This window comes from [Leptolyngbya] sp. PCC 7376 (assembly GCF_000316605.1).
In the GTDB taxonomy this organism is placed as follows: Bacteria; Cyanobacteriota; Cyanobacteriia; order Cyanobacteriales; family MRBY01; genus MRBY01.
This window is the reverse complement of the sequence record NC_019683.1, coordinates 3,341,642-3,399,312: the sequence shown is the minus strand read 5'-3', so window position 1 is coordinate 3,399,312 and position 57,671 is coordinate 3,341,642. Positions and strand designations below refer to the sequence as shown.

At 44.9% G+C, this 57,671-nt stretch carries 45 protein-coding genes, 1 tRNA gene and 1 other RNA gene (2 of these 47 running past the window's edge); 18 read left to right on the top strand and 29 right to left on the bottom strand.

Going from position 1 to position 57,671, the window contains the following annotated elements; genetic code table 11:
- Positions 1–936, top strand: the 3' portion of a protein-coding gene (locus LEPTO7376_RS15255; RefSeq protein ID WP_015135059.1) for an FAD/NAD(P)-binding domain-containing protein. The gene continues 330 nt to the left of window position 1, outside the view; only the last 936 of its 1,266 coding nucleotides appear in the window; its start codon lies beyond the left edge, outside the window; it ends in the stop codon at positions 934–936.
- On the opposite strand, the gene LEPTO7376_RS15250 is transcribed toward LEPTO7376_RS15255, so the two are convergent.
- The 4 genes from LEPTO7376_RS15250 to LEPTO7376_RS15230 all read right to left on the bottom strand — a co-directional run bounded on the left by LEPTO7376_RS15250 (position 933) and on the right by LEPTO7376_RS15230 (position 6,273).
- Positions 933–2,045, bottom strand: coding sequence for a Gfo/Idh/MocA family protein (locus tag LEPTO7376_RS15250; protein ID WP_041765679.1), 1,113 nt, complete (start codon positions 2,043–2,045; stop codon positions 933–935). The two genes, LEPTO7376_RS15255 and LEPTO7376_RS15250, sit on opposite strands and share 4 nt — an antisense overlap.
- Positions 2,046–3,023: 978 nt before the next feature.
- Positions 3,024–3,482: a hypothetical protein gene (locus LEPTO7376_RS15240; protein ID WP_015135056.1), complete on the bottom strand. Its 459-nt coding sequence runs from the start codon at positions 3,480–3,482 to the stop codon at positions 3,024–3,026.
- Between the two features lie 244 nt (positions 3,483–3,726).
- Entirely contained in the window at positions 3,727–4,851 is a 1,125-nt protein-coding gene (locus LEPTO7376_RS15235; RefSeq protein WP_015135055.1) for a substrate-binding domain-containing protein, read from the bottom strand.
- A 66-nt stretch (positions 4,852–4,917) separates the two neighbouring features.
- A complete protein-coding gene (locus LEPTO7376_RS15230) occupies positions 4,918–6,273 on the bottom strand; it encodes a Rieske 2Fe-2S domain-containing protein (protein WP_015135054.1) in 1,356 nt (451 codons plus the stop codon).
- 308 nt (positions 6,274–6,581) lie between these two features.
- Here LEPTO7376_RS15230 and LEPTO7376_RS15225 point away from each other — a divergent pair, with 308 nt between their 5' ends.
- From LEPTO7376_RS15225 to LEPTO7376_RS23705, 3 genes are all read left to right on the top strand, one after another.
- Positions 6,582–7,538 (top strand): putative 2-dehydropantoate 2-reductase, encoded by a 957-nt coding sequence (locus LEPTO7376_RS15225; RefSeq protein WP_015135053.1) that lies wholly within the window; start codon positions 6,582–6,584, stop codon positions 7,536–7,538.
- 67 nt (positions 7,539–7,605) lie between these two features.
- Entirely contained in the window at positions 7,606–9,600 is a 1,995-nt protein-coding gene (locus LEPTO7376_RS15220; RefSeq protein ID WP_015135052.1) for an adenylate/guanylate cyclase domain-containing protein, read from the top strand.
- A gap of 45 nt (positions 9,601–9,645) precedes the next feature.
- Entirely contained in the window at positions 9,646–13,488 is a 3,843-nt protein-coding gene (locus LEPTO7376_RS23705) for an NACHT domain-containing NTPase (protein WP_015135051.1), read from the top strand.
- 25 nt (positions 13,489–13,513) lie between these two features.
- Here the strand turns inward: LEPTO7376_RS23705 and LEPTO7376_RS15210 are convergent, their stop codons facing one another.
- From LEPTO7376_RS15210 to LEPTO7376_RS15190, 5 genes are all read right to left on the bottom strand, one after another.
- Positions 13,514–14,293: a class III extradiol ring-cleavage dioxygenase gene (locus LEPTO7376_RS15210; protein ID WP_015135050.1), complete on the bottom strand. Its 780-nt coding sequence runs from the start codon at positions 14,291–14,293 to the stop codon at positions 13,514–13,516.
- 10 nt (positions 14,294–14,303) lie between these two features.
- On the bottom strand, positions 14,304–15,674 hold the full coding sequence (gene mnmE, locus LEPTO7376_RS15205; RefSeq protein WP_015135049.1) for a tRNA uridine-5-carboxymethylaminomethyl(34) synthesis GTPase MnmE: 1,371 nt from the start codon (positions 15,672–15,674) through the stop codon (positions 14,304–14,306).
- A 3-nt stretch (positions 15,675–15,677) separates the two neighbouring features.
- Positions 15,678–16,172, bottom strand: coding sequence for a single-stranded DNA-binding protein (locus LEPTO7376_RS15200; RefSeq protein WP_015135048.1), 495 nt, complete (start codon positions 16,170–16,172; stop codon positions 15,678–15,680).
- Between the two features lie 75 nt (positions 16,173–16,247).
- Entirely contained in the window at positions 16,248–16,778 is a 531-nt protein-coding gene (locus LEPTO7376_RS15195; protein WP_015135047.1) for a hypothetical protein, read from the bottom strand.
- A 174-nt stretch (positions 16,779–16,952) separates the two neighbouring features.
- Positions 16,953–18,572, bottom strand: coding sequence for a hypothetical protein (locus LEPTO7376_RS15190; protein WP_015135046.1), 1,620 nt, complete (start codon positions 18,570–18,572; stop codon positions 16,953–16,955).
- A 251-nt stretch (positions 18,573–18,823) separates the two neighbouring features.
- Here LEPTO7376_RS15190 and ispF point away from each other — a divergent pair, with 251 nt between their 5' ends.
- On the top strand, positions 18,824–19,303 hold the full coding sequence (ispF, locus tag LEPTO7376_RS15185; RefSeq protein ID WP_015135045.1) for a 2-C-methyl-D-erythritol 2,4-cyclodiphosphate synthase: 480 nt from the start codon (positions 18,824–18,826) through the stop codon (positions 19,301–19,303).
- A 27-nt stretch (positions 19,304–19,330) separates the two neighbouring features.
- Here ispF and LEPTO7376_RS15180 read toward each other — a convergent pair whose 3' ends face one another.
- Both LEPTO7376_RS15180 and LEPTO7376_RS23700 read right to left on the bottom strand, forming a co-directional pair.
- Complete coding sequence (locus tag LEPTO7376_RS15180; protein WP_015135044.1) at positions 19,331–19,693, bottom strand: Hpt domain-containing protein; 363 nt, start codon at positions 19,691–19,693, stop codon at positions 19,331–19,333.
- Positions 19,677–21,890: an ATP-binding protein gene (locus LEPTO7376_RS23700; protein ID WP_015135043.1), complete on the bottom strand. Its 2,214-nt coding sequence runs from the start codon at positions 21,888–21,890 to the stop codon at positions 19,677–19,679. The genes LEPTO7376_RS15180 and LEPTO7376_RS23700 overlap by 17 nt, the downstream gene beginning before the upstream one ends.
- Before the next feature lie 474 nt (positions 21,891–22,364).
- Here LEPTO7376_RS23700 and LEPTO7376_RS15170 point away from each other — a divergent pair, with 474 nt between their 5' ends.
- The 3 genes from LEPTO7376_RS15170 (at position 22,365) to LEPTO7376_RS15160 (ending at position 24,718) form a co-directional block, all read left to right on the top strand.
- Positions 22,365–23,687 (top strand): FHA domain-containing protein, encoded by a 1,323-nt coding sequence (locus LEPTO7376_RS15170; RefSeq protein WP_015135042.1) that lies wholly within the window; start codon positions 22,365–22,367, stop codon positions 23,685–23,687.
- Positions 23,688–23,755: 68 nt separating this feature from the next.
- The gene (locus LEPTO7376_RS15165) at positions 23,756–24,394 is read left to right on the top strand and encodes a hypothetical protein (protein ID WP_015135041.1); all 639 of its coding nucleotides are present in this window, start codon (positions 23,756–23,758) and stop codon (positions 24,392–24,394) included.
- Positions 24,395–24,457: 63 nt separating this feature from the next.
- Positions 24,458–24,718: an SDR family NAD(P)-dependent oxidoreductase gene (locus LEPTO7376_RS15160; protein WP_041763690.1), complete on the top strand. Its 261-nt coding sequence runs from the start codon at positions 24,458–24,460 to the stop codon at positions 24,716–24,718.
- Here the strand turns inward: LEPTO7376_RS15160 and LEPTO7376_RS24905 are convergent.
- Positions 24,687–25,396, bottom strand: a protein-coding gene (locus tag LEPTO7376_RS24905) for an IS1 family transposase (protein WP_225901104.1) whose coding sequence is annotated in 2 segments (ribosomal slippage) — positions 24,687–25,117 and positions 25,117–25,396 — 711 coding nt in all. Because the reading frame shifts where the segments join, the coding sequence is not laid out codon by codon here. The two genes, LEPTO7376_RS15160 and LEPTO7376_RS24905, sit on opposite strands and share 32 nt — an antisense overlap.
- A gap of 78 nt (positions 25,397–25,474) precedes the next feature.
- Between LEPTO7376_RS24905 and LEPTO7376_RS15145 the strand changes: the two genes are divergently transcribed.
- Entirely contained in the window at positions 25,475–25,927 is a 453-nt protein-coding gene (locus tag LEPTO7376_RS15145) for an SDR family NAD(P)-dependent oxidoreductase (protein ID WP_264308902.1), read from the top strand.
- Positions 25,928–25,943: 16 nt separating this feature from the next.
- On the opposite strand, the gene LEPTO7376_RS15140 is transcribed toward LEPTO7376_RS15145, so the two are convergent.
- Positions 25,944–27,473, bottom strand: a complete 1,530-nt coding sequence (locus LEPTO7376_RS15140; RefSeq protein WP_015135040.1) for a YifB family Mg chelatase-like AAA ATPase — start codon at positions 27,471–27,473, stop codon at positions 25,944–25,946.
- Between the two features lie 167 nt (positions 27,474–27,640).
- On the opposite strand from LEPTO7376_RS15140, the gene LEPTO7376_RS15135 reads away from it, so the two are divergent.
- Positions 27,641–28,162, top strand: coding sequence for a TolB family protein (locus tag LEPTO7376_RS15135; RefSeq protein ID WP_015135039.1), 522 nt, complete (start codon positions 27,641–27,643; stop codon positions 28,160–28,162).
- A gap of 11 nt (positions 28,163–28,173) precedes the next feature.
- On the opposite strand, the gene LEPTO7376_RS15130 is transcribed toward LEPTO7376_RS15135, so the two are convergent.
- Positions 28,174–29,361 (bottom strand): GNAT family N-acetyltransferase, encoded by a 1,188-nt coding sequence (locus LEPTO7376_RS15130; RefSeq protein ID WP_015135038.1) that lies wholly within the window; start codon positions 29,359–29,361, stop codon positions 28,174–28,176.
- Between the two features lie 257 nt (positions 29,362–29,618).
- On the opposite strand from LEPTO7376_RS15130, the gene LEPTO7376_RS15125 reads away from it, so the two are divergent.
- Together LEPTO7376_RS15125 and sfsA are read left to right on the top strand one after the other, a co-directional pair.
- Entirely contained in the window at positions 29,619–30,122 is a 504-nt protein-coding gene (locus LEPTO7376_RS15125; protein ID WP_015135037.1) for a hypothetical protein, read from the top strand.
- Positions 30,123–30,227: 105 nt separating this feature from the next.
- On the top strand, positions 30,228–30,971 hold the full coding sequence (sfsA, locus tag LEPTO7376_RS15120) for a DNA/RNA nuclease SfsA (protein ID WP_015135036.1): 744 nt from the start codon (positions 30,228–30,230) through the stop codon (positions 30,969–30,971).
- A gap of 20 nt (positions 30,972–30,991) precedes the next feature.
- On the opposite strand, the gene LEPTO7376_RS15115 is transcribed toward sfsA, so the two are convergent.
- The 4 genes from LEPTO7376_RS15115 to LEPTO7376_RS15100 form a co-directional block, all read right to left on the bottom strand.
- Positions 30,992–32,716 (bottom strand): NAD+ synthase, encoded by a 1,725-nt coding sequence (locus LEPTO7376_RS15115; protein WP_015135035.1) that lies wholly within the window; start codon positions 32,714–32,716, stop codon positions 30,992–30,994.
- A 12-nt stretch (positions 32,717–32,728) separates the two neighbouring features.
- Positions 32,729–33,685 (bottom strand): class I SAM-dependent methyltransferase, encoded by a 957-nt coding sequence (locus LEPTO7376_RS15110; protein WP_015135034.1) that lies wholly within the window; start codon positions 33,683–33,685, stop codon positions 32,729–32,731.
- Positions 33,686–33,887: 202 nt separating this feature from the next.
- Entirely contained in the window at positions 33,888–34,322 is a 435-nt protein-coding gene (locus tag LEPTO7376_RS15105) for a hypothetical protein (RefSeq protein ID WP_160148475.1), read from the bottom strand.
- Positions 34,323–34,414: 92 nt separating this feature from the next.
- Complete coding sequence (locus tag LEPTO7376_RS15100; protein ID WP_160148474.1) at positions 34,415–34,792, bottom strand: YadA-like family protein; 378 nt, start codon at positions 34,790–34,792, stop codon at positions 34,415–34,417.
- On the opposite strand from LEPTO7376_RS15100, the gene LEPTO7376_RS26510 reads away from it, so the two are divergent.
- The 4 genes from LEPTO7376_RS26510 to ffs all read left to right on the top strand — a co-directional run bounded on the left by LEPTO7376_RS26510 (position 34,776) and on the right by ffs (position 41,109).
- A complete protein-coding gene (locus tag LEPTO7376_RS26510) occupies positions 34,776–37,559 on the top strand; it encodes a hypothetical protein (protein WP_015135031.1) in 2,784 nt (927 codons plus the stop codon). The two genes, LEPTO7376_RS15100 and LEPTO7376_RS26510, sit on opposite strands and share 17 nt — an antisense overlap.
- Positions 37,549–38,148 (top strand): hypothetical protein, encoded by a 600-nt coding sequence (locus LEPTO7376_RS26505; RefSeq protein WP_015135030.1) that lies wholly within the window; start codon positions 37,549–37,551, stop codon positions 38,146–38,148. Before LEPTO7376_RS26510 ends, LEPTO7376_RS26505 begins: the two co-directional genes overlap by 11 nt.
- Positions 38,138–40,207 (top strand): Hpt domain-containing protein, encoded by a 2,070-nt coding sequence (locus LEPTO7376_RS15090; protein WP_015135029.1) that lies wholly within the window; start codon positions 38,138–38,140, stop codon positions 40,205–40,207. The genes LEPTO7376_RS26505 and LEPTO7376_RS15090 overlap by 11 nt, the downstream gene beginning before the upstream one ends.
- An 805-nt stretch (positions 40,208–41,012) precedes the next feature.
- Positions 41,013–41,109, top strand: an RNA gene (gene ffs, locus LEPTO7376_RS23080) — signal recognition particle sRNA small type.
- Positions 41,110–41,140: 31 nt separating this feature from the next.
- Here ffs and LEPTO7376_RS15085 read toward each other — a convergent pair.
- The 7 genes from LEPTO7376_RS15085 to LEPTO7376_RS15055 form a co-directional block, all read right to left on the bottom strand.
- The gene (locus tag LEPTO7376_RS15085; protein ID WP_015135028.1) at positions 41,141–41,731 is read right to left on the bottom strand and encodes a PAP/fibrillin family protein; all 591 of its coding nucleotides are present in this window, start codon (positions 41,729–41,731) and stop codon (positions 41,141–41,143) included.
- A 35-nt stretch (positions 41,732–41,766) separates the two neighbouring features.
- Positions 41,767–42,900 (bottom strand): glutamate 5-kinase, encoded by a 1,134-nt coding sequence (proB, locus tag LEPTO7376_RS15080; RefSeq protein ID WP_015135027.1) that lies wholly within the window; start codon positions 42,898–42,900, stop codon positions 41,767–41,769.
- Positions 42,901–42,997: 97 nt separating this feature from the next.
- The gene (locus LEPTO7376_RS15075) at positions 42,998–43,879 is read right to left on the bottom strand and encodes an ROK family protein (protein ID WP_015135026.1); all 882 of its coding nucleotides are present in this window, start codon (positions 43,877–43,879) and stop codon (positions 42,998–43,000) included.
- A gap of 162 nt (positions 43,880–44,041) precedes the next feature.
- Entirely contained in the window at positions 44,042–46,924 is a 2,883-nt protein-coding gene (locus LEPTO7376_RS15070; RefSeq protein WP_015135025.1) for an RNA helicase, read from the bottom strand.
- A 222-nt stretch (positions 46,925–47,146) separates the two neighbouring features.
- A complete protein-coding gene (locus LEPTO7376_RS15065; RefSeq protein ID WP_160148473.1) occupies positions 47,147–49,519 on the bottom strand; it encodes a response regulator in 2,373 nt (790 codons plus the stop codon).
- Between the two features lie 118 nt (positions 49,520–49,637).
- Positions 49,638–50,762: an LptF/LptG family permease gene (locus LEPTO7376_RS15060; RefSeq protein WP_015135023.1), complete on the bottom strand. Its 1,125-nt coding sequence runs from the start codon at positions 50,760–50,762 to the stop codon at positions 49,638–49,640.
- Positions 50,743–51,906, bottom strand: a complete 1,164-nt coding sequence (locus tag LEPTO7376_RS15055) for a lipopolysaccharide assembly protein LapB (RefSeq protein WP_015135022.1) — start codon at positions 51,904–51,906, stop codon at positions 50,743–50,745. The genes LEPTO7376_RS15060 and LEPTO7376_RS15055 overlap by 20 nt, the downstream gene beginning before the upstream one ends.
- Positions 51,907–51,968: 62 nt before the next feature.
- On the opposite strand from LEPTO7376_RS15055, the gene ppk1 reads away from it, so the two are divergent.
- Positions 51,969–54,122, top strand: coding sequence for a polyphosphate kinase 1 (gene ppk1, locus LEPTO7376_RS15050; RefSeq protein WP_015135021.1), 2,154 nt, complete (start codon positions 51,969–51,971; stop codon positions 54,120–54,122).
- A gap of 43 nt (positions 54,123–54,165) precedes the next feature.
- Here the strand turns inward: ppk1 and LEPTO7376_RS15045 are convergent, their stop codons facing one another.
- Positions 54,166–54,735, bottom strand: a complete 570-nt coding sequence (locus tag LEPTO7376_RS15045; protein WP_015135020.1) for a TIGR04376 family protein — start codon at positions 54,733–54,735, stop codon at positions 54,166–54,168.
- 79 nt (positions 54,736–54,814) lie between these two features.
- Between LEPTO7376_RS15045 and LEPTO7376_RS15040 the strand changes: the two genes are divergently transcribed.
- Positions 54,815–54,903: transfer RNA gene (locus tag LEPTO7376_RS15040), tRNA-Ser, on the top strand.
- A gap of 279 nt (positions 54,904–55,182) precedes the next feature.
- Here the strand turns inward: LEPTO7376_RS15040 and LEPTO7376_RS15035 are convergent.
- From LEPTO7376_RS15035 to LEPTO7376_RS15025, 3 genes are all read right to left on the bottom strand, one after another.
- Complete coding sequence (locus tag LEPTO7376_RS15035; RefSeq protein ID WP_015135019.1) at positions 55,183–56,904, bottom strand: SUMF1/EgtB/PvdO family nonheme iron enzyme; 1,722 nt, start codon at positions 56,902–56,904, stop codon at positions 55,183–55,185.
- Between the two features lie 163 nt (positions 56,905–57,067).
- Positions 57,068–57,472, bottom strand: coding sequence for a hypothetical protein (locus tag LEPTO7376_RS15030; protein ID WP_015135018.1), 405 nt, complete (start codon positions 57,470–57,472; stop codon positions 57,068–57,070).
- A gap of 66 nt (positions 57,473–57,538) precedes the next feature.
- Positions 57,539–57,671 carry the 3' end of an efflux RND transporter permease subunit gene (locus LEPTO7376_RS15025; RefSeq protein ID WP_015135017.1) on the bottom strand. Its footprint extends 3,050 nt past the window's final position, so the window shows 133 of its 3,183 coding nt (coding positions 3,051–3,183); its start codon lies beyond the right edge, outside the window; its stop codon occupies positions 57,539–57,541.

Below are 57,671 nucleotides of genomic sequence, written 5' to 3'. Positions count from 1 at the left end.
TGTCAGGCAGCCATTAAAGAATTTCAAGTAGAAAAGCACGTGATTCCAGCGGCAGTCACTGATTTGGAGCCACCCACGGAAAACCAGCGCAAATTTACGCTCACTTTGGACAATGGTAATCAATGGGTCGCGCGGCGGGTTGTCCTCGCAACAAATCGCACCCAAAGGCAGCTACCTCAATGGCTCGACTCCATTGAAATGCCATATCCACCGGATCGTCTTTGCCATAGTGACCACGTTGATTTACGGGGATTACATCTCAAAGGTGAACGAATTATTATCGTTGGTGGTGGTTTATCGACTGGGCATCTCGCTTTGGGGGCGATCGCCCGGCGGGGTCAGGTCACAATGATCGCCCGGCGAGCTTTTCAAGAAAAACTTTTTGATGCCGATGCAGGCTGGATGGGGCCTAAATATTTAAAGGGATTTTATGCAGAACCCGATTGGGAAAAGCGGCTAGAGATGGTGCTTAATGCCCGGGATGGTGGATCTTTAACGCCGATGGTGATGCGGCAACTGCGGCAGGCTAAACGCAAAGATACAATCACTCTAAAACCTGAGTGCCAAATCCAAACTGCCCGGTGGCAAGGTAATCATTGGCAACTCTATTGCGATAACGGTGAGATTGTTGAGGGCGATCGCCTATGGTTAGCGACAGGGAGTCGTTTCCATCTGGATGCCGAACCTCTTTTACAAAAAGTCCGTGAACGTCATCCTCAACCCAGCATTAATGGTTTTCCTATCCTCGACAAATATTTGCGTTGGCAAGGTTGCGACCTATTTTTAATGGGCGGATTAGTGGCGCTTCAGATTGGCCCCACTGCCCGTAATATTTCTGGCGCAAGAATAGCCTGTGATCGCCTCGTACCTGCCCTCACCAAATCCAGTCTTCAGAGAGTTTATGGGGGAATTGGCTGCAACAGAGTCAGTGCTTAACCTAAAAATTGGTCGAGATTAGGTACATCTAACCAGCGTCTTTCATCATTGGACTGGTGAGTTAAATCCATCAGTAGCTGAGAGTAAACTCCCTCTTTGAGAGTGGGGGCGATCGCCGAATTATTTTCATCAATGCACTGGGCAAAATGATTAACGACTCGAATAAAGGGCGCTAACCGGCCATCATCGAAACTTTTGGGGAATTTGTATTTGTCGGCGATCGCCACTTCTTTTAGTTCTTCTCCAGCTTTACCAGCTTTGAGCGTAAAGCCGTGGACATAATCTTTGAGGTTGCTGCTGCCCAGTACCAAAGACCCTTTTTCGCCATAGACCTCCACCCAATGGCCGCGACCGTGATAGGTCACCGAACTGATATTTAGTTGGCAAGGTGTACCGTCGGCAAGTTCGAGCATAATCATGCAAGTATCATCGGCATCAACGGTTTTTAGCTTGTTGCCATCGAGAGGATCGGGACGTTCGGGGATTGCACAACTGAGGTGGCCAGAAATCCGTTTTACGCCGCCAAAAAGCCAATTAATGTAGTCAAATGCATGGGAACCAACAGCCCCTAAAGCACCGCCTCCTTGGGATTTCAGAGCATACCAATTCCAAGCTCGATCAGGGTTGGCACGGCTCACAACAATCCAATTAATCGTGATGAGACGCTTTTTCCCAACAAAATCATTTTGGAGATAATCCGCAAACATCTGCCATTCTGGGACAAACCGAAATTCAAAATCGGGAGTGACCACTAAATTTTTCGCGGCAGCAATTTTGTAGAGCTCTTTTGCTTCCGCAGTATTTAGGGTAATCGGTTTTTCGAGCAACAAATGTTTGCCAGCCTCTAAAACCTGTTTCGCCATGTCGTAGTGCAAAAATGGTGGCGTTGAAATAGCCACAGCATCCACAGCAGGATTACTTAAAACATCTTCGAGGCGATCGCCACTGTGGGGAATATTATGAGCAGCAGCAATGCTTTGGGCTTTAGCGGCATCGCGATGATAAACCGAAACAACCTCTGTGCGGTGGTGGTGCTGAAAACCGGGAATATGAATTTTTTGGCCGAAGCCAGTGCCGACAATTGCAATCCCAATTTTTTGTTCTGCCATGATTTCCCCTAGCAATTTTTCCACGGACATTATCTCGGAAGAAGGGTCGCTTCAGCAAAATCCAGCTCTATAAAGAGGCAATCGCCACCTCAAACTCTAGACTAGTTGAGAAAATGACCTGAGCTGACTCTTAATAACCACTGTCTTTTTTCAAATCAACCTGTCACTCTAGCTAATTCCTAAACCCACGATGAGCCGTAATCACCCGCTCTAGACGTTGACCTCTCATTCCATCTAAATCTTTGTACGGATCATTGAAATGATAGTAAGTCTTCGAGAAAATAACTCCGCAGACTAAGAAGATAAAAATTGAGATAAACGTCTGTCTTCTCAACATATTTCTCCTTATTTCTTTCTGTCTAAACGCACCATAAATAAATAAAATCAAGCGAAGTAAGAGAACAGCAACTATACCATATTTAATTAATACAATTATGAGAGAACCAAGAGTATCTGCCACCCCAAGATCACTGAAATTGTTAAGTTCATATAGGTGGTAGCTATATGAATGGATGTGTAACGCCATTAAAACTGCCAGTGAATAGTATAGGAAAATATTCCACCGGTTAATCACAAAAGTAATCATGGCAAAAATAAGAATTGGCAGTATGATTATTTCAATCACAGAATTTATTAGAATTAGAAACAGAAAATTTTTTAGCTCAAATTAAAGTAATAGATTGATTGAATTAACTTTTTATGATTTTTTCGCTCAATGAAAATACTGAAGTGAGACACCCAGAATATTAACTTTCTGTCCAAATCCTGTCCCGGCGATCACTACTCCAATTTTTTGTTCTGCCATGATTTCCCTTCGCATTTTTTCCACGGACATTATCCCGGAAGATGGGAAACTTCAGCAAAATTTTGTGCTGGAGAAGAAGCGATCGCCAACTCAATCTCTACACTGGTGAAGAAAATAAGCCCAGCTAATACTTCACAACCACTATCTCTCCTCGAATTTGCCTGAAACTCTGGCTAATCCCCAAACCTATGATGAGCCATAATCACTTGCTCGGCATGTTGTCCTCTCATGTTTTCATCTAAGTTCTTATATGGATGATTGAGATGATAATAAGCCTTCGAGAAAATAATCCCACAGACAAAAAACAAAAGGATAGAGATAAGTGTCTGTTTACTCAGCATATCTCGCCTTATTCTTTTTTGTTTAAATGCACCATAAATAAATAAAACTAAGCGGAGAAAAAGAACAGCAACAAATAAAACTTGAATTAACACAAGGATAAACAAACCGATGCCATATCCTGGTCCAATATCATTAAGAGGATTCAGTATATATACATGCTCGCTGTATGAAACCATATATAACCCCATCAAAACTGCTAATGAATAGTACAAAAAAATGTTCCATCGGTTTATTAAAAAAGTAATCGCAGCAAAAATCAGGATTGGCAGTATGATGATGATTTCAATCATAGAATTTATTAGAGATTAGAAACAGAAAAATTTTTAGCTCAAATTAAAGTAATAGATTGATTGAACTAATTTTTATGATTTTTTCGCTCAATGAAAATACTGAAGTGAGACACCCAGAATATTAACTTTCTGTCCAAATCCTGTCCCGGTGATCGCGATGCCAATTGTTTTGTCTGCCATGTCTACCCTCGATTTTCTCCTTTGGCATTATCCCGAAAGAAGGGGGATTTCCGCAAAACAGGTCTTAGGCTTGGCGCATTTGTTGCCAAAGAGTTTGGTATTGCGCCTCGGTGCTGGGCGGTAAGGTTTCGATGATCTCGCTATTTTGATAGGTTTCTGGATTGACGAAAATGAGGGGATTTTCTGTGACCTTCGCGTCCAAATTTTCGGTCTGATAAATTAACGGCGAGGCGGCAAAAGTTGATTGGGCAAATTGATTAATAGCTCGCTCGTTCGCGCAAAATTCTAGCCATGGTTTCAGGTCAGCAAATTCCCGTTCGCTTTTTTTCGGCTGTACCCAGAGGTCACACCAGAGGGCTGTACCGCTTTTTGGGACGACTGCCCCGAGATTTCGGTAGCGCTTCATCAACGACAGGGCATCTTGCGACCAAGCTTGGGCAACCCATGTATCCCCCGTGATAAGGGGCTGCAGGTAATGGGTCGAGCTATAGAATTTCACGTTGCGATGGAGTAGGCCCAATTCTTCAGAGAGTCCGGCGATCGCCTCAGGGTCTTTGTCGTTATACGAAAATCCAAAGTTTTTCAGCACGAAACCAATGACTTCGCGGGAATGATCGAGCAGAGAAATTTTATTTTTTAGCTCCTCGCGCCACAGGTCTTCCCAGTCTGTGAGTTGCCAATCAAATTTTTTCAGCTTATCCTTGCGATAGAGCAATAATGTTGTGCCCCAACGATAGGGAATGCCATAGGTTTTACCCGATTGTTCCTCGATAAATGTCCGCCAAGGTTCGTCGAGATCTTGCCAAGTTTCGAGCTGATCAACGGCAAGGGGTTGTAATAATTCTGCGGCGATCGCCTCTTTAAACCAACCATTACCGATAGTCACCAAATCAGGCGCAATCGGTGGATTCTCTGACTGCCAAGGGAATCTTTTGTTGTAATTTTCTGGGGTTGTCTCTTGAATTTTCTTGAGATCTTCGAACAACTTTGCGAGTTGATCAACAGGCTTAAACTTAATGCGTTTGTGATCAGGATAACTGCGCCGAAATGCTTTCAAAACCTGCGGTGAAATACTGCCTTCGAGCACCCGAAATTGCAATCGCGATTCCTTCGGTGCACCGCATCCACCCAACATTGACGCGAGGGTAACGGTACCTGCGGAGACCAAAAATTGACGACGACTGCTCATAACTCTTCTGAGGGCTTCAGCCTAGATCATATAAGCCTTTGCCCCGAAGCGACCTGAATTCTCACACTATTTGTAATTACGGGTTGGAGGATATTCGCCGTCAAAAAATTTGCGTTCATATTTGCCCAGTTGCCACCAAGCCAAACCGCATAAGCCAATCACTCCGGCGATCGCCCCCATCACAGTCGTTGATAATCCCAACACACCACTAAAGGGCAACGTTAACCATCCCAAAAATCCGGCGATCGCCAACCCAGTCCGAATCTTCTGAATATTCGCCAGTGCCGCTTTGCAACTCGAACAATTTTTGGTGTGAGAATGATAGCGCTCGAGTAACTGAGCTTGACTAGGTTCTGCGGGCGCAAAAGTTTGATCAGCGAATGGCTCACCAAAATTTTCTACCCACTTACGATAGGCCAACACAAACAAATCAGAGCCAGTCGGTAAATAACAAGTTTGCGCATAATTTTTCTTCGATTTTTCGAGTTCGCGCTCCTGGAGATGCAAGAAAATTTGGTCGTCTTCCAGAATGCCCATCTGACTCACATGGGAAAACCAGCGAGGCGTGTACTTAAACACTAGTCTCGGAATTGCTGACTTAAATCGGAAAGGCAAACGCACTAAAGCACGACATTTTCCTTTTTCCGTGGGCACCGCATAAACACAGGTCATCACCTGCCCAAACGAACTTTCTTCAATGTCATGCCACATTGCCGATGGTGCAAAAAATGTTGTTTTCTGAGCACCCAACTTTCCTCGGCGAGGGCCTTCTTCCCAAATTCCAGTAAAACCTGTTTTCTCGATATCAGATACATCGAGAATAAATTCTTTCGCGTTCTTACGATTACCAACGCGAGGATGGTGAGTAAAAGCGACATGACTCGTATCCAAAACGTTTTCTAAAAGGGTCGTCGCATCGTAGGGAATATCGCGAAACACATCTGCCATCACCCATTCGCCAGGATACTGATCTAGAGCAGGAATGGTCGGCAGCGGTTGCGTCTCCGCATTTTCGAGCTTGCCAGGATACACAAATAACAAACCTTGCTCAACGCGACAGGGATAACTCGCTACAGTTGCACGGGAGTTTTCATTTGCTGTGCCATCTTCTTTCTGGAACGGAATTTTTTCGCAGGAACCGGACTCGGAAAATTGCCAACCGTGGTAAGGACATTCGAGACAACCATCCACAATGCGTCCCTCCGACAAGGGCGCTAAACGGTGCGGACAAACATCGGAAAATACATTCCACTGTTGTGATTCCTCATGCCACCAAATCACCAAAGGCTTTTCGAGAAGTACAAATCTTGTCGGTTCTGTTTTGCTGAGATCCTGCACGAAATGCACTGGATACCAAGCCTCTAACCAATCAAATTTTTCGGTGGAAACTTCCGGGGCGATTGAGACGACGTTTGCAACCATGGCCAGCCATAAAACAGTTCACAGATTCTAGCTTAACAAAACGCAACAATTTACGATTTGACCAGAATTCTGGTGTGAGGGAAGAAAAATCAGAGTGGCGATCGCCCTTAGAGGATGTCTGAAAAGTATATTTTGAGCATAGACATGTAGGTGATTCCACAAAGAAAATCCTCTGAAATCCCTATTTTTTCGTCAGGCTCATAATGACAAAAGTTACAGTCAAACCCTTTTCAGACATCCTCTTAACAACAACACCCCACATCCGTAAACTATAGGACCAGCTCAATTGCTTGAGGAGAACGATTACTGTGCCAAACCTACGTTATGCCGTTATTGGAACTGGGGCGATCGGCGGCTTCTATGGTGGCAAATTACAACACTCAGGCCAAGACGTTCATTTCCTCCTCCACAGCGATTATGAGTATGTTCAACAGCATGGCCTCAGAGTAGATTCAGTCGATGGAGATTTCCACCTTCCCCAGGTCTGGGCATACAAAAACACAAAAGACATGCCCCTCTGCGACGTAGTAATTGTCGCGCTCAAAACAACCCAAAACCATCTTCTCGAAACCCTGCTTCCACCCATTCTCAAGCCCAATAGCATCATTCTTCTTCTGCAAAATGGCCTAGGTGTCGAGCCAAAATTGCAAGCACTCTTCCCCACCCAAACCATCATCGGGGGCCTTTGCTTCATTTGCTCCAATAAAATTGCCCCTGGCCATATCCATCATCTCGACTACGGTGCCGTACTTCTAGGTCAGTACACCGAAAATTACGAGCCCCAAGAAATCCCAGACAGCCTCAAACAAATCTCAAAAGACTTTCAGCAAGCAGATATCGCCATAGACCTGACCGACGACTTACTCTTTGCCCGATGGAAAAAACTCGTTTGGAATATCCCTTTCAATGGCTTATCCGTGGTGCTCAATGCCACAACTGACCAGCTAATGAACATACCCCAGAGCTATGAACTCGCGAAAACATTAATGCTGGAAGTTCTCCAGGGAGCAAAAATCCACGGAAGAGAATTACCAGTTTCGTTAGTGCAGGAAATGCTAGACAACACTGCAAAAATGAAACCTTATCGAACCAGCATGAAAATCGATTATGACGAACAACGTCCCTTAGAACTAGAAGCGATGTTTGCTCAGCCGCTCGCATCCGGACAATCAAACAAAGAAAAACTGCCTTGTATCGATACCCTATATAAACAATTATGTTTTCTCAACGAAACTAACTTGACCGAGCAAAGAACAAATGGATAAATAGGTTCCACCATCCATCAGAATCTAGATAGCTAAGTCTCGGGAAATCAATACAAGAACTTAAAAGATGAATCAGACTGTTGATTTTCCAAATAAAACAAATGCTGTGGTTTCTTTGCCACTGAGATTTGTTTTAATTATTCCTTTTGTCTTCCAGATTTTCTTGGCCGTTGGTTTGACGGGTTTATTTGCTTTGAGAAATGGCAGAAAAGCCGTCGATAATTTAGTCAATCAGCTCCAAGAGAAAGTCACAGAAGAAGTCGAGCAACATATCGATAATCATCTTGCTCTCCCGCAACAAATCAATGAAACAAATGCTAGCTTGATCCAAAGAAATCTACTTGATTTAGAAGATAGAGAAAGTGTACAGAGACACTTTTGGAATCAACTCCAAATTTATGGGGAGTATACCGACTATATCTATATCGGTTATGCAGAAGGTGGTTTTGATATGGCGACATTGGAGGCGAATGATAAATCGACAATCCAATTCTCTGAAACACTTTCCGCGGGCAAATCTTTAATTTATAGTGTTGATAAAAATGGCTATCCAGATCAATATATTGATAGTTATGACTATGACTCCAGAGGTCGGCCATGGTTTAAAGGAGCTGTAGAAAAACGTGCCACTTTCTGGAGTAATGCATATCTCTCAAAACAAATCATCCCCAACTTTGCGACCACAGTTAGTCTGCCTGTTTATAAAGATAATGGAGAGCTTCTCGGAGTCGTTGCAAATGACATTTATCTGACAGGGATTAGCGACTTTTTAAAAGATCTCAAAATTGGGAAAACTGGCAAACTATTTATCGTTGAGAATACAGGTTTTCTCTTAGGGACATCTACTGAAGATCCGACTTATTTTAGGCCTGATGAAACAGCACCAGCAGAGCAAATTTTAGCGAATGATAGTTCTTCCGAATGGATTAAAGAGTCAACACTTTATCTCGAAAGCCAATTAGGGGATCTAAATAGGATTAAAGTGCCCCAACGGTTCCAATGGCAATTTGCTGGGGAAACATATTTTTTATTAGTCACTCCGATTCGGAATGAGCAAGGATTGAATTGGAGTGTGATTAGCTTGATTCCTCGGTCAGATTTTATGGCGGAGATTGAAGCGAATACCCGTCAAACCATCATTCTGTGTGTTGCCTCTTTGTTTATTGCGACAGTTTCAGGAATTTTGACAGCACGGTGGATTTCAAAATCAGTGAAGCTGGTTAGCACGACAGCAAAAGATCTCTCGGAAGGAAATTTAGATGTTAAAGTTCCGACGCAAAGTCTTCAAGAGCTAGACATATTAGCGCAGTCTTTTAATGCGATGTCCCATCAACTTAAAGCATCTTTTAATTCTTTAGAGTTGGCAAATCTTGAGTTGGAAAATCGTGTGCAAGAACGAACGATTGAACTAGAAAAAGAAAAGGAAAGGTCAGAGCAACTATTACGCAATGTTTTGCCAGAAACCATTGCTGAACAGCTCAAGGAAAATCAGGATGCGATCGCCGAGCATTATGACGAGGTGACAATCTTATTTGCTGATATCGTTGGCTTTACATCCCTCGCGGAAAGGTTAGCGCCATTAGAATTGGTCAATTTGTTGAATCAGATTTTTTCGCAGTTTGACAGTTTGGTTGAAAGTCTCGGTCTCGAGAAAATCAAAACGATTGGTGATGCCTATATGGTTGCGGCTGGTTTGCCGATGCACCGGGAAGACCATGTCCAAGTCATTGCACAGATGGGCCTAGCAATGCTCGATATTATCGAAAGTTATCGTCGCGAAAATAATAGCGATCTACAAATTCGGATTGGAATGAATACCGGGATGGTCGTGGCAGGGGTTATCGGCACAAAGAAGTTTATTTACGACCTATGGGGAGATACGGTAAATGTGGCTTCTCGAATGGAATCTTCAGGAGAAGCTGGCAGAATTCACGTGACCCAAGCTGTTTATGAGAAGTTGCAGGATATCTATCATTTAGAGCTACGCGGTTTGGTTGAGATTAAAGGAAAAGGTGAAATGCAAACCTATTGGCTCTTAGAAAAGAAATCCGTAGAGATCTAGATGTGGCTAATACAATATCGATAAGTGTTCTACTTCTGCCTTTCGATGTTCAAGTCAATCACATTCTTTTTCCAATTTCTTTGCTCCGCTGGGGAGAAATTCAAAGTAGCTCTACAACAAAAATTCTTGGGCTTTTTCTTTGCGTTGGGATTAGTTTGTGCTCTGACATTTGGTTCTGGGCTAGTGGGTTTATCTCAGACAGATGTGCCGACTACCCGCGAAGAACTTGTCGAACAAATCGAAGCTTGGGCCGTTGAAGATGCGAAAACTGGCGAAATGAGTAAGCCAGAGTTGTATGAGAAATTTGCAGATAATGAGTTTGATCTCAGCAAAACGGAAATCTTCGACATCTATCGTTCAAAGTTTAACGAGGCTAGCGAAGAAGTAGATCCATGGGCAAAATGGCTAGATAAAATACCGAAGCCGCTTGCTGGCATTATTCTTTTTATTGTTGGGATTCTTGCTAATCGCTGGTGGAGTTCTATTGAAGCCTTAGCCAATAAAGTAATTGATTGGTGTTACGGCAAAGTTGCAGGAAATCCTTTATTTCTCAATTGGGCACTAAAGAAATATCAAAAAGCTCTGGCTGAAAAACACGAAAATCTAGATACACCTTTCAAGATTAATCCGCCTTTAGCAATGGCTGAGGTCTATGTGCCGCTAAAGGTGAAGGAGGTCTCAGAGCAAGGGATGATTCCGGCAACAGCTCAAAGTGAACGGGATATTTACCGGATGATGGTGGACTACAATCGCCTAATGGTGACTGGTGCTCCGGGATCAGGGAAGTCGGTACTTCTCAAACATATTGTTTATACCTATGGTGAGAAAGGGTTTTTAGATTTGCCGGGGTTGCCGATTCCGGTGCGGCTAGAGCTAAATAGTTTGCGAGAAGCGGATCTAGATGAGGCGAAATTTCTCAGTAAGCTAGTGGCAGCACTCGACCAAAATAATTTTCCTAATGCGCAAGGATTTATCGAGGAGTCTTTAGAGAAGGGCAAATTACTGTTGCTGCTCGATGGGCTGGATGAAGTGCCCAGCGACATTCGGGACAATGTGGTCTGGGTCATTAATGGCTTTCTCGCTAAATATAAGGATTGTCGGGCGATCGCCACTTGTCGGACGGCGGTATATGAGCGGGAATTTGAGCAAGTATTGGACCAAAACCACTTTAAGGTGGATAAGTTTTCGGATCGGCAAATTCGGAACTTTCTGGGAGCATGGCGATCGCGGATGCATAAGGGAAAGTCTGTGGAACAGCTCATACAGGCGCTGCAAACTCGACCCAACATTAAAACTCTTGCTAAAAATCCGCTGTTGCTAACGATCATCGCCTATCGGTTCACCGAGCTATCATTTACGTTGCCTCACTCTAGAGCAAAATTTTATGAGGAAACGACGAAGATACTTCTCGAACAAAGAGATCAAAAGAAAAATATCCCTAATACTTATTCCGTAAACATAAAACAGCGGGTGCTTCAGCGATTGGCTTTGGCTGCGCAAGATCGTCATGACCCCAATAGCCCAGATCGACGTAGCATTCCTTGGGAGTTGGTCAATAAAGAAATTCAGCAGGTCTTGCCAGCTTTCAATCTCAACAGTAGTGAGACAAACGCCATCCTAGAGGAAATTATTGGGCGGAGTGGTCTTTTACAAAAATTTAGTGGTGGAGAATATTATCAATTTGCTCATCTGAGCCTACAAGAATTTTTTGCCGCAGAGGCACTGCAAGGCCAGCATCAGGGATTGGTTGAGCGATGGATGAAGGATACTGGGGCGTGGCGAGAAGTGGTCAAGCTTCGGTGTGGTTTAGCGGGGAACAGCACGGTTCTCATTCAAGAAATATTTCGCCATGATGTGTTGCTTGCCTTTGAATGTTTAGCAGAAGCCAAAGAGGTCGATCCAACCTTAGCCAACGACATTATCGCAACAATGCAAGGACGATTTGAACAGGCAATAACGAAAGATGTAGTAGCTCAAGCATTTGGGTCAGTGGCAGCGGGTGATCAACAGAGAAGTCGAGACGTTTTAAGGTTTTTATCAGAGCAGTTAACGTCTACAGAGCCAGTCATAAGGACAGCCGCCGCGAATGCCCTCTCGATGACAAATTTGCCCCAAGCTGCACAGATTTTGGCGGAGCGCTACTACTATGCAAGGGAGGAAGTGCAAGCTGCTTTAATTCGGTTGGGGGATATTGCCGTCAAACCCTTAGTAGCGCTAGCTAAACATGAAAATAACCTTGCGGCACTGGATGATTTATTTGCGATTAAAACTCCTGATGCAGCCATAGCTTTAGCTTCTCTGCTGTGGCATCAAAATAAGCCAGTGCGCTGTCAGGCAGCTTGGTTTCTGGTGGTGATGTTGCGGGATAGTGATGTCGAATCAGAATTAACAGCTATTTCTGCCGCAAAGCTTGCTGAGTGGCAAAATCCATCTCTAGATTCATCGGATAAATACAACTGGTTTTGGAGTCCTTTTGGCGCAAAGAAAACTGACCCTATCGCTATCCTCACAGGCCGAATTGCAGCGGGCATCGTCGAACCAGATTCAGGGACAAAGAAAGACTTTCAGGATGACGAGATTCCCGATCTGCGCATTATCATTCCTTATTTTCTCATCGATAAAAATACTCGTTCGTCATTACTGTCTAAACTGGAGCGGGAAAAAATTCAAACGCGCATTGCGGCAGGGGTGACTGCTGAAGAGCTAACACAAATGCTATTTAGTCAAGCGGCACTCACAAAGCCTCAATGGTTGACAATGGTGGTACTCTCACAAAAAAAGACAGTTGATTTCTTGTCGAGAATCGTCGAGTTTAATCGTTTGCCAACCAAGGAAGATTGGCAAAATCTTTTTAATTTCAATCAGGGTTTCAAATTAGAAAAAAGCTTTTATTGGTGGTTTGTCCTTGTCGTTGCTGTGATCGCGTCAGTCATTGCAATGACTGAAATGGCCGTAACTTTTTCGCGATTCCATAAATACAGTTTTAACAGTACATGGTTGGTCTCCATTTACAGTTTTTCACTTATAGGGGTAATAAGCATCCCTATATTTTGGGTGGTGTTGTGGCAAGGTTTCGAATATAGGCTGGAGCCGTCAACTTTCCGAGATTTCGGGGTTTGGGGGGTCTATCGCTTCAAAGAAGTAATGGTTAATCTATTTGCTGGACGCCACATATCGGAGCTTGCAGGTTTTTTGAATGGGATTACTGTGCATATGACAATGTTTGGGACTGTAATAGTGACTTTTGCTTTGTCTTGGGCTTTGACTTTGGCTGGGGCTGAGACTGAGGCCAAGACTGGGGTGGACATGGTGACAGTAGTTGCAACTTGGACTTTGGCTGGGGCTAGGGCGGTTGTGCAGTCTGCACTTGTTGCTTGGTTTGGGATTTGGGCTGGGAGCAAAGCTTGGGCTGGATCGGAAGCTTTCCCAAGAGCTTGGGCTGAGTTAAATGGAACTTTGCCTTTACCTATGGCCATAGCATTCTGGGTGGTGGGAATTTGGTTTATGGCTTTGGTTTTATCAATACCTATGCTTGTGGCTGGCGCTTTTCTGACCAGTTTCGGAATATATGCATTGGAAGCCGCGTATCAATCACAACAACAGTCCTTTGGTACTTTCGCAAATTGGAAAAAATGGTGTTGTATTTTTGCGTTTCCTTATTTCTGTTGGTTGCCAATTACTGTAGTTTTTTCTTTTCTCGGACTACAAGATCTCGTCACTTCTTTCCAGCTTGGTAGTTGGGGTCTATCGCTTAGTATTTGGTTGAGTCTTTTTAGCCTTTGCACAGTGCTTTGGTGTGTCGGGCAAGCAAAAGACCGTGCTGCTCGCAATCCGCTTCAGGGCATCCTTGACGACGATTACCCACAGTACAAACAGCTCACCCGTTAACCCGAGAGCTATCTTCAATCTTTTATTACCACCATAAAAATGCAGACATCGAGAGAGCACCATAGGTAAACCTTTGATGGATTTGCTCACCTGTTGATTCTGTTGCAGCACCCAATGCGACAAATAAGGGCAAAAAATGTTCTGGTGTAGGATGGTTTCGTTTTGCTTCTGGCGCAGTATTTTCGTAATCGAATAGCGACTGTCTGTCCCCTTTCTCTATTGCTTGAACTAACCACTGATCAAAAGCCACAGCATAATCTAATGGTTCTGCCTCCTTAGCTTGAACTCGAAATTCCCGAAGATTATGGGTTGCACTGCCACTAGCGATAATGAGAATATTTTCTTCCCGCAGCGATCGCAGCGCCTGACCGATTTGAAAATGATGTTCTGGAGATTCCTTAGGCAATACCGATAACTGAACAATTGGGATATCTGCATTGGGATACATCAACTTCAGCGACACCCAAACCCCATGGTCAAAACCTCGTCGCTCATTAATCCTCACTGGAAAATCTGAAGTATTTAAAGCAGTGGCAATTTTGTCGAGCAGTTCGGGGGAACCAGTCGCAGGATAGGTCACTTCGTATAGCTCCTTAGGGAAACCCGAGAAATCATAAATAGTTTCGCGCCGAGGATTACTGGTGAGCAATAATTGCGGACTTTCCCAATGGGCAGAAATACAAACAATGCCTGCGGGGTTTGGATATTGTTTTCCTAGATTCCGAAAAAACTGTGTAGTGGCATCATTTTCGAGAATAAGACTTGGCGCACCATGGGAAACGAAAAGTGAAGGCAAGTTGGCCATGTTTTTAGATTTATTTGCCGATACAAAAACGGCTAAAAATTCGGTCTAGGACTGATTCGGTGACCCCTTCCCCCGTGATTTCGCCGAGGGATTGGATAGCCGTCCGTAAATCGATTGTCCAGAAATCCAAGGGTAACTGATCCGTAATCGTATCGGCGACTTGCTCCAGAGATTTTTTCGCGCGGGTGAGTGCTGCTGCCTGCCGCTGATTAATCGCAAAGTCTAAATCTGCAGCGCCAACAGTCCCCTCTGCAACAGTTGTGGCGATCGCCTCTTCCAGTTCCTCGATACCTTTCTGCTGCGCCGCCGTCGTATAAACCACCTGCGTAATGCTTTCAGGAATTGCAATAGTTGTCGGGTCACCCAAATCAGTTTTGTTGATGACGAGAATTAAAGGGCGATCGCCAACTTGCGCAAAAATCTCTTGGTCAGCCTCAGTCCAACCAGTTCCCGCATCAATCGTAAATAAAACGAGGTCTGCCTTTTGGGAGGCTTGCAGCGATCGCTCCACACCAATTTGCTCAACTGTATCTTCTGTTTGACGAATACCTGCCGTATCCAATACCTGCACCGGAATGCCTTTGACGATAAGTTGCGATTCCACCACATCCCGCGTTGTCCCCGGTAAGTCCGTCACAATAGCGCGATCGCTGCGGCTCCAAGCATTAAGCAAACTGGATTTTCCGACATTGGGACGACCGACAATCGCTACTTTTAAACCACTCCGCAATAGCTCACCGCGATCAGACGTTTGCAAAATCTGATTCACTGTCGCTAAAACTTTAGTTAATTCTTCTCGAATACCAACCTCATCAAGGGGCGGCAAATCATCTTCAAAATCAATGCGTGCTTCCACTTCCGACAAAATATCGAGACATTGCGATCGCAAATCTCGAATCGGTTGGGCTAATCGTCCTTGAATTCCGGCGAGGGCAACTTGGGCTGATTGAGGAGATTTCGCACCGACTAATTCTGCTACACTTTCAGCTTGTGTCAGGTCAATTCGTCCATTGAGGAAAGCGCGCAAACTAAACTCGCCGGGTTCTGCCAACCTTGCGCCTGAGTCCAAACAGAGTTGCAAAACCTGTTGCACTGGCATAATGCCGCCATGACAATGAAACTCCACAACATCTTCTGCCGTGAATGACCGTGGCGCAAGCATCAACAGTAACAGCGCTTCATCAATTAATTCTTTGGTTTCGGGATGCCGGATATAGCCATACAAAATCCGGTGACTTTCCCATTGTTGTTGCCCCGGACTGTGAAATAACCTCTGGGCGATCGCCGGAGCATCCTGACCAGATAAACGAACAATCCCGATGCTGCCTTGATTTGGGACGACCGCACTGGCGATCGCCACGATGGTATCACCAAGATTCACAGCTTAAAACGGGATGTCATCAAGGTTGGGTTCAGGATCTGCCGCAGGTGCAGGAGGCGTATAGGTCGGTTGGGGAGTGGCAGCGGGAGCTGGTTGCGCAGGGGCAGGCTGATAAGTGGAATTTAGAGGAACCACATTACTGGGAGCAGCGACAGGGGCGGATATCATCGGCGTACCACCGCTAGGCATTGCTATGCCAGCACCTACAGACTGGATCTGCGACACCACAAATTCCGCCTTTTTCTCCTTGAAACCCTCAGGACGATCAATCGTATTCATAGACAACCGACCGACCAAAATCACTTGATCACCTTCGTGATAGGACTCCTGAACCTGAGTGCCCATATTCCCCCAGGCGATCGCCTTAATCTGACAAGCTGGATCACCATCCCGCAGCGCCGGAAACTGAATCAACATCTGGGCAAGGGGAGTATTGTCGGGGGTATAGCGTAATTCTGGTTCGCTCATGATCTGAGCCATTAATACGCAACTATTCATTCGTCTGCTATCTCGCTGTTAATCACCATATCTGGTTCAATTGTACGCTTTTCGCTGGGCTTTCAACCGAAATGTCTAGAACCGTAATCCTAAACCACCCTGAATTGCGACGGCTGTACCACCACCATTTTCAAAGGCATCAAACGCGACAACCGCGTTGCCATAAATCACAGTGTTGCCGTTGGGAATCACGTAATCAACACCAGGCTGAATCACAAAGCTAGTTTGGTCACCAACAGGAGAAGGTTCTTCTCCATTCGCGAAAGAAACACCAGCGCCAATGTAGGCATCAGTTTGCCAGCTGAGAGGGAAATCATAGGAAATGGTGGGCACAACAGCCGTACTTTCACCGATAAAGGCTTGGGTTCGAACAGAAAGGGGCGCTTCTAAAAACTTGTAGCGAGTCGTAATCACAGCAGCGATACCGCTACCGTCGTCATTATCATCGGAGCTCAGGCCGAGGGATGCACCAACACCGATATAGCTACCATAAGCAGCTTGGGCTTGGACAGGTGTTTGTCCGCTCAGCATTACAGCGGTGGTCACGAATGTTGCGGCGATCGCCACCCCAGCGATTTTGTTTGCTCCAGCAGAAAAAGATGTCATGAATTTACTCCCCAGCCCATTTGAGTATTATGTCGATGTTGATTTCGGAATTGCTGCCATTTTAGGCTAATTCACTGGTTTATACCACTCCTACATCTTGGTGATGAAGCGTGGCTATCCCGAGCATAAAATGCCCACAAATCATCCCAAATGAAACGGAAGAAACAGAAAAACTTAAATACGGTGGAGCACAACAATGCCCTGTTGCACCAATTCCCATGTCGCCTCTTCTTCGGTGGGAGAAACTCGGGCAGGCTTTAAGAGTTTCGCTTTTTGGACAGTGTCAGGCTGGTAACCGTAGCAAATAAAGATATTTTTGAAAGCGGTGAAATTATCGGACGTAATCGTCAGATTAGCTTTTGGCACTAGATAATCCAGACTCTTCAATGGTGTTGTCCAATATTCGCCAGCGTCGGATTCTGTAAGCAACAATATCGGCGTAAATTCGGATTCGTCGTCGAGATAGCTTTCTTGGTGGGAAATACTCAGGGCGATCGCCTCGTCTGAGAGTGCAGCAGCATCTTTGTTATAACGATCCACTAACTCGTCATAAGCATTAGGAAGATGGACGGGAAAATCTTCATCCTCATCCTCCGCATCAATTTCACCATCAAGAATAGGTTCCAAAGAGACAATATCGGAGTCTGTTTCTATCTTGTCTGTGGGTGAAGTTTTCTGATCTACTTCAGTCTTTTTAGACGAAGGAGCTTCAATTGCAGGAGCGGCCGCCAGACTAATTAATTTATTTGCAAAGGGATCGTCGCGACGACTAAGTAGTTTGGGTTTCAGTTCATATTTTTGAGCCAGTTTGGCAATCAGTTCTTCTTCCAGCCCGTAGATGTCATTGAGTGAAAACTGGTAGTTGGGCGGCTGATCAACTTTCTCCTGAAAAATTTTGCCAAAATAATAAAACAGAATAAAAACGAGTACCGTCGTCGGCAGCATCACAATCAGCGGTAAAAAGAGAATGATGCGATGGGTACTTTTTACTCGTTGCTGGAGAATTTCATTTTCAGCAGCAAGGCGATCAACGGTTTGCTGAAGATTGCCACCACCACTGCTGGTTGGGTTTAATGTGCTTTCAAGACTGAGGGTCGTATAGAGATATTGAATCGAAGTATCGAGGTTTGGGGCGATCGCCCCTTTGGTGGCAATTTGATTTAGCTCTTTGAGATTATTCGCAAATTCTTGGAGCTGTTGATCAAGATAAGTGGTGAGTTCCGTCTGGGTGACAGAGCCATAAAATCCATAGCTACTATCAGGCAAATTTTCACGCTCGAAGAAGTCTAATAGCTCCTGCATCTTTCGAATTGCTGTGGGATTAAAGCCTCCGACGAAAGACTCTGACAAGGTCAACAAATTTTTGAGGATAACCCCCTGCTGTTCCAGTTCTGTTTTCAAGGCAAGTTGCTGATCAGCATCAGAAAAGCGCCCAAGTTGCGTTTCTAAAACACCAATTTTCTGCTGTAAATCTTTAACGCGACTGACATAGTTTTCAAAGTAGCTAGCTTGAAAGTTTTTCGTATTTCGATCAAGAGCACTTAACTCATTTGATAACTGTCGTAGCTGCGATCGCCCCGCCAAAAATTCTTGGTTGAGCTGCAATAAACCTTGCAAAAAGCTGCTATCTGTTGCCGTTGTTTCTGATTCTGGCTCTGTTTCAGATTGAGCAAGGACAGGGCGGCCAAAATTGAGATTTAAAGAGAAAGCATCTGGGCGATCGCCAGCAGTAATCCCCACGAGTACTGTCAGGAGAAAGAAGAAGTTGCGCCAGTTTCGAGTATGACCAAGCATAAAATCAGTGATTTGGTGTCCATAGAATGTGTCCGGCAGAGGCTGCTGATAGACACCTTTTACCTAGACTCAGAATACCCATAACAAGATTCTCAAGTCTAAATTTATTTTGTTTCGCGTATTGTCTGCACCCAGAATGGCGATCGCCAGCAAATAGAATTTGCAAAACCCAACGACTATAGGAGTCGCCAAATTTACTAGAGAGATATGATACCCTACCAAATGATTTCAGTTCATCCCTCCTACAGCCCATGAATATCCGGATTGGTAATGGCTACGATGTCCACCGTCTCGTCGCAGGCCGCCCCTTGATTTTGGGTGGGATACAACTCGATCATCATCTAGGCTTAGACGGTCATAGCGATGCAGATGTGCTGATCCACGCAATTATGGATGCAATGCTCGGTGCCTTAAGTCTCCGGGATATTGGCTATTATTTCCCTCCGAGCGATCCCAAATGGAAGGGGGCAGATAGCGTTAAACTTCTCAAACAAATCGATCAATTGATCAAAGAAAAAGGGTGGCGCATCGGCAATATTGACTCGGTTATCGTTGCCGAACGTCCTAAACTGAAACCCCACATCCCTGCGATGACCAAGCGTTTAGCAGAAGCTCTCGATGTCGAACTTGATCAAGTGGGCATTAAAGCAACAACTAATGAAAAACTTGATGCCACGGGTAAAGAACAAGGCATTTGTGTCCATGCTGTCGTTTTACTCATCAAAGACTAGACACATTTAAGCAAGTTTCAAAGTCAGCTATTTAACCATATTATGTTGGCGTTCTTGTAGGTCTTCACGGACTGCGATCGCCATAATTTCAACTTTAGAAAAATATTGTCTGAGTTGAGGAAGATCTGATAATTTTGCTGCGGCTTCGAGTTTTGCAAAGAGTTCACCGAGCTGAACCCCTCCTAAACTTGGACTGGAGCCTTTCAGCATATGGGCACAGGAACGAACTTGAGCAAAATCTTCGATGGCGATCGCCTGTTCAATTTGTTGAAGAGTGTCATTAAGCTGAACGAGATATTCATCGATCAATTCAACAATAAACTCGCTATTTCCATTGGCAACATGCGAGATAAAACTCTGCCACTTTTGCTCATCAATAATTGTCGTCATGGCTTTTTTTGGAAGGCTCTTGAAGAAAGGTTTGTAGATCTGCGTCAATTTCTAAAGGCGATCGCTCAATAACAGGTGTCAGCTGTTCGAGGGTCAGGGGCTTACTGAGATAATCGTCCATACCCGCATCAAGACAGGTTTGTCGATCTTCAGGAGAGGCACTCGCAGTTACTGCAATAATCCAAGGTTGTGGCACGATATCCTGAAGTTCACGAATTTTTTTTGTCGCCGTAATGCCATCCATCTTCGGCATATGCCAATCCATTAAGACCACATCATATGCTCGTTTATTTAGGGCGGCGATCGCCTCTAAACCATTCTCGGCCAAGTCTGCTTCAAATCCCAACTTCGTCAACATCGAACAAATAATGATTTGATTTAATTTGACATCTTCCACAACCAAAATAGAGGTTGTTTTAGTGGGCTGTTTTGGAGCACTTAATTGTTGTTGCGGCAATACTGCAACGTCAGTTTTACGGAGCTCAGAGACTGTACTCGCTTCTGCATCACCCACGATATAAGGAATCTGTACATAAAATGTTGTGCCCTGGCCAAGTTCACTGTCAAACCAAATACGTCCACCCATCAATTCACAAAGACGCTTGGCAATAGACAACCCTAATCCAGTCCCACCATATTTACGGGTGACAGAAGAATCAGCCTGGATAAAAGGGCTAAACAGCGTCTTTCTATCTTGAGGCTTAATGCCAATACCAGTATCTGCCACCTCAAATTGCAACACTTGTTTATTGCGCGGCGCTTTCACAAGGGACGCTGCAAAACGAATTTCTCCTGCATGGGTAAATTTGATGCTGTTGGTTAACAAATTGATCAAAATTTGGTGAATACGTTTTACATCGCCCTCAATAATCGGTGCAATCTCTGGGGCGATCGCCGTCTGATATTTGAGCTCATTCACCATTGCCTGAGACTCAATGGGTTTACTCAGTTGGCTAATCAGTTTATGTAACTCAAAAGGCTTTATTTCAAGCTCTAAATGTTCGGCTTCAATCTTCGAAAAATCGAGGATATCATTCACGATTTCTAAGAGATGTTTGCCACTTGTTTTAATCGTTTGAGCAAACTGGCGTTGCTGCTCATTAAGCGGAGTTTCGATCAATAAACTATTAACGCCGATGATGCCATTGAGAGGGGTGCGAATCTCATGGCTAATAGTTGCTAAAAATTCATCCTTCGTTCGACTTTGGGCGATCGCCTTTTCCCGCTCATAACCTTGCAAAATCCCTCGACCTAACATGAGTGAGGCTCCGATTCCTGTCACAAAAATCAAGGTAGAGCGTACCCATAGCCAAGGAGAAGTACTCGTCTGAATACCCAATATCCATTCACCGTTCGGTAGAGAGACAACTGCGCTCACGGATAAATCATCAAAGATATCGGCATCACCCCAAAAAATTTCACCTTCATTTCCCATGCCATGGCGACCACGCAACGCATAACGATACTGAGTTGGTAAATCATTGAGACCAGCTTCTTCAAACAAGGTTTCGACATCGATTACCGTGGTCGCAAACCCCCAAAAATCACTGGGAATAGACTGTAACCATTTCTCCTGTCGTGAGATCTGTTTATCTTCAACATATCGTTGTGGAGAAAACGCTCCTAATTTCGTAAAAATAGCTTTTCGAGCAATCAGACCCTGTCCACCCTGCACCAATTCAATGGGACCCGCAATAATCACACCACGCTGACTGATAACGTCAAGTACTTGCCCTCGACGAGACGGATCTCCAAACAAATCATGATTAATGGCTTGCTTATTACGCTCCAAGTTGGTGATGTATGTAACGATGCCGTCTGGTGCAAGTTGGAGGCTTAAAATACCATTTACTTGCTCATCCAGAGCTGCACCAAAATCATCGAATTGTTCCCGAAACAGTTGTTCTTCAGCAGGATTTTCGAGATTAATTGTTTCGTCATGACTTTCCCAAAATGCACTAAGGGCAATGGTTAAATTGACCCGTTTTAGCAAAGCTTGGCGTAGATTTGCCTTTATACGGTAGAGAGTTTCTGTTGCAATTTTCTCTTCTTGTTTAAGAGTCAATTGGCGATCAGTGGTGACCAATGCAATAGTACTAACAACTCCAACTGAAACCACCATTGCGGCGATCGCCCTTGTTGCTTTAGCACTGAGTTGCTGTTTTAGATTTAATTTAGTCTTGCCGTCTTCTGGCATAAATCAGATCGCCACGTACTGATACATAGAATTACTTCAAGCTTGAGAGAGAAAGTCGGAATTTTTGACTAAAGTTTTGCCAGATAAGTTCCGCGAGACGACTGAGCTCTTCGTGAAATTATGAATTGAAATCACGTCCTTACCCCAGTATATCAACGGTATTATTCAATACATTAGGCAATTCTTCCATAGTAAACATCAGTTTCAGTTCGCCACCAAGACCTTAAACCCGGGCGATCATCCAATAGACGACTTCATTGATCGAGAATATCGATGGTGAATAGGGAAAGCCACAGGATTTTCAGGAATGGCGCGCATCAACTTTGAATTATTTCTATACAAACGTCCAAGGCGATCGCCAAAAAATCTGGTGCTAGCATTGGCAAAGAGGTGCAGGCTGAAATCAAAGCATTTCTATGGTGCCTCAACATACTTTCGACAACTGTTTATTTCACGGAATATTAAAAGACGACCATGGCAAAATCGATTGTGACCTTAGTTGATCAGCTCCCTGAGGACAATATCACCACAAAAGTTTTAAATGCTCTAGATTTTGTCTTCCCCGGCGAGTGGGTAAATGTCAACAGCTTTGACGATGCGATTCGTTCCATCACCAAAGAAACAGATCCGGCAATGGTACAGCGTGTTCGAGATAAGGCGATCGCCCTGTATGACGACAAAAAAAATGGCTATAAAGGCGCTATTTCCCTCTACCAAACCATTGATAAAGCTGACACAGCCCTTGGGACAGCGGCACTAGCAAATAAAATTGGTGAGAAAATTGGATTGTTGGGTTTTCTCGAAAAAATCACTCCGAAAGCCGACACCAGCCAGACCATTGATCTTATCTTAAAAATTTCCGTTGAAATCCTGGCCTATTGCAAACTCAACGGCATTCCTAAGGCAAATCCCAAACTCTTTGTGCAGGCTCTTCGCGAGAACTATCAAGGTGCAGCACTAGTACGTATGGCAACCCTTGTTTGTGTCGATGGCTTATTACCTCTCGGCCCTGACTTTCTCGAAAAAGTTCATAATTTTGTTGGCAGTTCTGATCAATCAGAAATTCAACAAAACACTGGCTATACCGTTCTCGGTTCTGCATTGCCCGGTGATGACAATAAGTCTAAAATCAGTTTCCTCAGCGAAAACTTTGAAGCGGTAAGGGATTGGATGCAGGAACTTATTGATCAGACGGGGGTAACCCAGAGTTCTGTGTTTGGTCATGTTGGCAGCTTTATTAAATTTGCGGATGATAATCTCGATTTTGTCGCAGCTTTTCTCGACCAAACCACAAACTATTTTGAACATACAGGTATTCAAACGGTCGCCACTCATCTAATTCGGGATGCCCATGTCGCCGTCAAAGAAGAGCTGGGGATGCCTGCCCTAGAAGCTGCAACGATTTCAATGGATGAGGGAACGCGGATGCAAGCGATCCAAGAAGTTGCAGGCGAAACCAGAATGCAGTCTATTCGTCCCCAACTTCGCCATGTGCAAACGGGCAGTCTTTTACCGATTCCCGATACCTCGATTGTTCATATTGGTAAGCCTAATGATCAAGTCACGACAGAAATTGATCTGTCGCGCTATCCAGATGGTGATGTGGTGTCGCGGATGCATGCCAATCTCTGGACGGAAAATGGTCAAGAGTATTATCTCCTCGATGTTGGCAGTTCTAATGGCACCTTCGTTAATGGCCAGCAATTAGCACCAAAACAAAAAACGACGATCAAAAATGGCGATCGCATTGATTTTGGTCGAAATCAAAAAGTGAGTCTAATCTTCGAAATGCCATAGTTTCGTTTTGATGTTTTAGGCGATCGCCTCGATAAATTCATTTTCTAATCTCTCTATCAAGAGGTCTAATGGCTCGGCAAAAGTTTAGTTTAGAGCCCAAGCTATTTCGGCAATGGGTTGGTTTTAACGCGCTTGGTTTTGGTATTGCAACGACGATTTGTCTATCAGCAAAAATCTCTGATTTCAATATCGAAATGTTGTGGTTATCGGGATTAATCGTTGGGAGTATTACCGGAATCTGTCAGGCGATCACCCTAAAAAACAAACTTCCCAAATTACGCTATTGGCAATGGATACTTGCAAACATCCTGGGAGGGTATGCAGGGATTTGGGGCGCTCTATTTGTAATGTTTAACTATCTCGAATTTCTTAATCCTGCTTCCGCAGAAATAATTTGTTTAATCTTCGGGAGTTTTGTTGGGCTAGGTATCAGTCTCGCCCAATCATTCGTCTTGTTTTTCCACGCACAAGATCTTCGACTATGGGGTTTCGTCAATATCGCTGGGCGGGCGATCGCCTGGTCACTTTCGAGCTTTATCATCACGGGACTCTTCACAGAATCCCTTTCCTCATCGGATACGATTTTACCCGTTCATTTATCCCTGATCACAGGGGTGATTGGAGGCACAATCTTCGGGTTAGTTACAAGCATTGCTCTCGGTTATCTCCAACCCAAAACCAAGACATTACCTATTGAATCCATATGACGCTCTTCGGATAGACTCTTGTTGCCATTATGATTAGACAGACTAAATGCCAAGGGAAAGTTTATGGCAACCTATCTCATCACAGGCGCAAATCGTGGTATCGGTTTGGAATATTGCCGTCAAATCAGCGCACGTGGTGATCAGGCGATCGCCATCTGTCGTGAGAGTTCTTCAGAGTTAGAAGAGTTAGGCATCCAGATAGAAACTGGAGTTGATATTACTTCTGAAGAATCCGTACAGACTTTAGCGAAAAAATTACAAGACATTCCCGGTAGTGATGCACAAGTAATGGTCATAACTGAAGAGAGAGATTATAGTGTCTGAGAAAATAGACCACTGCTCCAATGTGGTTTTCCCACTTCTTCGAGAAGGAAAGTGCCTGACGGACTAAGCGGGACGTTCTCTGACGTAGAGTGTTGTTGAATCTCTCAATATGATTTGTTTGTCCAGTCTCCTTGCCCACAACTCGATGACGTTTACTCGGTAAGACACAGCCATAGGCATCCCAATAATCGGTGTAGACCAGCGCACACTGACGATACACAGGAGGCAGAGAATCCCATAATTGTTTCGCAGTCTTTTGACTACGGTCTCCGATGGCATATCCCACCACCTCTCGGGTGTCTCGGTCAAGAGCCAGCCAAATCCATGCTTTCTCACCTTTACTACCGACAAAAGACCACAATTCATCCATTTCGATGGTCAGTTGCCCTCTTTTTTTTGAGTCACAGGTAACTCGTGAGGCACAGTCTCTAATTTGGCATTGACATAGTACTGTAGCCAGCGCAGAGAGACCCCTGTGGCACGAGTGATACCAGCGAGAGAGAGACGTTCTAATAGGAGACGGTCAATCAATTGACGAGTGTCAGTTGCAATGGGAGGGTGGGCAGGATGTTCCACAAACTGGCGACCACATTCATGGCAACGATAGCGCTGCTTTCCCGAATGGGTGTGACCATATTTAATGGTGCTGGGAGACTGACATTGAGGGCAAGTGAGCACGGTGAGACTTGACGTTTAATCTTGCCCCTATTCTTCCACAACCATTACTAGTGCACCACTACCGACATTCCCATCGATGTGCTGATTAATAATGCGGCGATCGTCGAGCGTAATAGCCTTGAGAACTTAGATTTTGAAAGCATTCGACGCCAATTTGAAGTTAATGCCATTGGCACATTACGCTTTACTGCGGCACTCCTTCCTAACCTCGCTGAAAACGCAAAAATAATTATTATGACCAGTCGAATGGGGTCAATTGAGGACAACACATCAGGCAGTTCCTATGGCTATAGAATGTCAAAAGTTGCCGTTTCTATGGCTGGAAAATCTTTGGCAATTGATCTCAAACCACGCGGTATTTCTGTAGCGATTCTTCATCCGGGGTTAGTCCAAACAAGAATGACTAATTTTAATCAAAGGGGCATTACACCCAAACAATCTGTCGAGGGTTTACTCGCACATATTGATAATCTTAATCTCGATAATACGGGGACATTTTGGCACGCAAATGGCGACATTCTTCCTTGGTAAGAACTCATAAATCAACCTAAGTCATACGATCAATGGTGCGATATTGGATGGCTTCAGCAATATGCGCCGTTTGGATATTTGGAGCTGAAGCAAGGTCGGCGATCGTACGGGAAACTTTGAGAATTCGATCCATCGCCCGCGCTGACAAACCTAATTTTCGGATAGCGTTTTCAAGGAGATTTCGGCTGGCATCATCTAGTGCACAATGTTCTCGTAAATCTGCTGATTTCATTTCTGAATTGCAGTGAATTTTTGAGTTGTCTTTAAACCTTTTGTTGGCAATTTGTCGTGCATTATTTACCCTTTCTGACACAGGCTTTGATTCTTCCCCAGTGCTCTGCTGCATCATTTCTTCAGGCTTGAGACGATTGACTGCCACCTGCAAATCAATACGATCCATCAATGGCCCCGATAGTTTTGCCCAATATTGCTCCCGCGATCGCGGACTACAACTACAAGCTTGAATCGGATCACCAAAATATCCACAGGGACAGGGATTTGTACTCGCGACAAGGGTAAACTGCGCCGGAAATTCTACTGATTGTCGCGTTCGGGAAATCGTCACAAAACCATCTTCAAGGGGCTGTCGTAAAAATTCGAGAACGTTGCGTTTAAACTCAGTGAGTTCATCCAAAAACAAAACTCCTCGATGGGCTAAAGAAATTTCACCGGGTCGTGGAAAACTGCCCCCACCCACCAATGAAGGCCCCGACGCGGAATGGTGTGGACAACGAAACGGTCGAGCGGTTACGAGAGTACCTCGATCTTTGAGCAAACCTGCCACCGAATGAATTTGCGAAACTTCTAAGGCCTCGTCAAAACTGAGCTGTGGCAAAATCCCCGGTAATCGCCTTGCCAACATGGTTTTTCCGCTACCCGGTGGCCCCACAAAAATCAGATTATGGCCACCCGCTGCCGCAATTTCTAAGGCTCGTCTGGCATGGGTTTGACCTTTAACATCTTTTAAATCGGGCACAAAATAGTGCGATCGCCGAATCGCTTGGCGCATATCAGACTGAATGGGTTTATGGGCTTTGGGATCGGCCAACAACTCAACAACTTCCTTTAAATCATTGCAACCATACACCGCTAAACCTTCCACCACAGAAGCTTCCTCAGCATTGGATTTAGGTACGACCATCCTTTTAATGCCAAGCCGTTTTGCTGCCGCTGCAATCGGCAAAACGCCTGCCACCGTCCGTAATGTGCCATCCAATGACAATTCCCCAAGGAATAAAAAATCATCCAATACCGTCAAATCAACTTGTTCTGTCGCAGCGAGGATACCGATAGCCATCGGGAGGTCAAAGCTTGGCCCTTCTTTGCGGAGGTCGGCAGGAGCGAGATTCACCAAAATTTTGCGGACAGGAAAGCCAAAATCAGCATTTTTAATCGCGGCTTTCACTCGTTCTCTGGATTCTTGGACAGCAGCATCAGGCAACCCAACAATAATCATCTTTGGCAGGCCGCCAGAAATATCCACTTCCACGGCCACTTTCAGGGCATCTACCCCTACAATGGTCGCGCTCCAAACCCTTGATAACATCGCGTTTCTCTAATGTCTTATTGACACGCATTATATAAGTAAGCTGATTCTGTAATTGCGAATTTTTGATGGATTTTTGCCTCTAAAAATATTGAAATTTATCGCGCTTTCTGGAGGGGCGATCGCCCTGCACCGTAAACTAAAAAGAGGACTATCGAAACGATCGGATGTCACACCTCCGTTTTCAAACATTTATTCTTCTCCTCGGCACTACCTTCGCCTTATCCAGTTGCGCAGGCTCAACCCGCATTATCAATTTTCCGCTCGATCCGGGGGGGCGCAGTCTTAATAGCCGATCCATCGAACTTGACCCCGAAGTGGCCAGTAAATATATTGTTTTTGCTTCGGATCGCAACGGCTCACAGGATATTTATTTATTTGAGATTGATACTCGCCAAACAGTTCTTTTACCTGGCTTAAATTCACTGAATGAAATTGCATCGCAACCCTCGATTTCTGAAGATGGACGCTATATTGTTTTTGGGGTTAGTAGACAGGGAGAATCGGATATTTATCTCTTCGATCGAGAGTTTCAACAAAAGCGAAACCTAACAAGGGATACGACCCAAGAAGTACGTAATCCAAACATCAGTGCCGATGGTTCTACGATTGCTTATGAGATTGCAGAGAATGGTCAGTGGGATATTGTTTTAATCGATAGATCTGGCGATCGCCTAGAGATTGAATAAGCAATTTTTGTCTAGGAAATATCTAACTGCACTTCAGATTTATTGAACGGCATATCTTGATTGATTGCATCGATTTCAGCCTGTTCCATTTCATTGATTTCGCCAATGTATGCATTGAGAATCTGCTGCATCCGGGGCTGATAAAACTGATGCAAACTGTAATTCGCTCTAGCCGGGAAACCACGCCGCCGTTTATGTTTGCCGCCTGCACCAGGATCATAGCGTTTGATGCCATTGGCGATCGCCCACTGAATCGGTCGGTAATAACACGCCTCGAAATGGAGACAATCATATTCATCAAATGCCCCCCAATATCGGCCATACATATTTTCATCTTTGCGGATACAAAACGATAAACCAACTGGATGCTGATCATCACTTTCAGTATAGGCAGTGGCGAGAACAACTCGTTCACGGTAGGTAGTGGCAAGATTCGAGAAAAAACGTTTTGTAAGATATTTACTACCCCAAAAAAACTTATCGCAAGTACTACTATAAAACCGATAAATTAGCGGAAAATAATGGTCGGGAATTTCATCACCCGCGAGAATTTTCATCTGCAAGCCAGCTTTATCAACGGCCTTTCGTTCGCGCTTAATATTTTTGCGTTGATTCGAGGTAAATACAGCTAAATAATCATCAAAAGTTTCAAAGTTTTCATTACCCCAAATATAACCGTGGTGTAACCAAGCACTAAAGCCTAATTGCTCCATTATTTCTTTCCATTCGGAGTCAACAAATAGAAAGTTACAGCCTGAAATTTGGTGGCGATCACAGAATTGATTAATGGCAGCCACCATCAGCCGACAAATTTCCATCTCATCTTCGCTGAGGTCAATCAAAAACCGATAGCCTACCGCCGGAGTAAATGGCGTCATCCCCACCATCTTCGGATAATATTCATGACCCAAACGATGGGATAAATCCGCCCACTGATGGTCAAATACAAATTCGCCATAGCTATGACCCTTAATGTAGAGAGGAGCCATCGCCACAAATTCGCCGTCTCGCTTCACCGATAAATGACAGGCTTGCCACCCAGAACGGTTACCGACACTGCCCGAAACTTCGATATTGTTTAGCCATTCCCATTCCATAAAAGGGGTTTTTAGGGGTTGAGCCAAAGCATCCCAGACTTCCTTGGGGATATCCGCGATTTCACTGTGCCATGTAACTGTGTATTGTGACGTTGCGACCATCGTTCAGGCAGGGATTGCGAGTTTTTACTACCTTAATTGATCTGCCCTAATTTTGCATGGTTAAAGGATAAGTGTAATGAGCAAAATATTAGTTTTGATAAAGGCGTAAATTCTGACGTTTTGATTTGATATTTTGCAGACTTACAGAAAATTTTCTTAGGGGCGATCGCCAATCGTTTTTGGATTGACTGGTATGGTGGGAAATAGAGAATTAATGCGATTCCCAGTAAATCAAAAGTATTGAGATAGGTTGCAGTATGTTGGGGCTGACATCAGGCAAAATTCGGGACATTCCGTGGGTTTCTCTAACTTTATTTTGTTTAACCTACGGCATCTTTGGTTGGATCGCTGGCAGTTTATTTGACGATTGGCAAACTTGGATTTTAGCCCACCAAAAATGGTTTCTTTGGGATATTAATGAGGCGATCGCCTTGCGGATGAGTCAATGGTTTGGGGCTGGACTCGTTTTTATTTTGATGGTGATCTTGACCGCACCATTACGTATTGTCCAAATTCTGTTTGGTAGTTGGCTACGCTCCGATACGAGAGCATTTATGTCAGTCTTCGGCTGGGCATTCACTGCTGTTTTGATTATTTGCTGGTTTCATCATTTTGCGAAACTTTTTGTGCTGGTTTCCGCTGGAATGCTCTGCCATCTTGATTTACAACTATGTGGCTGTCGCGCTTGGCAAGTATTCATCATTCTGACAATTTTAGGGTTAGGTAGTTATCTCCTCGGCGTTCAAAGTTTTAATCTATAGAACATCTCTGCCATTTAAGGTAAAAGTTGCCTAGATGTCGTCAGCGATAGATGATCAAGGATGATTTTGTGGGCGATCGCCCTTTCCCGAGTGACGTAATTTTCTATGACTAACCCCCTCGTTTATCGCTATCCACCCCTGATTGCAGGCACATTAGTTAAACGCTATAAACGCTTTCTCTCCGATATTGAGCTAGAGTCTGGCGAAATTGTCACAGCCCATTGCCCCAACACTGGCCCCATGACTGGTGTCTGCCAAATTGGTGCACCAGTGATGCTCTCGAAAAGTGACAACCCCAAACGCAAACTAGCCTACACATGGGAAATGATTCAGTTATCAGAGCCAGAACCGGTTTGGGTGGGAGTTAATACAAATTTGCCGAACCGCGTCATTAAAGCAATGCTCAACGAGAAACTAATCTCAGAGCTAGCTGAACGTTATGACAAGGTACGTTCCGAGGTGAAATACGGCAAGGACAATAAAAGTCGCATTGATTTTCTCTTGAGCCGCGACGAGGAACCATCTATTTACGTCGAAGTAAAAAATACCACTTGGACCCATGGCTCTCTCGCTCTTTTCCCAGATACAGAAACCACCCGTGGCCAAAAACATTTGCGGGAATTAATTGATATTCTGCCAGACTCAAAGGCGGTAATGCTCTACTTCATTAACCGTGGCGATTGTGATCGGTTTGCCCCTGGCGATAGCAAAGACAAAAAGTATGGTGAGCTATTTCGGGAGGCGATCGCCGCAGGTGTGGAAATTTTGCCTTGCCGTTTTAATGTGACACCAGAAGGAATCGAATATCTCGGCACAGCTCCTTGGCAATCCTCCGAACCCGAAACCTAATTCTTTTATTAATCACTCAATTACCAACGTGAGGCGATCGGCATCCGCCAACCTGTTCCAAAAGCCCGATCTGTAATTTTCAAACCGGGAGCAGCTTGACGACGCTTAAACTCGGTACGATGCAAAAGCCTAAACACTTGGGCGACCACATCCGGGTCATGGCCCGCTTCAATCAGGTCGGGTGTAGATTGATTTTTATGGATAATCCGTTGCAAAATATCGTCGAGAATTTCGTAGGGTGGCAACGAATCTTGATCCACTTGGTCAGGACGCAACTCAGCACTAGGGGGCTTAGTAATAATATTTTCGGGAATCACTTCCTTGTCACGGTTCAGCCATCGACATAATTTAAAGACCAGCAACTTCGGGACATCAGCAATTACAGCAAGGCCACCATTCATGTCGCCATAGAGGGTGCAATAGCCCACTGACATTTCTGATTTATTGCCCGTCGATAGCAACAAATAACCAAATTTATTGGCGATCGCCATCAGGAGATTACCGCGAATTCGAGACTGCAAATTTTCCTCCGCTACCCCAAATTCCGTACCGGCAAATAGTGGTTCGAGCATCTGATCAAATGCTTCCATTCCGGTCTGGATTTTAATCGTCTGATGATTAATCTCTAAATTTTCGGCCAGAGCAACAGCATCACTCACTGAATGTTCTGAACTAAATGGTGATGGCATTAAAATCCCTAATACATTAGCTTCTCCCAAAGCATCGGTGGCGATCGCCGCCACTAGAGCTGAGTCAATTCCTCCACTCAAACCAAGCACAACTTTCGAGAAGCCACATTTCCACACATAATCCCGAAGACCTAGCACAAGAGCCTGATAAACCTCTGCTTCATCACAGTCAAATTCTGGTGTAATCGTTTGGTGGAAATTACAAGAAATCTGTTCTTTTAGAGCACCAATATTTTGCAAGGATTTATCAAATTCCAGCGCCATCAACACCGACTTAAAACTAGGAGCACGACAAACAATTTTGCCCTGAGTATTCATCGCCACACTACCACCATCGAAAATCAAATCATCATTACCGCCCACTTGATTCGCATAGATAATTGGGATTTGGTAGCGCCATGCAGCATGATGCAACATCCCTTCTCGCAAACGCTGTTTTGCAATGGTGTAAGGGGATGCCGAGAGATTCACGATAAAATCAACCTCTTCCTCAGCAAGCTGTTCGAGGGGATTTACTTCATAGCTACGTTTGCCCCAAAAGGAGTCGTCATTCCAGAGGTCTTCGCAAATTGTCACCCCAATTTTGATGGGGATGGCAGGGTGAAGCTGGGTCTGGTCAGCGGCAGGATATAAATGAAACCAATTGGAAATGGAGCCCGCTTCAAAATAACGGTCTTCATCAAATACATCGTAAGTGGGCAGCAGTTGCTTATGAAAAATACGCTGCACTTTGCCCTTATCAATCAAGGCAATACTGTTGTGTAATGGCTTTTCACCACTGGCAACGGCTTGATCATTCACCGTTGCGAGTCCCACCAACACAGCAATTGTTGGGGGCATTTGCGCAGCTAAGTCATTCAACTGATACTGCATCCGCGCTACAAAATCAGCCTGAGTCAACAAATCCCGGGGCGGATAACCGCATAGGGATAATTCTGGAGTCAGCAGTAAACGAATATCGGCGATCGCTGCAATTTTGGCCGCTTCTAAAATTTGATTAGCATTACCTTCTAGATCTCCGACAGTGGGATTTAGCTGGGCGATCGCAATTTTCATTCTGAGAACAATTTAAAGAGGTTTACGGGCAATAATCGTACGGTGACGAGGATCGCTAGGCACAGTGGTCAAATAATCAAAACCACTCTGTTTTAAATTATCTTCCACATCAAAAGTGTAATATTCATCACTCCAAGGTTCTGTACTTTTCATCAGCACAAACAATGCTGGAGGCAAACTCTGAATTACAGGTGACTTCGGATTATTATCCACAATGGCAAAACAACCACCTGGTCGCAAAATCCGCAGACATTCCTGAAAAATATCTTTTGTCGCCTGATTCGGTAGCTCATGAAGCACAAATTGCATTGTGATCACATCAAAGGAATTATCCACAAATCCAGTCGACTCAGCCTTCCCATGCTGCCACTGCACTTTATTCTCAGAGTCACGGATTTTCGCCACGGCCAACATATATGGCGATAAATCTAAACCGACAGTCTGGATTTGTGGCGATCGTTCTTTCAGAAACGTATCAAGAGCCATCGTCGAAATCCCAACAGAACAGCCAATATCAAGAACATCATTCACCTGGTCAGGTAGATACTCCGCCATCACCTCCAGAAACGTACTCCGCAAACGCGCTTGGGCAACAGCTGGAGTCAGTGGCTCATTTTTCCACACCCTCAATGCCATAGATTCTGTCGCAGGAGCAGCCTCAAAAGCTGCTTTCCAACATAAATTACCTTCGTCATATGCATGGAAAGGCACATTGTAATACTCAGGGTAATCAAGCTCTAGATCAACAATCTCTTGAAAACATTGTTCTGCTTGATCTTTATCAAAATCTTTAACAGTCTGTCGCCACGGAATACCATTCTTCTCCGCTGTTTTAATGAGTACCTGACGAGCTTGATATTTCATCAAGTTATAAAGAGGCTTGGTTCGAATCAACAGATTTACTAGACGAGAGAGCCAATCTTCGCCTGCCCAATCTGGTTTCTCTTTGGCGATCGCAATTTCAGACATGAAAAAATTATTAAAAGAGATCAAAAAGTTTCGTTCCATTCTACTGTCATTAACCCCTTACTCAGATCCAGACATACATCCATAACACTCAAACTCAAATTCCCAAGAAAAAAGGATTTAGAGCAAATTGTCTAAATCCCGTTGATATTTACAGTATTCAATTTTGATGTGATCAACTCAAGAGAAAAACCGATTCAGATTACTAACTCCCAGTTTCATTAGATACCGGTCTGATAGCAACCGTTAATCCATCTATTAAAAACCGACCATCAACTAAGTTGAAAACCAAATCAAACTCAACTAACGGTGAAGTTTCAAAATATCCAACAACCCGAAGATTATTCTGAGTATCTAAAGTTGGTTCAACAGTAAATACTGCTGGATATTCCACTATAGCTGCGAAATCTAAACCATACTCTCGAATTGCTTTAAAGATTTCAGCTAATTCTTCTTCGGAATTATTGGCTTTGAAAGCATTAGAAGAGAGAGCTTGTAAAACTGAATAATTTTCAGTTAGATTGGCTTGATTTAAAGCGACCAATGTGGATTTGACCAAAGTATTTACAAATATTCGATCAGCTTCATTGGTAATAGCAGCTCTTAAAGCTGGTATTTCCTCAGACTGAGCAAGTACCAAGGAGGAATTCAGGAAAGGGGAGGAAAGGAGGAGAAACCCTCCAATCAATCCCTTTAAGCAGATTCTCGAAAGTGAACGATTAAGCAAGCTCATTACCATTGAATCGATAAACCGGCAGCGGCACCAAATGTGTCCTTATTCAGACCAAAACCAACACCGGTGTTAAAGATCACCTGAAGTCCAGGGCTATTCGGGTCAGTGAATGAGAATGTTCCACTGATGGCAATCGACTGCTGATTCTTGAATGTACCGAATGCAACACCAAGACCATACCGCTTACCAGGAGCTAAGCCCTTAGTCAAACTAGACAATGCAAGCGCTATCGAAATACCAGAACTATTCTCTTCAATCTCATCGAATGCTTGTTCAATAAGAGCTCGGTTTTCAGCGATATTAGCCGCATTAGTCGCAATACTCGAACTATTTTCAGCAATATTTGAAGCATTCACGCTAATGCTCGAAGAGTTCACGCTAATGCTCGAAGAGTTCACGCTAATGCTCGAAGAGTTCACGCTAATGCTCGAAGAGTTCACGCTAATGCTCGAAGAGTTCACGCTAATGCTCGAAGAGTTCACGCTAATACTCGAAGAGTTCACGCTAATGCTCGAAGAGTTCACGCTAATGCTCGAAGAGTTCACGCTAATGCTCGAAGAGTTCACGCTAATGCTCGAAGAGTTCACGCTAATGCTCGAAGAGTTCACGCTAATACTCGAAGAGTTCACGCTAATGCTCGAAGAGTTCACGCTAATGCTCGAAGAGTTCACGCTAATGCTCGAAGAGTTCACGCTAATGCTCGAAGAGTTCACGCTAATGCTCGAAGAGTTCACGCTAATGCTCGAAGAGTTCACGCTAATGCTCGAAGAGTTCACGCTAATGCTCGAAGAGTTCACGCTAATACTCGAAGAGTTCACGCTAATGCTCGAAGAGTTCGCGCTAATGCTCGAAGAGTTCACGCTAATGCTCGAAGAGTTCACGCTAATGCTCGAAGAGTTCACGCTAATGCTCGAAGAGTTCACGCTAATGCTCGAAGAGTTCACGCTAATGCTCGAAGAGTTCACGCTAATGCTCGAAGAGTTCACGCTAATACTCGAAGAGTTCACGCTAATGCTCGAAGAGTTCGCGCTAATGCTCGAAGAGTTCACGCTAATGCTCGAAGAGTTCACGCTAATGCTCGAAGAGTTCACGCTAATGCTCGAAGAGTTCGCGCTAATGCTCGAAGAGTTCGCGCTAATGCTCGAAGAGTTCGCGCTAATGCTCGAAGAGTTCACGCTAATGCTCGAAGAGTTCACGCTAATGCTCGAAGAGTTCGCGCTAATGCTCGAAGAGTTCGCGCTAATGCTGCTGCTATTCACCGAGATACTCGAGGAGTTCGCGCTAATGCTGCTGCTATTCACCGAGATACTCGAGGAGTTCGTCGCTAATACTGCTGCTATTCACCGAGATACTCGAGGAGTTCGCGCTAATACTGCTGCTATTCACCGAGATACTCGAGGAGTTCGCGCTAATACTAGAGCTATTCACCGAGATACTCGAGGAGTTCGCGCTAATACTGCTGCTATTCACCGAGATACTCGAGGAGTTCGCGCTAATACTGCTGCTATTCACCGAGATACTCGAGGAGTTCGCGCTAATACTAGAGCTATTCACCGAGATACTCGAGGAGTTCGCGCTAATACTGCTGCTATTCACCGAGATACTCGAGGAGTTCGCGCTAATACTAGAGCTATTCACCGAGATACTCGAGGAGTTCGCGCTAATACTGCTGCTATTCACCGAGATACTCGAGGAGTTCGCGCTAATACTAGAGCTATTCACCGAGATACTCGAGGAGTTCGCGCTAATGCTGCTGCTATTCACCGAGATACTCGAGGAGTTCGCGCTAATACTGCTGCTATTCACCGAGATACTCGAGGAGTTCGCGCTAATGCTGCTGCTATTCACCGAGATACTCGAGGAGTTCGCGCTAATACTAGAGCTATTCACCGAGATACTCGAGGAGTTCGCGCTAATACTGCTGCTATTCACCGAGATACTCGAGGAGTTCGCGCTAATACTAGAGCTATTCACCGAGATACTCGAGGAGTTCGCGCTAATACTAGAGCTATTCACCGAGATACTCGAGGAGTTCGCGCTAATACTAGAGCTATTCACCGAGATACTCGAGGAGTTCGCGCTAATACTAGAGCTATTCACCGAGATACTCGAGGAGTTCGCGCTAATGCTGCTGCTATTCACCGAGATACTCGAGGAGTTCGCGCTAATACTGCTGCTATTCACCGAGATACTCGAGGAGTTCGCGCTAATACTAGAGCTATTCACCGAGATACTCGAGGAGTTCGCGCTAATACTAGAGCTATTCACCGAGATACTCGAGGAGTTCGCGCTAATACTAGAGCTATTCACCGAGATACTCGAGGAGTTCGCGCTAATGCTGCTGCTATTCACCGAGATACTCGAGGAGTTCGCGCTAATACTGCTGCTATTCACCGAGATACTCGAGGAGTTCGCGCTAATACTGCTGCTATTCACCGAGATACTCGAGGAGTTCGCGCTAATGCTGCTGCTATTCACCGAGATACTCGAGGAGTTCGCGCTAATGCTGCTGCTATTCACCGAGATACTCGAGGAGTTCGCGCTAATGCTGCTGCTATTCACCGAGATACTCGAGGAGTTCGCGCTAATGCTGCTGCTATTCACCGAGATACTCGAGGAGTTCGCGCTAATACTGCTGCTATTCACCGAGATACTCGAGGAGTTCGCGCTAATACTGCTGCTATTCACCGAGATACTCGAGGAGTTCGCGCTAATACTAGAGCTATTCACCGAGATACTCGAGGAGTTCGCGCTAATGCTGCTGCTATTCACCGAGATACTCGAGGAGTTCGCGCTAATACTGCTGCTATTCACCGAGATACTCGAGGAGTTCGCGCTAATACTGCTGCTATTCACCGAGATACTCGAGGAGTTCGCGCTAATACTAGAGCTATTCACCGAGATACTCGAGGAGTTCGCGCTAATGCTGCTGCTATTCACCGAGATACTCGAGGAGTTCGCGCTAATGCTGCTGCTATTCACCGAGATACTCGAGGAGTTCGCGCTAATGCTGCTGCTATTCACCGAGATACTCGAGGAGTTCGCGCTAATACTGCTGCTATTCACCGAGATACTCGAGGAGTTCGCGCTAATACTGCTGCTATTCACCGAGATACTCGAACTATTTGTCGAGATGCTCGCTGAGTTCGTACTGATACTCGAACTGTTCACTGAGATGCTCGAACTATTTGTCGAGATACTCGCTGAGTTCGTACTGATACTCGAACTGTTCACTGAGATGCTCGAACTGTTCACCGAGATGCTCGAACTATTTGTCGAGATGCTCGCTGAGTTCGTACTGATACTCGAACTATTTACCGAGATACTCGAACTGTTCACTGAGATGCTCGAACTGTTCACCGAGATGCTCGAACTATTTGTCGAGATACTCGCTGAGTTCGTACTGATACTCGAACTGTTCACTGAGATGCTCGAACTGTTCACCGAGATGCTCGAACTATTTGTCGAGATGCTCGCTGAGTTCGTACTGATACTCGAACTATTTACCGAGATACTCGAACTGTTCACCGAGATACTCGAACTATTTGTCGAGATGCTCGCTGAGTTCGTACTGATACTCGAACTGTTCACCGAGATACTCGAACTATTTGTCGAGATGCTCGCTGAGTTCGTACTGATACTCGAACTATTTACCGAGATACTCGAACTGTTCACCGAGATACTCGGAACTGTTCACCGAGATACTCGAACTATTTGTCGAGATGCTCGCTGAGTTCGTACTGATACTCGAACTATTTACCGAGATACTCGAACTGTTCACCGAGATACTCGAACTGTTCACCGAGATACTCGAACTATTTGTCGAGATGCTCGCTGAGTTCGTACTGATACTCGAACTATTTACCGAGATACTCGAACTGTTCACCGAGATACTCGAACTGTTCACCGAGATACTCGAACTATTTGTCGAGATGCTCGCTGAGTTCGTACTGATACTCGAACTATTTACCGAGATACTCGAACTGTTCACCGAGATACTCGAACTGTTCACCGAGATACTCGAACTATTTGTCGAGATGCTCGCTGAGTTCGTACTGATACTCGAACTATTTACCGAGATACTCGAACTATTTACCGAGATACTCGAACTGTTCACCGAGATACTCGAACTATTTGTCGAGATGCTCGCTGAGTTCGTACTGATACTCGAACTATTTACCGAGATACTCGAACTGTTCACCGAGATACTCGAACTGTTCACCGAGATACTCGAACTATTTGTCGAGATGCTCGCTGAGTTCGTACTGATACTCGAACTATTTACCGAGATACTCGAACTGTTCACCGAGATACTCGAACTGTTCACCGAGATACTCGAACTATTTGTCGAGATGCTCGCTGAGTTCGTACTGATACTCGAACTATTTACCGAGATACTCGAACTATTTGTCGAGATGCTCGCTGAGTTCGTACTGATGCTCGAACTATTTGCCGAGATGCTCGCTGAGTTCGTACTGATACTCGAACTATTTACCGAGATACTCGAACTGTTCACCGAGATACTCGAACTGTTCACCGAGATACTCGAACTATTTGCCGAGATGCTCGCTGAATTCGAAGAAATACTCGAACTGTTCACCGAGATGCTCGAACTATTCACCGAGATACTCGAACTGTTCACCGAGATACTCGAACTATTTGCCGAGATGCTCGCTGAGTTCGTACTGATGCTCGAACTGTTTACCGAAATGCTTGAGCTATTTACCGAGATGCTCGAACTGTTCACTGAGATGCTCGAACTATTTGTCGAGATGCTCGCTGAATTCGAAGAAATACTCGAACTGTTCACTGAGATGCTCGAACTGTTCACCGAGATACTCGAACTGTTCACCGAGATACTCGAACTATTTGCCGAGATGCTCGCTGAGTTCGTACTGATGCTCGAACTATTCACCGAGATACTCGAACTGTTCACCGAGATACTCGAACTGTTCACCGAGATACTCGAACTATTTGCCGAGATGCTCGCTGAGTTCGTACTGATGCTCGAACTATTCACCGAGATACTCGAACTGTTCACCGAGATACTCGAACTGTTCACCGAGATACTCGAACTATTTGCCGAGATGCTCGCTGAGTTCGTACTGATGCTCGAACTATTCACCGAGATACTCGAACTGTTCACCGAGATACTCGAACTGTTCACCGAGATACTCGAACTATTTGCCGAGATGCTCGCTGAGTTCGTACTGATGCTCGAACTATTCACCGAGATACTCGAACTGTTCACCGAGATACTCGAACTGTTCACCGAGATACTCGAACTATTTGCCGAGATGCTCGCTGAGTTCGTACTGATGCTCGAACTATTCACCGAGATACTCGAACTGTTCACCGAGATACTCGAACTGTTCACCGAGATACTCGAACTATTTGCCGAGATGCTCGCTGAGTTCGTACTGATGCTCGAACTATTCACCGAGATACTCGAACTATTTGTCGAGATGCTCGCTGAGTTCGTACTGATGCTCGAACTATTTGCCGAGATGCTCGCTGAGTTCGTACTGATACTCGAACTATTTACTGAAATGCTTGAGCTATTTACCGAGATACTCGAACTGTTCACCGAGATACTCGAACTATTTGCCGAGATGCTCGCTGAGTTCGTACTAATACTCGAACTATTTACTGAAATGCTTGAGCTATTTACCGAGATGCTTGAAGAGTTCGCACTAATGTTTGCACTATTCGTTGAGATGCTATTTGTTACGTCTGCGAGAGGAACCCCAGAATCATTAGAACCGGCACCGCCTGTAGTTTCGATATTTTGAGCTTGAGCTATCCTATTCGACCTATTCGAAGGAATTGATATCTCTGCCAATGTCCATAATCCTGCTGTTGCAAGAAACAGTGTCAAAGCTGGAGAAGTTAGGGATAGGGCAAGTTTAAACTGAATCTGGGGCTTCATGACGGCAACTTAGGCAAGGGGTTATTGAAGGAGTTTGAGCTAGAGACTAGGGCATTGAAGTATTACAAAATCAGCTCTACTTCGAGAAATTCGTTATAACGTCTCTCAACCGACGTGAACACGAATTACACTTTGCCCCTAGTTTTAGTCATAGCTTCTGGAAATTTAGCACTGGATTTTGTTTCTTGCAATAGCTATAGATACTGTGGTCTACAGCATTGGAGAAAATCTTTAGTCGAGATTGTTTGTACGAAGGATAAACAGGCTAATTAAGTTCTCATACTTAAGTATTTGACCAAAATCTGGAACATTTTAACGTTCCAACGAAATTCACGACGAGATTACAGTTGTTTCACCATCATTTGTGTCTGTTTATAACAATGTCATTCAAAAAAGAACTATTTGTGATGATCAGATTATGGACTTTGAATTCAGGTTTTTTCCCGTGTTTTTTGACCGCCAAGGCAGAAGAGAAGAGTTGAAGAGATAAGTAAAACTAATATCTTTCTTCGTTTTTGATTGATGAGAGGTTCTGAGAAAATATTAAATACTGTTTGCGATGTAGAGAACTAGGTCAGGGTTCGTTTTAATTTTTGGAGAGAGAAGCCCTCATGGCGATCGCCGGCAAGTCCGTTTACGAAATCAAAATTTGTGTTATAGTCTTATTCGGCTCGGATTCATGCGATCACAACGCCCAAACCTTGTCAGGACCGGAAGGTAGCAGCAATACGGGATGCTTGGGATAGGCGTGGACTCCGGGTCTTTTAGTTTTTGTACACAACATGCCACAAAGCTTTTAATATTTTTCTTTGCTCAGTACGAAGACACTACCTTCATTACCTCTGCCAATGCGCAGATCTTCGTCCAGATAAGTGATTTCTAGCCAGCCATTATTGTCTTTGCTATTGATACCAAAGTCGATGGGCATGAATTTTTGTCCTGAAATGAGGCGCTCAACCAAGCCCTTCGGGAAACGATAGCCCATGAGCCGTTGCGAACCGATCAGAAAACGATGGAAAAAGACATTGACTCGTTTGTCGGAGACTTTTTCGAGTGTTGCTTCAACAAGGATTAATCCTTCGAGAAACGGTATGCCTTCGAGTTCAGCGATATTGTAAATCTTGTTTTGCTCTGGGCGAATGCATTGGTAGACTTGCCCGAGTTGCATTAGCGGAAAACGGTTAATACCCAAAATTCCTTTGCTGGTGGTGTAGACGAGCCGCCAGTCCCCTTCGAGAAGCTGAGGTGTTTCTAGGGGCTTGGATGTAGGGTTCTGATCTTCGAGACGATCAATGACGGTGAGGATATTCGCGCGATCAACTTCGGTGGTGAGGAGTCCTCTGTTTTTCCCGGCAATGGTTTCAAGCAGGTCGGTTTTGAGGGTCATTAAACAGGCAAATTATAGTAACAAGCGATACTTATTTATTTTCCCACATTGCTTGGTGATCCGAGGAGAAAGGCGAGGTTATCGCGATGAATAATCGTATCAGCGCCCGCGTATCCCAGAGTTTCGGTGATTTGGTTGGAATGTTTGCCTTTGATTTTGGCGATCGCCCCGCTATCGTAATTGACCAATCCTCGGGCGATCGCCTGTCCATTTTTAGTGCAAAGTTCAACGCCATCATTGGTTGAGAAATCCCCTTCTATTTTAGTGATGCCTGCGGCTAGGAGAGATTTTCCTTTTTTTAACAATGCGTTAACTGCACCGTCATCTAAATAGAGTTTGCCTTGGGGGACAAGACCATAGGCAATCCAACGTTTACGGGAATTGTCGGTTTGAGGGTTCGCTTCAAAATGAGTGCCAATCTCTGCGCCTTGAATGAGTTTAATTAGATTTTGTGGAGTTTTGCCCTGGGTAATGACAGTGCGAACTCCAGCATTAGTGGCAATTTTGGCGGCAGTGAGTTTTGTTTGCATCCCCCCTGTGCCCCATTGGGAACCGCTAGAGCCCGCATCAACTTGCAGTTCAGAGAGTTCGGTAGGGCTAACTAAAGGGATAGGTTTAGCATCAGGGTTATGGCGTGGGTCAGCGGAATAAAGGCGATCCACATCGGTCAAAATAATTAGCCAATCGGCATTTACCAAGCTCGCAACGAGAGCAGACAGAGTATCGTTATCGCCAAATTTCAATTCATCAACGGCGACAGTATCATTTTCGTTGACAATCGGAATTACGCCCAAATCCAGCATCGCATTCAGGGCTTCTTGTACAGTTAAATAAGAGGTACGATCAACAAGATCTTTTCTAGTGAGCAAGACCTGGGCGATCGCCTGTTGCAGACTGCTAAACAGATCATCATAAAGCCGAATTAAACGACCTTGACCTACGGCGGCAACAGCTTGTTTAACGGCAATTTTCTTTGGGCGTTCTGCAAGCTTTAGTCGACTACATCCCACACCCACGGCTCCGGACGACACCAAAATAACATTGTGTCCCGTCTGTTTTAGTCGGGTAAGTGTTTCGACTAATGTGCCAATGGTTGCAAGGGCAAGCATCCCTGTTTCTGGATCGGTCAGGCTGGATGTGCCAATTTTGACAACAACGGTTTGGGACATGAGAGGACTTTCGTGTTCAACGGTCAGCTATTAGTAAACACCTTGAGTGATTACTAGGGCAAAAAGAGAGACTTTTGATGCCAGGAGTCACTAAATTTCAGAGCTTTTGTAAGGCTAATTTTGCGGCTCCAACCATGCCAGCACGGTTACCGAGTTCTGCCTTAACAAGCTGAAGATCAACGCGAGATGAAGCAAGGACACGTTTTTTTATTTCGGCTCTGGTGGCAGGTAAAAAGAAATCGCTACTGGCGCTGATACCACCACCCAAAATCACCATTTCTGGCGTAAAAATATAAATCAAACTGGTTAGGCCAGCACCCAATAACGCACCATATTGCTCCCAATGGGCGATCGCCTCCTGATCTCCTTTTGCTGCAAGGCGTCCAAGTTCAGCGGGGTCATGACCCGATAGACGTTTCACACCATTAATCGAACAATATTGCTCAAATGAACCATTGTTACCACTATTGCAGGGAGGGCCATCAGGATTGAGCGTGATTAAACCCAGTTCACCCGCCGCACCATAATGTCCGGTGAAGAGTTTGCCATTGATAATAATCGCGCCACCAACACCAGTGCCGAGAGTAATCAATATAAGATTTTGGTGATTACGACCTGCTCCAAGCCAAGCTTCGCCTAACCCGGCACAATTTGCGTCGTTATTGAGGGTCACAGATAAATTAGTTTTTTCCTCAATCCAGTCGGCTAAGGGCACATCATGCCAACCACTGAGATTAATCGCCACCCGTGCAATACGAGCTGTGCCATCTACTGGCCCTGGAATACCGATGCCCATTGCCCGACATTGTTTATCTGCATTGAGTTCATTTGCAATTTCGGCGATCGCCTCTGCCACGGCTCTTGGAGTACTGGGTTGGGGAGTGGCAACCTGTCGCTCTTCGATACAAGACCCATCCATATGAAAGCGGCCTGCTTTGATACCTGTGCCACCAAGATCAATCCCAATTACATCCGTCATCTACTGCTGCACTCCATCCGTCAACTTATTCAGGCCGAATTCTTCCGAAAATCTGCCATTATCCTAACGTCTCAGCTTGCTCCCATATCACTCTAGTCACTATAAGATTTACAACAAAAAATGGTCGTGGGTCGATCGCCGCAGGATCGAGATTGAGAACAATTAAACGGGGAAACGCTTCATTTTTGCAACAGCCTCTTTCGCTGTTCTCATCAGATCAGGATCAATCTCGGGAATTTGCGGAATTTGCCAGAGCACATCCACCGTACGCCGCAACATCCGGACAATATCGCCCTCGTCAAGGCTCGTATTTTCACAGAGTTCTGTCCAATCTGTGCCTAATGCCCATTGCTCAATCAGACCGACAAACTTACTTTCGAGCCAAACTGGCATAGTCACACCGCTATGCTTTTGCACTTGATACAGTTGGCGACGCAATTCCCAAAGACTGACTGGATTATGGCCTTGATCCTTTTTCCGAATGCCGAGTACTTCCAACACAGGTTTTGGTTGGGAATAATCAGTCCAACTGTCTGGGCGAGGCGGCTCACTAATAATCGCGCAAATGGCCGCTGCCAAATGTTCTGGAGACAATTTATTTAACTGCCCAGACATCAAGCATAATGCCAACCACAATTCGTTTTCGCCTCGAATTGTTGCTGCTGCCCGTCCAAGCACTGTCGGCTTATATTGGTTCAACGCATTAAAATCTTGAAGCACCTGAATCAAATTCAGAAAATCCTGCCAATAGTAAGATCGCTTGCTGGAGTGCTGACGATAAAGGGTTTGGCGACGATTTAATTCCTTTAGTAATTCTTTTCGGCGTTGATGGCGTTTTAATAATTTGCCAGGCTTATCGAGTTTGCTGAGGGGTGAGGCTGCAAACTTAGCCTGAATCGCTTCCATCCGTTGACGTTGAGCTGCAACTTCGGGTGCTTCAATCAGTTCAGCGGTATATTCTGCGATCAGTTTAACAAGAGGATAAGCCTCTTTATCAATCTTGCCATTCTTCCCTAGCTTAAGCGTCTCATCGACAGGCAACGGAATTTGTTCTAACTTTTCTGTCGGATAGAGTCCTTCATTAAGGGCTGCAACATCGGTATAAATAACTTGATACCAACGCTTATCCGCACCGAGACAGAGTAAAGTTGGTCGATCTTTTTCCTCAAAAACTTCCACAAGAACCGCTGTGACCGGCTCTTTAACGCGAAGGTTTTTACCTTTCAAATGCAGGATGGAGCCGAGGGGAAGAGTTTCGAGAATAGGAGCTAAGATTTTTTTCGTTTCGTCTTCGGCTTGGTCGCGCAAAATCCGCAGTAACCGTTCTTCTTCCTTCAGGCGTTCTTTGAGTTTGCTATAACGGTCAAAGTCTTTATCAGAAATACTCGCTAGCCCAATATCTATGCGGGCAATCTCTGTTGTTAATTCGGCGATCGCCTCCTGTTCGGGGCTAAGCTTTTCTTGGACTTGATATTCCGCAAAACTCCTGGAGAGAAGCTCTTTCGATTCTTCGAGAGTATGTTTTTGCAAAAGATTGAGCACCATCCCATAGGACGGTGTAAACCAACTCCGCAAGGGTTCAGCTTCAGCGAGGGCAAGGCGAGCCGCTTCCTTCGACCCTTCAAAAGGCGTTTCTATGGTGACAACATGACCGACTTTATCCATACCCCGTCGTCCGGCACGCCCCGCCATCTGCAAAAATTCTGAAGGTGTCAACATCCGGTGGCCTTCATCGCTACGCTTTGAAAGAGCCGAAATTACAGTTGTCCGGGCAGGCATATTAATTCCCGCCGCTAAAGTCGCCGTCGCAAAAACGAGCTTCACTAAACCCATTTCAAAGAGTTTTTCGACCAATTCTTTCCACGCTGGCAAAATCCCAGCATGGTGAGCAGCCAACCCTCGAAGAAGTGGTTCAATCTGTCCGGGTCGCGCAAACTTTGATTCTTTGGCAAAAAATTCCCAAAGTTGTTGGCGCAGCTCTAGGTTAGCGTCGAGATAATCAACGAGTTTTTCTGTAGAGAAAGGATTTTTAGCGATAAAGTCCAGCAATAGGGCTTTGAGTTCTGGTAATTCTGCACATTGCGCCAGAATTTTTTCCTGTAATTTTTCTTGGCGATCAAGGAAAAAATGCAACAGAGTTGCGGCAAGGAGTTTCGCTTCCTCTGGGGTTACAAGGTTGACATCATCGAGCTGGGTTACAGAGCGATCGCACCCGCGCCGACTAAAAATGATGTAAATCGCGGGTAATAAATCCTGTTGGCGAAGTTGCCGAACAATCGCAAATAAGCTTGGACAATCTTCCCGACGACGTTTCCGTCTTTTACCTTGAGGGGCATTGTTGCGCGATCGCAACTTTGGATTCATTTTGTTGCCCTTACTGTCGAACAGCGGAAATAGTCCTTTTTTGCTGCTAAAGAAAAATTTCAGGGGTACAGGGCGATGGTCAGAGTCCACAAGCTGACAACGATGCGCTTCACTTTCAGGATGATCCTCATGGGCCGCGAGGCGCGTGCGATTGATCCATGCAGTGAAGATTTCGGGGTTACCGATGGTTGCAGAGAGGGCAACAATTTGAACTTCCGATGGACAGTAAATAATGGATTCTTCCCAGACTGTGCCGCGACCACGATTACTGATGTAGTGACATTCGTCGAGAATCACTGTCGAGACATTAACCAATGAGGTGCCCACTTCCCCAATGGGAGTTTCATAGAGCATATTCCGAAAAATTTCGGTGGTCATCACCACAATGGTGGCTTGGGCATTAATGATGGTATCGCCTGTAATTAGACCCACTTGGTCTTTGCCAAAGGTCTCACTAAAGTCCCGGAGTTTCTGATTTGATAAGGCTTTGAGTGGCGTGGTATAAAAAACGCGCTTACCTTGGGCGATCGCCCGGTGGATAGAATATTCTCCGATTACGGTTTTCCCGGATCCAGTTGGCGCACAGACTACAACGGATTTATCGGCGTCGAGGGCGGCGATCGCCTGCTGCTGAAAATCATCTAACTGAAACGGAAAAATTTCTTTTAAATCTAATTGCAACCTAACCTACCCTATTCCTGATCCAAAACTTAATGGCGATAGCATAGCCACTTGTGGATCATTTTTATCTTTATTGTTGTATTCAGTCCACATTATAAATCCAAATTTTGCAGAGTGCTTGTATTCGTTATGATTTAGCAATTTAGCGGATCAAAATACTAGCTTCTTTTCGCCTAAAAATTGTCAACTGAGTATCAATATGTTTTGGTCTCAAAAAGCCACTTATAACTGTTCTTTTATTTTATTCAGTGCATCTTTGATATCTTCACAACGGATCGGTTTAGTCAAGAAACTATCCATGCCAACATTAAGACATTCTTGAATACTACGGGCTTCGGCATTTGCCGTAATTGCAATAATTTTAGGCTGAATACCTTTATATTTTTGACGAATCCATTCTGTTGTTTGAAGACCATCAAGTTCAGGCATTTGGACATCCATCAGAATCAGATCATAATTTTGCTCGTTAATAACTTCAATGACTTCTTTGCCATTATTAGCAATGTCAGCCTTATATCCCAGCTTCTGCAAAGTTAGAACTGCAACCTTCTGATTAACAATATTGTCTTCTGCAATGAGAATTTTTAAGGTTGAGAGTTCAGAATCTATAGGATTTTTATTTTCTGTATTTACTGGAATTTTGGCAGTATCATCTATTGAATTATCGAAAATTCGATGTAAGTGATCAATGAAAATATTTGGCTTTATAGGCTTATTTAAAACAGCGTCAAAACTGGCTTGCTTAAGCATTTTAGACTCAGAAAGCTTTTGGCTACTTAGCAAGATAAAAGGAATATTTTGAGCGATAGGAAATTGGCGCAGCTCAATCGCTAGACAAATACCATCTAAATCTGGCATTTGCCTATCGATAATCACTAAATCAAAATGCCGCTGATCTTGTAGAAAATGAATGGCTTGCTGTGGATCCTGGGTAGCGATCGCCTCTGCACCCCATCCGACTAATTGCTCTGTTAATACTTCGCCTAGAGTTTGGCTATCATCCACAATTAAAACTTGTTTTCCTTGCAAGGAAATAGATGGCGGAGAGGCCTTTTGTGACACTAAAGGGGCTGTGATTTGACAGAAAAAAGTAGACCCATAACCGATTTCACTCTCGACCCAAATAGAACCTCCCATTAATCCTGCTAAACGTTGAGAAATTGCTAAACCTAAGCCAGTGCCACCATATTTACGAGTTGTAGAACTATCAACTTGACTGAATGCTTTAAAAAGACGATCTTTTCGCTCTGGGGGAATCCCAACACCTGTGTCTTGAACTGAAAATAATAATTGTGTTTCCGCTGTGTCCTTTGTATTTAGCAGAGAAACAGACAACACAATTTCACCTGTTGTCGTAAATTTAAATGCATTACTCAGGAGATTGATCAAAATTTGACGAATCCTAGTGACATCTCCTCGAATAGATTCAGCAGTGTCTGCGCGCCAATCAAAAATCAGTTCAATCTTTTTTTCTTGAGCAGTATGAACAAAGAGATCAATGGTTCTTTCAAAACATTCTCGAAGATTGAATACAGTGCTTTCTATTTCTATTTTTCCAGCATCAATTTTAGAAAAATCAAGAATGTCATTAATAATATCCATCAACGTATTACCGCTGTTACGGATGATTTCAACAAACTCTTCTTGTTGTGAACTCAGGGATGTGTCCAGTAGCAAATCCGTTAAACCAATCACGGCATTCATTGGTGTCCGGATTTCGTGACTCATTGTAGATAGAAACGCACTTTTTGCAATACTTGCAGCTTCCGCCGCTTGCTTAGCAATGATCAGATCTTGAATACTTTTCTCTAGATAATGGCTTTGGCGCAGGGCTGTATTTTCAGAAACACAAAGAAGTTGTCGAAGGGTATTTACTTCGGACTTTAGAGCTTGCTTAGAATATTCAATGGGGAGCTCAACTGAGCTGCTCTGGGACGAGAAAACAGCGTTATAACCAAAAGGTAAAATCGAAAGTTTAACGCTGAGGGCTAAGGGGTCAAAAAGTCGGGCGATCGCCTCAGAGATATAAACCTTAGAAAATAAAATTACAGTAAACAGTTCACCGTTAGGTAACATACCGCCAAAGGCAATCACCGACTGGATATCGTATGGAATTACAAAATCAGTTTGGCGAGGAATAAACTCACTGCCCCGAGCTTGCCCAATATGAAAAACGTTATAGGTTTTCTGGTCTAGTTTCTCTAAATAAGAGGATGTTTTGGTACCGATTAGCTCATGGGGTGTAAGGCCAAGCTGAGCAATCATCTCGGAAATCATTGGGATTTTTTCGATTGCTTCTGCGCTAAATAATGGAATAACTTGGTGTCCAGCAGAGGAGCGGCGATCGCGCCATTGTTGCTCTTCACCTTGAGTGGCCAATAGCGTTAAACAAATCAACTCATCATTTGCTTTTTGCTGTCCAAATTTCGACAACATTAATCGTTGTAATTCTGGCTCTAGTTCTCCATACAAATGAGTTTTAAAAAATCGGACTAGGGAACAAGCAGGTTCTCCTGTTGGAGTGCGTAATTCTTCATACAAATAATTAACAACTCGTTGGGCAACAGCTTCCATTGACTCAGACGGTTCAGACATCTGACGCAAGGCCAAACTAAACTGCACCATTGCCTCTGTATTGAATTTACTTAAATCAACCATGCGACGAGTAATGTAGAGATCTAAAAATCAGAGTTGGAGAAGCATATCTTCTCTTCTACTTTGCACTCTGAACCACTAAACCTCCAGCGATCGCCATCACTACGAGATTCGGTAACCATGCCGCCAAAACAGGATGCAGATAACCTGCGACGCCTACCGAGCTAATCATAAAAGCAAGGAAATAGTAGCCAAAAATCAAGACAACACATAATCCAAACCCCGTTGCTTTGCCTGTGCTCTGTGGGCGTAACCCAATCGCTGCACCAACAACACCTAACGCTAAACAGATAAACGGAAAGGAGATTTTTTCTTGGATACGCACCCGTAATTTTCGGTACCAAGCCTCATCTCGCTCTGGGTCGGCTGCCAGCTCTTGCATATAATTTTTCAGCTGCCAAATGCTCATATCCTCATGCTTGGGATACTCTTCTTTTTCATCGACAAGGTCAGAACCGAGCTGGATTTGGTGGCGACTAAACCGCAATACATTGCGATAGGAACCATCTGCATCGATGAAATAAATAATGCCATCCCGAAAATTCCACTGGTTACGCGGTAAATCCCAACCAGCCGATTCCGCCGTCACAATTTGATTAATGCTGCCATTAGAGCGGTCAATAATGGTGAGATTTTGCATGGTTTCGCCATCAAATTCCGCTGCATAAAACAGCCGTTTGAGGACACCATCTTCGCCATATTCGGGGTAAATAATTTTTTCGTCTCGGAACGGAAATTGTCGTTGTTGAAAGGCGTTTTCGAGGGTTGCAGTGGCTTGATAATTAGCGACAGGAATCACTTGATCTTTAAAGACAAAGGTAATGCCCGTGGCGATCGCACTAAATAACAAAGCAGGCAACACCAATCGATAAACACTAATTCCCAGGCTTCGAAACGCAATAATTTCACTGTCACTGGACAAGCGACTATACACAATCAACGTCGCCAACAGTACTGCCATCGGCAAAGCAAACCCGATAAACTCAGGCATTTTGAGAGCCATCACTTTAAGGGCAACACCGAACAATAGTTGCGATTCCCTTACTTGGGCAATGAGATCAAAGACACTCCCCACTGCAATACCCAACGCCGAAAATAAGCCCAACCCAAATGCGAAAGCGAGACTCAGTTCACCAACAATGTAGCGGTCAACGACAGAAATTTTATTCAGTAACGCTTTCATGGGGAGGGAATGATTCGATAGCAGTGGTAAATAAATCGATGTTGTGATTCAGTTCTTTGGCGATCGCCAGTCCCTGTTGCCATGAAACAAGGGCACTGGGATAAAGCTCCGATTGTTCATAGAGTTCACCGAGGAGGGCATAGGTATCCATCATGCCGTAGCGGTTATAGCTTTCATTCTGCACGATCAACAGTTGCTCATAAACCTGCATCGCAAAGGGCACATTATCCTGAGAAAGGTACACTTTTCCGAGCTGATCTAAAGCAGTTTCCGCCATATCAAGATACTTTAATTCCCAAGCCAGGGCAAAGGCATTTTCATTGAAAGTAATCGCATCCTCATAAGCCGCAGTGCGATGGTAATTTTTCGCGATTTTTAGAAAAATAGCGGCGATCGCCTGATAGTTCAGATCCTGTAGATAAAGCTGGGGCAATTGACGCTGTACCCGTAATGCTTCAGTAGGCAAATTAATTGTTTCGTAGAGATCAGAAAACCGTTCGCGATCGCCAATTGTTAGAGCATTTAACGCTTCAATTTCATCATAGGCTGCGAGAGCTTCTTCATAGTCAAACCAATCTGCTGCAAGCTGAGCAATTAATCGCCAAATCTCAGCTTTATAAGGTTCATCAAGGGTTTCGACATGGGTGCGATACAAGGCGATCGCCGGGCCAGAATCCCGCAACAATTGGTAGGCTTCGGCGAGGGGAATTAATAATGTTTCATCCTCTGGAAAATCCTGCTCTTGGATGTCATCTAACCGTCGCGTTATCACCCGCGCATCTTCAACGCGATTATTTTCCCAGGCGATCGCCCCAATCTCTCCGAGATGTTCAATTTCTGCATGGCGGTCTGGCAATACCTGCGACAACCGCAACAAACGAAACCAATCTGCAAATGCCAATTCTGGTTGCTCATCTTGCCACTGCACTAAACCAGACAAGCGTAAATCTTCAATTTTGCGGCGAATCCGACCCGCTTCAAGGGGACTCAAATCGCGCTCTTCCTCAGCAACAACCTTCGGTACGAGGGGGTCAGTGGAAGGATTTGCCAAAGGCGAAACCTCCGGTGCGGCGATCGCCCCGATTGGCGCGCAGATTAAGGCCATCATAAGAGCAGGCAAAAGTTGTTGATAACGATTGGTCATAGGGGTGTCTATGCTTACAATGACTAAGAACTGGTTCTCCCGTCGTCTACGATTACGCAATTATGTCTACGATACAAGCCACAAGCGAACAGAAAAACGACCTCGATAATCCACAGTATTACTTTAATCGTGAATTAAGCTGGCTTGAATTTAACTATCGCGTCCTCAGTGAAGGCTTAGATGAGCGAAATCCCCTCCTCGAAAGGCTAAAATTTCTCGCCATCTTTAGTGATAATCTCGACGAATTTTTTATGGTGCGGGTTGCCGGTCTGAAGCAACAAGTAGAGGCTGGCGTCTCAAAAATTTCCTTTGATGGGCGATCGCCATCCGAACAACTCGAAGACATTTATGCCCGTCTCAAAGAATTAGTTCAGATTCAAGACCAACATTTTCAACATACCCTAAAGCCCAGCCTCGCCGATAAGGGAATTTTCCTCGTTGACTATCTCGACCTCAACCGCGAACAACGCAACTATCTCCACAACGTTTACGAAGAATCCATTTTTCCGGTGCTCACACCCCTCGCCGTTGATCCGAGCCATCCTTTCCCTCACATCTCAAACCTGAGCCTAAATCTTGCCGTCGTCATTAGAGAATCCGATCAAGATCAACAAGAACGCTTTGCCCGCGTTAAAGTCCCGAAGAATGTCCCACGTTTTATCGCTTTACCTCCAGAGCTTTGTTATCACCCCGATCAAGACACCGCCAAATGGGTCGGTGTGCCGCTCGAACAGGTTATTTCCCATAACCTCGACAGCCTCTTTCCCGCGATGGATATCCAAGAGTGCTATTCCTTTCGGGTCACCCGTAATGCCTCTCTTTCAGTAGAGGAAGACGAAGCCGATGATTTAATGATTGCCATTGAGGAGCAATTACACAAACGACGGTTTAGTGGTTCGGCAGCGCGTCTCGAAATTCACCATTCGATGCCGGAAGATGTGCGTCAAATGCTAATGCGAGAGCTAGAGCTAGAGGAAACCGATGTCTATGAAGTGGAAAGTTTAATCGGTCTCAATAGCTTATTCTCCTTTCTCGGGTTACCGATGAATAAGCTAAAGGATAAAAAATGGAAACCTGTCATCCCGGAATGGCTCTCTCCTTCTGGCACCATTCCCTCCGAGGGCTATCGACCGAATATGTTTTCGCTTATCCGTCAGAGCGATCGCCTGTTGCATCACCCCTATCATTCTTTTTCTTCGACGGTACAAGCCTTTATTGAACAAGCCTCTCGCGACCCGAAAGTCCTCGCGATTAAGATGACCCTTTACCGAACATCAGGTGATTCTCCAATCATTCAGGCTCTAATCGATGCGGTGCGGAATGGCATTCAGGTAGCAGTGCTGGTGGAGCTAAAAGCACGCTTCGATGAAGAAAATAATATCAACTGGGCACGAACCCTTGAGCGCAAAGGCATCCATGTAGTTTATGGTTTGGCAGGACTAAAAACCCACACCAAAGTTGTGCTGGTAGTGCGGGAAGAGAAGAAAAAAATTCGTCGCTATGTGCACATCGGCACAGGTAATTACAATCCCAAAACGGCGGGTTTGTATACCGACCTTGGTTTGCTCAGTTGCCGCGAAGATCTAGGTGCTGATTTAACGGATCTGTTTAATTTTCTGACGGGTTATTCGCGCCAAAATTCTTATCGTAAACTCTTGATTGCGCCAGTGACTCTACGCAAACGTCTTGTGGAGATGCTGGAACGGGAAATGGAGCACGTCAAAACCTACGGCTCTGGGCGGGTCGTCGCCAAAATGAATTCCCTTGTGGATTTGGGGATGATTAAAGCGCTATACCGAGCGTCCCAAGCTGGCGTAAAAATCGATCTAATTGTGCGGGGTATTTGCTGTCTGCGTCCGGGCGTGGAGGGATTAAGCGAAAATATTCGGGTGATGAGTGTGATTGGTCGATTCCTTGAGCATTCGCGGATTTTCTATTTCCAGAATGCTGGCAAGGAGGAAATGTATATCGGCAGCGCAGACTGGATGACTCGAAATCTGAGTCGTCGGGTAGAAGCGGTTACCCCCATCGAAGATCCAAAGCTTATCGGCGATCTCAATGAGATTCTCGGGATTATGCTGTCGGATAATCGTTTGGCATGGGAATTGCAGCCGGATGGGCGGTATCTACAACGGCAACCCACCGATGGCGATCGCATCGAAAGCACCCACGATATTTTGATGAGAATGACCCTCAAAGAGGCGATCGCCGACTAATTTTTTTAGACCATCAACTGCCAATCGTCCATCGCAAAAAATCCTACTGACCCATTTTCTGTTTCATCTGCCGGATCTGCTCATCCATTTCCCATTGCTGGAATTGTTTTTCTAATGGGTCACTACCGCTGCTAGAGGGGCGATCGCCTGTGGTACTTTGCCAGCTCGTCGTGTAGTCATCCTGAACATCTTGAGCCGTTTTCAGCTCATCCATTTTTGCTTTCACTTCCTTCCGCTTCGTTTGTAACTGGATGAGGAGAGTTTTTGATTGTTCGATGCGCTTTTTAGTACCCTGCATTTTGCCCCAGAGCTGATTACCCTCCCGTAATAACGCAGCTTCCCGTTGTTTCGCAGCGGCGGCGAGATCTTTTCGTCCCCCTTTTTCGGCCTGCTGCACTCGCTCGTGCCAATGCTGGATATCTTTCGCGATCTGGGTCAATTTTTGTTCGATCTGCTCCAACTGCGACGACAGCTCTCGATTTAGCCGCAACGCTCCCCGTTCCTGCTCTTCCAACTGCTCGGCGATCGCCTGCAATTCTAGGTGGGGATGACTTGCCAGAAACTCCTCTAAACGTGTTTCAAAAAAGCGACCAACATCATTAAAAAGACCCATAGTTTCGCCACAAAAAAAATCTTGATTTTAGGTTAGCCTTTTTTTTATTCTTCTGCTAGAATCGTTTAGCGACGCGCTTGGAGAGATGGCTGAGTGGTCGAAAGCGACACATTGCTAATGTGTTGAGTTGCGTAAGCGGCTCCGAGGGTTCGAATCCCTCTCTCTCCGTTCAAAAATCTAAATATTTACCCCTTTCCCATTACGGTTTATCACAAATCCTTCTGGGAATATCCTGGGGTTTCAAGATCCCCGACTTCTTTTACTGCGTGGTAGTGAGACTTTTACTCTAGCCACAGAAGTCGGGGATCTGAATGGCAAAACTGATCGCCTAACGGCGAGATCGAACAGGCTATCGGCACGAAACATAAATCATCCGACAAACATCAAGACTACATACACACTACAAAAATCGCGCGAGGGCAAAGGGCAAGAGGGCAGAGGGCAAAATCACTGGGGGGTGACAACAACACGGAAACCGATATCGAAGTGGCGAGCGCCGCGGGAAGGGTTGAAACGAGCCGCCGAACGACAAATCTCTGGATAGCTAGACCAAGCGCCGCCGCGCCGAACTTTTCTATCACTAGAATTTACCAGAGGTTTTTGAGTTCTTTTATCTTGATAGTTATCTTCCCAACTGTCTTCACACCACTCCCATATATTTCCGTGCATATCATAGAGACCCCAGTCATTCGGCTGCTTTTCGCCAACTGGATGGGTTGTTTGACCAGCATTTCCCCTAAACCAAGCATAGGTTTTTAGTTGCTCAGCATTATCCCCAAAGTAATATTTGGTCTTTGTCCCAGCTCGGCAAGCATACTCCCATTCAGCTTCACTGGGTAGTCGATATTTTTTACCTGTTTTTTGATTTAGCTTCTCAAGAAAATTTTGGCAGTCATCCCACGAAACTTGCTCTACTGGGTAATTATCACCCTTCTGAAATCCGGATGGATTCTTCCCCATTACCGTCTGCCATTGTCCCTGAGTGATCTGATATTTCCCAATATAAAATTCTTGCGTAATCTCCACTCGATGTTGTGGATGTTCATTTCCACGACCTTCTCCTCTTGGACTGCCCATCAAAAAACTTCCTTTTGGGATGAGTACCATTTCCAGCTTTACCCCATTCCCCAGATCCTCCACAAAAGATTTTGGGAGTTCATCAGTCTTCGGCTTAAACACTTCCAGTCGTCGCGGCTCAACCTTCCCTTTATTTCCCGATATTTCCTTTGCCTGAGCTTTCGGTGCCGTGGGAGTGGACATATTTCGCAGTCGGAAAATTGCCTCGGCTAAACCTTCCTCAGCATCATGGTCACTGCCTCTCGCAGCAATATTTACCCGTCGCCAAAGCTGCCTTGCAAGCCGCCAATCCTTCTGACGACTTGCCCGAAAAGCATCCAGCTTCAGCAAATCAATATCCGTCTGATTCGCCTGATCTGGCAGCAAGATCAAATGATATTTCGACGCAGGCTCCACAACCGTATAGGGTGACTGATCAGGCTTCTGATGAAACCGATTGATTTCCCGCACCCGAGTTTTTAGCCGACGCTCTAGCCGCTCCACAGTCGCACAATTATTTTCCCCCTGGATCCGCAACGCCTCCTCTAGCGCATAGGTAAACGAGCCATGCCCTAACTGCTCAATCTCGTAAGATTTTTCCTTCGGACTACAGGATGCAATCGTGATCACCCCTTGATATTTCCCTGCCCCAATCCCAATCCCTGCTTTTGCCCCTTCATTCCGACAAGCATCGAGAAACAAAATCACATTATCCGCACCACAATTTCGGAGCCGCTCAGTAATGTATTGCGTTGAGATTGCGGTTTTCTCTAGAAGCCGAGGATTGCCATCACAGGGCATCAAATAATCCTTGCCCTCATCCCGAATGCCATGCCCACTAAAAAAGAACCAAAAATTATCCCCATCATTTAGGGCTGGCTGCTCAAAAAAATCATGCAGAAACGAAAAGAGATTGCCTGTTGTCGGCACAGTCGAAACGTAGCCCCCATTCGGTGAGGAAATCTCCGGCGAATTATCCGTGAAATAAAAAACCCGCTCAAACCCAGCCCGAGTGAAATAGTTACGCATCAGCTCAGCATCATTGACCGCATATTGAAGCGACTGCAAATTTTGATATTGATTTATGCCGATTACTAATGCCCAATCCGCCATCGTTAACTCTTAATCTCTTCCTTCAAACATAAAACAAATCTTGCGGTCACTCCCTCTTTTTCTAAGGGGGGCTGGGGGGATCATCCCTGAATTGCGACTCCCACTAAAGATCCCTCCGCCTTCGGCACCTCCCTTATAAAGGGAGGCAAAATTAATATTGGCCTTACGGAGAAACTCCCTCCTTTTCCAAGGGGGGTTGGGGGGGATCCTCTACAGGTTTCGAATCCCGCTTAAATTTCAAAGTAATTGCCCCTTTTGCTTCGACGCCAATCCCAGAACCAACGAGCTTCACTTCGCCATCACCTGTCACCTCTACCGATAGCTCCACCTCATCTAATTTCATACCAGTCGTATTTTCCGCTTGATGAAAGAGATTACCGACCAGCCCGAGAAACTCAGACATGTTTTTCTGCAACGTATCCGCACTAACTTTGACACCTGACGCAACGGTTTGCGCTGCTTTCTGATGCCATGGATTGCCTCCATCACGACCACTCCTTGCGCCAGAAACTTCTTGCGCTTCCGTAGACTCAGCCGTTACCACCCAGATCTCTTTTCCTTGCGTCATCAGCTATCCCAAAACTCTTTCACCATCATTGTAAAGATCTCAGTTCAACCGACAACACGATCTCTTCTAAACCTTCATCGGGACATCCTTTGATTTGGCGATCGCCCGACGGGGTTTACCTTTGCGGGGGCCACTTAGGTCATGGAGCAGCGTATAAAAACAGGGAATAATAAACAGCGTTAGCACCGTCGCGAACGAT

Excerpts from the sequence above, each read along its gene's own strand:
- LEPTO7376_RS15200 (WP_015135048.1), bottom strand. The coding sequence starts at position 16,172 with ATGAATAGTTGCGTATTAATGGCTCAGATCATGAGCGAACCAGAATTA.
- LEPTO7376_RS15160 (WP_041763690.1), top strand. The coding sequence starts at position 24,458 with ATGGCAACCTATCTCATCACAGGCGCAAATCGTGGTATCGGTTTGGAA.
- LEPTO7376_RS26505 (WP_015135030.1), top strand. The coding sequence starts at position 37,549 with ATGCTCGCTGAGTTCGTACTGATACTCGAACTGTTCACTGAGATGCTC.
- LEPTO7376_RS15240 (WP_015135056.1), bottom strand. The coding sequence starts at position 3,482 with ATGATTGAAATCATCATCATACTGCCAATCCTGATTTTTGCTGCGATT.
- LEPTO7376_RS15230 (WP_015135054.1), bottom strand. The coding sequence starts at position 6,273 with ATGGTTGCAAACGTCGTCTCAATCGCCCCGGAAGTTTCCACCGAAAAA.
- LEPTO7376_RS15250 (WP_041765679.1), bottom strand. The coding sequence starts at position 2,045 with ATGGCAGAACAAAAAATTGGGATTGCAATTGTCGGCACTGGCTTCGGC.
- ppk1 (WP_015135021.1), top strand. The coding sequence starts at position 51,969 with ATGTCTACGATACAAGCCACAAGCGAACAGAAAAACGACCTCGATAAT.
- LEPTO7376_RS15195 (WP_015135047.1), bottom strand. The coding sequence starts at position 16,778 with ATGACATCTTTTTCTGCTGGAGCAAACAAAATCGCTGGGGTGGCGATC.
- LEPTO7376_RS15065 (WP_160148473.1), bottom strand. The coding sequence starts at position 49,519 with ATGTCTGAACCGTCTGAGTCAATGGAAGCTGTTGCCCAACGAGTTGTT.
- LEPTO7376_RS15140 (WP_015135040.1), bottom strand. The coding sequence starts at position 27,473 with ATGTTATCAAGGGTTTGGAGCGCGACCATTGTAGGGGTAGATGCCCTG.
- LEPTO7376_RS15035 (WP_015135019.1), bottom strand. The coding sequence starts at position 56,904 with ATGGCGGATTGGGCATTAGTAATCGGCATAAATCAATATCAAAATTTG.
- LEPTO7376_RS23705 (WP_015135051.1), top strand. The coding sequence starts at position 9,646 with ATGTTCAAGTCAATCACATTCTTTTTCCAATTTCTTTGCTCCGCTGGG.
- LEPTO7376_RS15045 (WP_015135020.1), bottom strand. The coding sequence starts at position 54,735 with ATGGGTCTTTTTAATGATGTTGGTCGCTTTTTTGAAACACGTTTAGAG.
- LEPTO7376_RS15085 (WP_015135028.1), bottom strand. The coding sequence starts at position 41,731 with ATGACCCTCAAAACCGACCTGCTTGAAACCATTGCCGGGAAAAACAGA.
- LEPTO7376_RS15210 (WP_015135050.1), bottom strand. The coding sequence starts at position 14,293 with ATGGCCAACTTGCCTTCACTTTTCGTTTCCCATGGTGCGCCAAGTCTT.
- LEPTO7376_RS15130 (WP_015135038.1), bottom strand. The coding sequence starts at position 29,361 with ATGGTCGCAACGTCACAATACACAGTTACATGGCACAGTGAAATCGCG.
- LEPTO7376_RS23700 (WP_015135043.1), bottom strand. The coding sequence starts at position 21,890 with ATGCCAGAAGACGGCAAGACTAAATTAAATCTAAAACAGCAACTCAGT.
- LEPTO7376_RS15135 (WP_015135039.1), top strand. The coding sequence starts at position 27,641 with ATGTCACACCTCCGTTTTCAAACATTTATTCTTCTCCTCGGCACTACC.
- LEPTO7376_RS15090 (WP_015135029.1), top strand. The coding sequence starts at position 38,138 with ATGCTCGCTGAGTTCGTACTGATACTCGAACTATTTACCGAGATACTC.
- proB (WP_015135027.1), bottom strand. The coding sequence starts at position 42,900 with ATGTCCCAAACCGTTGTTGTCAAAATTGGCACATCCAGCCTGACCGAT.
- LEPTO7376_RS15110 (WP_015135034.1), bottom strand. The coding sequence starts at position 33,685 with ATGTCTGAAATTGCGATCGCCAAAGAGAAACCAGATTGGGCAGGCGAA.
- ispF (WP_015135045.1), top strand. The coding sequence starts at position 18,824 with ATGAATATCCGGATTGGTAATGGCTACGATGTCCACCGTCTCGTCGCA.
- LEPTO7376_RS26510 (WP_015135031.1), top strand. The coding sequence starts at position 34,776 with ATGCTCGAAGAGTTCACGCTAATGCTCGAAGAGTTCACGCTAATGCTC.
- LEPTO7376_RS15170 (WP_015135042.1), top strand. The coding sequence starts at position 22,365 with ATGGCAAAATCGATTGTGACCTTAGTTGATCAGCTCCCTGAGGACAAT.
- LEPTO7376_RS15060 (WP_015135023.1), bottom strand. The coding sequence starts at position 50,762 with ATGAAAGCGTTACTGAATAAAATTTCTGTCGTTGACCGCTACATTGTT.
- LEPTO7376_RS15235 (WP_015135055.1), bottom strand. The coding sequence starts at position 4,851 with ATGAGCAGTCGTCGTCAATTTTTGGTCTCCGCAGGTACCGTTACCCTC.
- LEPTO7376_RS15030 (WP_015135018.1), bottom strand. The coding sequence starts at position 57,472 with ATGACGCAAGGAAAAGAGATCTGGGTGGTAACGGCTGAGTCTACGGAA.
- LEPTO7376_RS15125 (WP_015135037.1), top strand. The coding sequence starts at position 29,619 with ATGTTGGGGCTGACATCAGGCAAAATTCGGGACATTCCGTGGGTTTCT.
- LEPTO7376_RS15190 (WP_015135046.1), bottom strand. The coding sequence starts at position 18,572 with ATGCTTGGTCATACTCGAAACTGGCGCAACTTCTTCTTTCTCCTGACA.
- LEPTO7376_RS15180 (WP_015135044.1), bottom strand. The coding sequence starts at position 19,693 with ATGACGACAATTATTGATGAGCAAAAGTGGCAGAGTTTTATCTCGCAT.
- LEPTO7376_RS15220 (WP_015135052.1), top strand. The coding sequence starts at position 7,606 with ATGAATCAGACTGTTGATTTTCCAAATAAAACAAATGCTGTGGTTTCT.
- LEPTO7376_RS15165 (WP_015135041.1), top strand. The coding sequence starts at position 23,756 with ATGGCTCGGCAAAAGTTTAGTTTAGAGCCCAAGCTATTTCGGCAATGG.
- LEPTO7376_RS15075 (WP_015135026.1), bottom strand. The coding sequence starts at position 43,879 with ATGACGGATGTAATTGGGATTGATCTTGGTGGCACAGGTATCAAAGCA.
- sfsA (WP_015135036.1), top strand. The coding sequence starts at position 30,228 with ATGACTAACCCCCTCGTTTATCGCTATCCACCCCTGATTGCAGGCACA.
- LEPTO7376_RS15115 (WP_015135035.1), bottom strand. The coding sequence starts at position 32,716 with ATGAAAATTGCGATCGCCCAGCTAAATCCCACTGTCGGAGATCTAGAA.
- LEPTO7376_RS15055 (WP_015135022.1), bottom strand. The coding sequence starts at position 51,906 with ATGACCAATCGTTATCAACAACTTTTGCCTGCTCTTATGATGGCCTTA.